Source organism: Arthrobacter sp. NQ7, assembly GCF_029581595.2.
Classification (GTDB): Bacteria; Actinomycetota; Actinomycetes; order Actinomycetales; family Micrococcaceae; genus Arthrobacter; species Arthrobacter phenanthrenivorans_B.
Window position 1 is genome coordinate 1 of sequence record NZ_JARFXU020000031.1, and the last position, 42,097, is coordinate 42,097.

Annotated in this window: 36 protein-coding genes, 1 rRNA gene and 1 pseudogene; 24 read left to right on the forward strand and 14 right to left on the reverse strand. The window is 65.9% G+C overall.

Going from position 1 to position 42,097, the window contains the following annotated elements; all coding sequences use genetic code 11:
• From rrf to PUN71_RS20980, 5 genes are all read left to right on the forward strand, one after another.
• Window positions 1–72: ribosomal RNA gene (gene rrf, locus PUN71_RS23230) — 5S ribosomal RNA — on the forward strand; the annotation flags it as partial.
• Window positions 73–394: 322 nt separating this feature from the next.
• Window positions 395–679 (forward strand): HU family DNA-binding protein, encoded by a 285-nt coding sequence (locus PUN71_RS20965; RefSeq protein WP_011693739.1) that lies wholly within the window; start codon window positions 395–397, stop codon window positions 677–679.
• Between the two features lie 114 nt (window positions 680–793).
• Window positions 794–2,965: a bifunctional copper resistance protein CopD/cytochrome c oxidase assembly protein gene (locus PUN71_RS20970; RefSeq protein WP_277799957.1), complete on the forward strand. Its 2,172-nt coding sequence runs from the start codon at window positions 794–796 to the stop codon at window positions 2,963–2,965.
• On the forward strand, window positions 2,965–4,983 hold the full coding sequence (locus PUN71_RS20975) for an NHL domain-containing thioredoxin family protein (RefSeq protein WP_277799958.1): 2,019 nt from the start codon (window positions 2,965–2,967) through the stop codon (window positions 4,981–4,983). Before PUN71_RS20970 ends, PUN71_RS20975 begins: the two co-directional genes overlap by 1 nt.
• A gap of 169 nt (window positions 4,984–5,152) precedes the next feature.
• Complete coding sequence (locus PUN71_RS20980) at window positions 5,153–6,022, forward strand: DUF559 domain-containing protein (RefSeq protein WP_277799959.1); 870 nt, start codon at window positions 5,153–5,155, stop codon at window positions 6,020–6,022.
• Window positions 6,023–6,087: 65 nt separating this feature from the next.
• On the opposite strand, the gene PUN71_RS20985 is transcribed toward PUN71_RS20980, so the two are convergent.
• The 4 genes from PUN71_RS20985 to PUN71_RS21000 all read right to left on the reverse strand — a co-directional run bounded on the left by PUN71_RS20985 (window position 6,088) and on the right by PUN71_RS21000 (window position 11,652).
• The gene (locus PUN71_RS20985; protein WP_277799960.1) at window positions 6,088–7,080 is read right to left on the reverse strand and encodes a hypothetical protein; all 993 of its coding nucleotides are present in this window, start codon (window positions 7,078–7,080) and stop codon (window positions 6,088–6,090) included.
• A gap of 183 nt (window positions 7,081–7,263) precedes the next feature.
• Window positions 7,264–9,060 carry a helicase HerA-like domain-containing protein gene (locus PUN71_RS20990; RefSeq protein WP_277799961.1) on the reverse strand — a complete coding sequence of 599 codons (1,797 nt, stop codon included), beginning with the start codon at window positions 9,058–9,060 and terminating at the stop codon, window positions 7,264–7,266.
• A gap of 73 nt (window positions 9,061–9,133) precedes the next feature.
• Window positions 9,134–9,589, reverse strand: coding sequence for a GNAT family N-acetyltransferase (locus PUN71_RS20995; protein ID WP_277799991.1), 456 nt, complete (start codon window positions 9,587–9,589; stop codon window positions 9,134–9,136).
• A gap of 104 nt (window positions 9,590–9,693) precedes the next feature.
• Window positions 9,694–11,652 carry an FAD/NAD(P)-binding protein gene (locus tag PUN71_RS21000; protein WP_277799962.1) on the reverse strand — a complete coding sequence of 653 codons (1,959 nt, stop codon included), beginning with the start codon at window positions 11,650–11,652 and terminating at the stop codon, window positions 9,694–9,696.
• A 326-nt stretch (window positions 11,653–11,978) separates the two neighbouring features.
• Between PUN71_RS21000 and PUN71_RS21005 the strand changes: the two genes are divergently transcribed.
• From PUN71_RS21005 to PUN71_RS21035, 7 genes are read left to right on the forward strand one after another with little or no spacing between them, the layout of a single operon-like run.
• Window positions 11,979–13,010: an amino acid ABC transporter permease gene (locus tag PUN71_RS21005; protein ID WP_277799963.1), complete on the forward strand. Its 1,032-nt coding sequence runs from the start codon at window positions 11,979–11,981 to the stop codon at window positions 13,008–13,010.
• Window positions 13,010–13,828: an amino acid ABC transporter ATP-binding protein gene (locus PUN71_RS21010; RefSeq protein ID WP_277799964.1), complete on the forward strand. Its 819-nt coding sequence runs from the start codon at window positions 13,010–13,012 to the stop codon at window positions 13,826–13,828. The genes PUN71_RS21005 and PUN71_RS21010 overlap by 1 nt, the downstream gene beginning before the upstream one ends.
• A 10-nt stretch (window positions 13,829–13,838) precedes the next feature.
• Complete coding sequence (locus PUN71_RS21015; RefSeq protein ID WP_277799965.1) at window positions 13,839–14,900, forward strand: ABC transporter substrate-binding protein; 1,062 nt, start codon at window positions 13,839–13,841, stop codon at window positions 14,898–14,900.
• Complete coding sequence (locus PUN71_RS21020; RefSeq protein WP_277799966.1) at window positions 14,897–15,733, forward strand: DUF1684 domain-containing protein; 837 nt, start codon at window positions 14,897–14,899, stop codon at window positions 15,731–15,733. The genes PUN71_RS21015 and PUN71_RS21020 overlap by 4 nt, the downstream gene beginning before the upstream one ends.
• On the forward strand, window positions 15,730–16,782 hold the full coding sequence (locus tag PUN71_RS21025) for an LLM class flavin-dependent oxidoreductase (RefSeq protein ID WP_277799967.1): 1,053 nt from the start codon (window positions 15,730–15,732) through the stop codon (window positions 16,780–16,782). Before PUN71_RS21020 ends, PUN71_RS21025 begins: the two co-directional genes overlap by 4 nt.
• Before the next feature lie 10 nt (window positions 16,783–16,792).
• The gene (locus PUN71_RS21030) at window positions 16,793–18,181 is read left to right on the forward strand and encodes an NtaA/DmoA family FMN-dependent monooxygenase (protein ID WP_277799968.1); all 1,389 of its coding nucleotides are present in this window, start codon (window positions 16,793–16,795) and stop codon (window positions 18,179–18,181) included.
• Window positions 18,181–18,363, forward strand: a complete 183-nt coding sequence (locus PUN71_RS21035; RefSeq protein WP_277799969.1) for a hypothetical protein — start codon at window positions 18,181–18,183, stop codon at window positions 18,361–18,363. Before PUN71_RS21030 ends, PUN71_RS21035 begins: the two co-directional genes overlap by 1 nt.
• A 229-nt stretch (window positions 18,364–18,592) precedes the next feature.
• Here PUN71_RS21035 and dctA read toward each other — a convergent pair whose 3' ends face one another.
• Both dctA and PUN71_RS21045 read right to left on the reverse strand, forming a co-directional pair.
• On the reverse strand, window positions 18,593–19,903 hold the full coding sequence (gene dctA, locus PUN71_RS21040; protein WP_277799970.1) for a C4-dicarboxylate transporter DctA: 1,311 nt from the start codon (window positions 19,901–19,903) through the stop codon (window positions 18,593–18,595).
• 53 nt (window positions 19,904–19,956) lie between these two features.
• On the reverse strand, window positions 19,957–21,099 hold the full coding sequence (locus PUN71_RS21045; protein ID WP_277799971.1) for a PrpF domain-containing protein: 1,143 nt from the start codon (window positions 21,097–21,099) through the stop codon (window positions 19,957–19,959).
• Window positions 21,100–21,228: 129 nt separating this feature from the next.
• Between PUN71_RS21045 and PUN71_RS21050 the strand changes: the two genes are divergently transcribed.
• From PUN71_RS21050 to PUN71_RS21065, 4 genes and pseudogenes are all read left to right on the forward strand, one after another.
• Window positions 21,229–22,134 (forward strand): LysR family transcriptional regulator, encoded by a 906-nt coding sequence (locus tag PUN71_RS21050; protein ID WP_277799972.1) that lies wholly within the window; start codon window positions 21,229–21,231, stop codon window positions 22,132–22,134.
• A 123-nt stretch (window positions 22,135–22,257) separates the two neighbouring features.
• Entirely contained in the window at window positions 22,258–22,893 is a 636-nt protein-coding gene (locus PUN71_RS21055) for a GntR family transcriptional regulator (protein ID WP_277799973.1), read from the forward strand.
• A gap of 328 nt (window positions 22,894–23,221) precedes the next feature.
• A pseudogene (locus PUN71_RS21060) lies at window positions 23,222–24,135 on the forward strand (intradiol ring-cleavage dioxygenase).
• Window positions 24,136–24,240: 105 nt separating this feature from the next.
• The gene (locus PUN71_RS21065; protein ID WP_277799974.1) at window positions 24,241–24,816 is read left to right on the forward strand and encodes an SRPBCC family protein; all 576 of its coding nucleotides are present in this window, start codon (window positions 24,241–24,243) and stop codon (window positions 24,814–24,816) included.
• Window positions 24,817–24,831: 15 nt separating this feature from the next.
• Here the strand turns inward: PUN71_RS21065 and PUN71_RS21070 are convergent, their stop codons facing one another.
• Window positions 24,832–25,098, reverse strand: a complete 267-nt coding sequence (locus PUN71_RS21070) for a YciI family protein (protein WP_277799975.1) — start codon at window positions 25,096–25,098, stop codon at window positions 24,832–24,834.
• 135 nt (window positions 25,099–25,233) lie between these two features.
• Window positions 25,234–26,211: an alpha/beta fold hydrolase gene (locus PUN71_RS21075; protein ID WP_277799976.1), complete on the reverse strand. Its 978-nt coding sequence runs from the start codon at window positions 26,209–26,211 to the stop codon at window positions 25,234–25,236.
• Between the two features lie 174 nt (window positions 26,212–26,385).
• Between PUN71_RS21075 and PUN71_RS21080 the strand changes: the two genes are divergently transcribed.
• On the forward strand, window positions 26,386–27,438 hold the full coding sequence (locus PUN71_RS21080) for an LLM class flavin-dependent oxidoreductase (RefSeq protein ID WP_277799977.1): 1,053 nt from the start codon (window positions 26,386–26,388) through the stop codon (window positions 27,436–27,438).
• Between the two features lie 217 nt (window positions 27,439–27,655).
• Here PUN71_RS21080 and PUN71_RS21085 read toward each other — a convergent pair whose 3' ends face one another.
• The 6 genes from PUN71_RS21085 to PUN71_RS21110 form a co-directional block, all read right to left on the reverse strand.
• Window positions 27,656–29,023, reverse strand: a complete 1,368-nt coding sequence (locus PUN71_RS21085; protein WP_277799978.1) for a ferredoxin reductase family protein — start codon at window positions 29,021–29,023, stop codon at window positions 27,656–27,658.
• A 358-nt stretch (window positions 29,024–29,381) separates the two neighbouring features.
• The gene (locus PUN71_RS21090) at window positions 29,382–29,579 is read right to left on the reverse strand and encodes a hypothetical protein (protein ID WP_277799979.1); all 198 of its coding nucleotides are present in this window, start codon (window positions 29,577–29,579) and stop codon (window positions 29,382–29,384) included.
• Between the two features lie 252 nt (window positions 29,580–29,831).
• Window positions 29,832–30,431: a PepSY domain-containing protein gene (locus PUN71_RS21095; protein ID WP_277799980.1), complete on the reverse strand. Its 600-nt coding sequence runs from the start codon at window positions 30,429–30,431 to the stop codon at window positions 29,832–29,834.
• Window positions 30,432–31,012: 581 nt separating this feature from the next.
• A complete protein-coding gene (locus PUN71_RS21100; RefSeq protein WP_277799981.1) occupies window positions 31,013–32,452 on the reverse strand; it encodes a sugar porter family MFS transporter in 1,440 nt (479 codons plus the stop codon).
• 220 nt (window positions 32,453–32,672) lie between these two features.
• Entirely contained in the window at window positions 32,673–32,963 is a 291-nt protein-coding gene (locus tag PUN71_RS21105; RefSeq protein WP_277799982.1) for a hypothetical protein, read from the reverse strand.
• Between the two features lie 52 nt (window positions 32,964–33,015).
• Window positions 33,016–33,900, reverse strand: a complete 885-nt coding sequence (locus PUN71_RS21110) for a sugar phosphate isomerase/epimerase family protein (RefSeq protein ID WP_277799983.1) — start codon at window positions 33,898–33,900, stop codon at window positions 33,016–33,018.
• 249 nt (window positions 33,901–34,149) lie between these two features.
• On the opposite strand from PUN71_RS21110, the gene PUN71_RS21115 reads away from it, so the two are divergent.
• The 7 genes from PUN71_RS21115 to PUN71_RS21145 form a co-directional block, all read left to right on the forward strand.
• The gene (locus PUN71_RS21115; protein WP_277799984.1) at window positions 34,150–35,148 is read left to right on the forward strand and encodes a substrate-binding domain-containing protein; all 999 of its coding nucleotides are present in this window, start codon (window positions 34,150–34,152) and stop codon (window positions 35,146–35,148) included.
• Between the two features lie 67 nt (window positions 35,149–35,215).
• Window positions 35,216–36,265 (forward strand): ABC transporter permease, encoded by a 1,050-nt coding sequence (locus PUN71_RS21120; protein WP_277799985.1) that lies wholly within the window; start codon window positions 35,216–35,218, stop codon window positions 36,263–36,265.
• Window positions 36,266–36,277: 12 nt separating this feature from the next.
• Window positions 36,278–37,201: an ATP-binding cassette domain-containing protein gene (locus tag PUN71_RS21125; RefSeq protein WP_277799986.1), complete on the forward strand. Its 924-nt coding sequence runs from the start codon at window positions 36,278–36,280 to the stop codon at window positions 37,199–37,201.
• 113 nt (window positions 37,202–37,314) lie between these two features.
• The gene (locus PUN71_RS21130) at window positions 37,315–38,745 is read left to right on the forward strand and encodes an aldehyde dehydrogenase family protein (protein ID WP_277799987.1); all 1,431 of its coding nucleotides are present in this window, start codon (window positions 37,315–37,317) and stop codon (window positions 38,743–38,745) included.
• A 23-nt stretch (window positions 38,746–38,768) separates the two neighbouring features.
• Window positions 38,769–40,718: a 3D-(3,5/4)-trihydroxycyclohexane-1,2-dione acylhydrolase (decyclizing) gene (gene iolD, locus PUN71_RS21135; RefSeq protein ID WP_277799988.1), complete on the forward strand. Its 1,950-nt coding sequence runs from the start codon at window positions 38,769–38,771 to the stop codon at window positions 40,716–40,718.
• Between the two features lie 11 nt (window positions 40,719–40,729).
• On the forward strand, window positions 40,730–41,488 hold the full coding sequence (locus PUN71_RS21140; RefSeq protein ID WP_277799989.1) for an HpcH/HpaI aldolase family protein: 759 nt from the start codon (window positions 40,730–40,732) through the stop codon (window positions 41,486–41,488).
• A 26-nt stretch (window positions 41,489–41,514) separates the two neighbouring features.
• Window positions 41,515–42,097 (forward strand): Gfo/Idh/MocA family protein (locus tag PUN71_RS21145; RefSeq protein WP_277799990.1); only part of this gene is annotated, 583 nt, incomplete at its 3' end.

Genomic DNA, 42,097 nt, shown 5'->3' on the forward strand with positions numbered 1-42,097 from the left:
CCGGAAGCTAAGACCCACAGCGCCGATGGTACTGCACCCGGGAGGGTGTGGGAGAGTAGGTCACCGCCGGAACATCATTACATGGTCGAGGCCCCAACCACAGGTTGGGGCCTCCCACATTTAACACGCACCACCAACACCAACACCGGCGCCGCCCAGCCACTGACCGGACCCGCCAGCAAACCGGCGCCCCGAAAGGAAACCGGGACCGTAACGGCAAAGGGTTACTCCGTAAGCGGAAATATGCGCCTTGAATCGGTGATTAACCTCAAAAAGTCGCGGAAACACGCGGAATTTGCGGACCGGAACCGCCCAAGCTGGTAAGTTTTCGGACAGTGGCTTGTGCGCATGCCGCGTGCAGGCTCCAGAAACAGAACCGTCCAGGAGGACATCAATGGCTAAGAACCGTAGTGAACTTGTTGCAGAGGTAGCAGGCAAGGCCGGCACCAGCCAGGCTGCCGTCAACTCCGTCCTCGATGCACTGTTCGAGGTTTTCGAGACTTCTGTCGCCGCGGGCGAGAAGATCACCATCCCGGGCTGGCTCGCAGTCGAGCGCACCGACCGTGCAGCACGCACCGGCCGCAACCCGCAGACCGGCGAGACCATCCAGATCGCAGCAGGCCACAGCGTCAAGCTGACCGCCGGCTCCAAGCTGAAGGCTGCAGTCTCCAAGAAGTAGCGTTCGTCCCGGCCCGGCATGATGCGGCTGGGCGAGGAGCGGCAACCCCGTGGGTTGCCGCTCCTCGGCGTTTAAGGCGGATTCGCCGCCCGGGCAGGCGTAGCGGACAATGGAATGGTGTCTTCTGCCGCAAAACCACGTTCCACCCCGCCCCAGTCCGGTCCCGGCAAGGGAGCAGCGGTCCGGGACGCCGGAACCCGCGGGATCCCCGTTCCCTGGCAGCTCGCAGGCCTGGCAGCACTCTTCCTGGGCCTCGCAGCAGCACTGATCTTTTCCGGCGCCGCAGCAGCCCGCAGCGTGGCTGATCCGGGCGCCCTGGTCCGCTGGGGTCTGCCCGTCAGCAAAGCCATCCACAACGTGTCCTTGGCGACCGTCATCGGCGGCCTGGTCTTCGCCGTCGGCATTCTTCCCCAAAGCCTGAACGGACGGAGCCATTCGGCACGCGGCCGGGAAACAACGAAGGACAACGCCGGGCCCGAGCATCCCGCCTTCACCCGGGCACTCGCCGTGGCCGCCGTCGCCGGCGCGGTGTGGACCCTGTCCGCCATCGCCGTCCTGGTGCTCACGTACGCCGACGTGGCGGGGCAGGGGCTCTCCGGCGATCCCGCCTTCACCCAGGCCCTGGTCTACTTCATGACCGACATCGAAACAGGCCAGGCATGGCTCGCCGTCACCATCATCGCCGCAGTGGTCACCACGGCGCTGTTCGGCGTGAGGTCCCTAGGCGGCCTGGCCCTTACCCTCGTGCTTGCCCTGATCGGCCTGGTGCCCGCGGCCCTGATCGGACACTCCTCAAGCTCGTCGGACCACGAAGGCGCCATCAACTCGCTGGGCCTGCACCTGGTGGGCGTGAGCACCTGGGTGGGCGGCATCATCATCCTCGCCCTGCTCTCCGGGATCCTCACCGGCCCCAAAGCCGGGGCAACAACCGATATAACCGAACCCACCCTGCGCCGGTTCTCCGCCCTGGCCGGCTTCGCCTTCGTCCTGGTCTTTGCCTCGGGCGTCATCAACGCCAGCATCCGCGTCACCAGCTGGTCCGACCTCGTTGGGTCCGCCTATGGCCAGCTGATCCTGGCCAAGACCGCCGCGGCGGTGGTGCTGGGTGGCATCGGCTTCATGCACCGGCAGTGGGTCATCCCGCAGCTTGGGCGCAAGGGCTCCACCATGTCCTCGCGCCGGGTCCTCTGGCAGCTGGTACTGGCCGAGCTGCTGATCATGGGCGCCACCTCCGGCATCGCCGTGGCACTGGGCCGCTCAGCCCCGCCACAGCCCACGGAACTGGCACCCAACGCATCTCCCGCCTTCATCCTCAGCGGCTACGAGCTGCCCCCGGAACTCACCCCTGAGCGGTGGTTCACCGAGTGGCGACTGGACTGGATTTGGGTCGGGGTGGCCCTCTTCGGCCTCGTCACCTATTTCATGGGCGTGGCCAAGGCCCGCCGGCGCGGCGACTCGTGGCAGTGGTTCAGGTCGCTGAACTGGATCATCGGCCTGGTGGTGCTGACCTACATCACGTCAGGGCCGCCGTCGGTCTATGGACGCGTCCTGTTCTCCGCGCACATGGTGGACCATATGGCCTTGACCATGGTGGCGCCGATCTTCCTGGTGCTGGGCGCCCCGGTGACCCTCGCGCTGCGGGCGCTGCCGGCGCGTGGCGACGGTTCGCGCGGTGTTCGCGAATGGATCCTGGTCTTCGTGCATTCGAAGTTCTCCCAGTTGGTCACGCATCCGATCTTTGCCGCGGCCAACTTTGCGGGATCGATCGTGCTCTTCTACTACTCCGACCTGTTCGGCTTCGCAATGCGGGACCACGTGGGCCACGAGCTGATGAACCTGCACTTCCTGCTCACCGGCTACATCTTCGTGCTCAGCATGATCGGCACCGACCCGCTGCCGCGCCGCGCGCCGTACCCCATGCGGCTGCTGCTGCTCCTGGCCACCATGGGCTTCCACGCCTTCTTCGGGGTTTCCATCATGGGCGGGACCGGTCTCCTGGCCGCCGACTACTTTGGCAACCTTGGCCGGGCCTGGGGACCGTCCGCCCTCGCCGACCAGCAGGCCGGCGGCGCCGTGGCCTGGGGCATCGGCGAGGTGCCAACGCTGCTGGTGGCGATCGGCGTCGCCACTATGTGGTCCAGGTCGGACCAACGGGAAACCAAACGGGTGGACCGCGCCGCAGACAGGAATAACGACGCCGATCTGGCCGCTTACAACGATATGTTTGCCAAATTGGCCGAACGCGACGCCAAGCTGGCTGAACGCAACAAGCTGGAAGGACGCTGATGAGCGAAACCGTACGCACGCATGCCCGGGTCCGGGCCTCCGAACTCGTGGGCCGCAACTGGTTGAACACCGGTGGCAAGAGCCTCGACCTCGAAGCCCTGCGCGGCAAGATCGTCCTGCTCGACTTCTGGACCTTTTGCTGCATCAACTGCCTGCATGTCCTGGACGAACTGCGCCCGCTGGAAGAGCAGTACTCGGACGTGCTGGTCACCGTGGGCGTCCACTCGCCCAAGTTCGAGCACGAGGCCGATCCCGTGGCGCTGGCCGCCGCCGTGGAGCGCTACGAGATCCACCACCCGGTGCTGGACGATCCCGAGCTGGACACCTGGAAGGCCTACACCGCCCGCGCCTGGCCTACCCTGGTGGTCATCGACCCCGAGGGCTACATCGTGGCGCACCTTTCCGGCGAGGGCCACGCGGACGGACTGGCTGTCCTGATCCCCGAGCTCATCGCCGAACACGAGGCCAAGGGCACCCTGCACCGAGGCTCCGGACCCTACGTGGCACCCGAGGCAACCTCCGGCACCCTGCGTTTCCCCGGCAAGGCACTCTTCCTGCCGGCAGGGCGCGGTTCCACGGCTGCAACGGCCGACGGCGGCACACCCGCAGGTGCAGCGGCTTCCGTTGCTGCGGAGAAGGGTTCCTGGCTGGTCACCGACACCGGCCACCACCGCCTGGTGGAACTCGGCACCGACTTCGAAACAGTCCTGGCCACCTTCGGCTCGGGCACCAAGGGCTACGCTGACGGACCCGCCGCGGGGGACACCGCCAGCGCTCAGTTCAACGAACCGCAGGGCCTGGTCCTGCTGCCGGAGGATGTGGCAGCCAAGGCGGGCTACGACGTCGTGATTGCCGACTCGGTCAACCACCGCCTGCGTGGACTGTCCCTCACGGACGGCAAGGCCTCCACCCTGGCCGGCAACGGCATCCAGCGCCTGCTGGAAACCGGCCCGGCGCGTGTGGACGAGGACGGCGCCGGCTTCAGCGGCTCCCTGGGCACTGACCCGTTGGATGTGGCGCTGAGCTCGCCGTGGGATGTGGTGTGGTCGCGCAAACTTAATGCGGTGGTGGTGGCCATGGCCGGCACGCACCAGATTTTCAGCTTCGATCCCGTCACCGGCGCCGTCTCGATCATCGCCGGCAACGGCCTGGAAGGGCTCCTCGACGGTCCCGCCCACGAGTCCTGGTTCGCCCAGTCCTCCGGCCTGGCCGAGGATGCGGACGGCAACATCTGGGTGGCGGATTCCGAAACCTCGGCGCTCCGCAAGCTGGTCATTGCCGACGATGCGTCCATCACCGTGGAGTCCGCGGTGGGCAAGGGCCTGTTCGACTTCGGCTTCCGCGACGGTCCTGCCGCCGAGGCCCGGCTGCAGCATCCGCTCGGTGTAACCGTCCTGCCCGACGGCTCCGTGGCCATCGCGGACACCTACAACGGAGCCGTGCGCCGCTACGACCCCGCGACCGGTACGGTGTCCACGCTGGCCCGTGGCCTGGCTGAGCCCTCCGACGTGATCGTGGACCATACGCAGTCCGCCGGCTCGGAGCCCCTGCTGGTGGTGGTGGAAGCGAACAAGCACCAGCTGGTGTACGTGCCCATTCCCAAGGAAGCGCAGCAGGTGGATGAGGGTGCATCCCAGACCCACCGGCCCAAGAGTCCCGTTGCGCCCGGCACGCTGGACCTGACCGTCCGCTTTACCGCCCCCACCGGGCAGAAGCTCGATGAACGGTGGGGCGATCCCACGCAGCTGAAGATCTCCTCCACCCCGCCTGAGCTGCTGGTGTCCGGCGGCGGGACATCCGTGGGGCTGCTGCGCACGCTGGAGCTGTCCCCGGACGTTCCCGAGGGCGTGCTGCACATTACCGCCCGGGCCGCGGCCTGCGATGGCCCCGAAACGGAGGACGGCGAGATCCCTGACCACGCCGCGTGCCACCTGTACCAGCAGGACTGGGGCATCCCGGTGGTCCTCCAGGCCGACGGCGACACCGAACTGGTCCTGGACCTGCGCGGAATGGACTGACCGCGTTTACTCCCTGCTGAACTGGCCCGGTTTTCACGCTTTCCAAGCCTGAGGACCGGGCCAGTTCTGTTACGGCCCCCGCCAAAGCTGGGCCAGTTTTCGCTGCCTCTTGTCCACATAGTGCTTCTGATGCCTGCCCAGAGACGCGGGGGACAGACATCGTGGCGTGATGGACCCAACGGAAATCCTCACATCAGCGGGAGGAGTGCTGCTGCGGCGTGACGTGGCAGCCGCCGGGGCAACGGAGACGGACATCCGCCGCGCCATCCGCGCTGGGCACGTGGTGCGGCTGGAGCGTGGGCTGCTGGCCGTTTCGGGTGCTGACCCGGAACTGGTGGACGCAGGACTTGCCCGGAGCCTCCTGACCTGCGCATCTGCCGCACGGCATTACGGACTCTGGCAGCTCCAACCCGCTGCCCGGCCGCACTACTGGCAAAGCAACGGAAGACGTACCGCCAGCTGCGTCAGCCACCGCCTTCCCCTGACACAGCGGCCCTGCCACCGAACCCTTGCGGCACTTCCTGACGTCCTGCTTCACGCCTTGCTCTGCCTGCCTGAACTTGAGTCGTTGGTGATGGTGGAGTGCGCCTACAACAGAGGGGACATCGAGCTGTCCTTCCTGTTGCGCCACTTGAATGGCAACCGGTGCGGCAGGGCACGGATGGTTGTCTCCAAGGTGGAACACGGCGCAGACTCCCTCCTGGAGACCGTGGCCCGGGTTCTGTTCAGGGATGCCGGCATCGCCACCGAGACCCAGGTATGGATTAACGGGGTGGGCCGGGTGGACTTCCTGCTGGAGGGGTTCCTTATTGTCGAAATCGACGGGCTGGCCTTCCACCTTGAACCCCGGCAGTTCAAAAAGGACCGCCGCAGGGACAACATGGCTGTCCGTCAGGGACTGCCTGTACTCAGGTTCTTCTATGACGACGTGGTGTACGCCCCGGAAACTGTCCTCGCGCAGGTCCGGGAGGTCCTGGCACGGGGGTCACTCCGATGGCCGCTGCCAAACCAGCCCAGTTTTCGGCGCGAGTGGGTCTGAAACGGTGCAGAACAGGGCAGGCGCGGCTCCAAAACTGGGCCAGTGGTCCGGGGAAGCGGCGCGGCCTAGAAGCTCAGCATCGGGGTGACCTTGACCGTGCCGCCGGAGACGTCCAGCCGGGTGGTGAAGCTGAAGTCCACCTCTTCGTCCAGCGGGTACCAGGCCCCGGTGAACGCGTTCTGCTGGAGGGCTTCCACCTTGGCTTTGCCGTCCAGCGGTGCCACCACCCACCGGCCGTCGAACGGCTCCACCGAGACATTCGGGTACTTGGTCACGGTCCACCGGATGCTGCCGTCCTGCACCCTGTTGTTGCTGGCGTAGTAGAACGGGCAGTCCGGCTGGAGCTTCTGTTCCTTCACTGCCTGCGCCGCGCAGCCGTCCAGGAACTCCCGGACCTTGGCGGCGATATCGCTCTTCAGCTTGTCGGTGGCCTGGGTGAGCAGGTTGAGGGGTGCCACGGGGGCGTCCTTGGCCGTCACTGTCGCCCGCGTGGCCGGGGCCGAGAAGTACTGCCCGTCGAGGGACGCTTCGTACTCGCCGGGGTAGAACACGGCAAAGGAGTTGCGGCCGTTGGGCATGTTCACCGGAACTCCGTTGACCTCGGCCTCGCTGCCGTTGACCACGGTGATGTCAACGGTGGGCAGCCGGGACGGAACGAAGGCCCAGGTGTTGAAGAAGATCCATTCGGTGCCGGTCTTCTGCAGCAGGAATTCGGTGTGCAACCGGCTGCCGTCGATCGTGTACTCCAGCGGCACCATGACCTGGTTGTTCGGACGCTCTTCCGGGTCCCCGATGGTCACGTTGGCCAGGCGGGACGCGGCCGTCTGCAGGCCGGGGCCATCCAGCATGGCGGCGTTGCTGGGCGGGACCGCGGCGCGCAGGATGCCCAGCGCGCGGCCGCCGTCGCCGCTCTTCAGCGCGTCCAGGTACTCCCTGACGGGCTGCTGAGGACTGGCCACGGTGTTATTGACGACATTGATGGCCACGATGGCTCCGGCGACGGCAAGCATGAGGCCCAGCAGCCATCCGGCCGCAATCCTCACCAACGCTTGACTCATCTGCACGTTCCTTACAGTAACGGCAGTGCGGACGCACACTAAAGTTGGCGTCCCCCCTAATCTGCCCCGCCGCTCCTGCGTGAAGCACGACGGCGGCAGCCGGGGACCACAGCAAGAGGAGCCTGGGCGGAGGGCCGGGACAGCCGGGGCGGCGGCCTCAACTGCCGAACCCGGGTGGAATGATCAGCGGCGACGCCGCCGCGACGACGTCCCGAAGACACCCCGGAGCAGCTCGCGCCCAAGCTGGGTGCCCATGGAGCGGGCCATGCTCTTGAGCCCGCCGCCCAAGGCGCCGCCCAGTACTCCACCGAGGTCGCCCGTCATGCCGCCAGCCTGGGGCTGGGGCTCGGCCTGGCGGGACCGTGGCGCACGCGGAGCCTTGGGCCGCGACTTGGGGGCCCGCGGCCCGCCGGACGGGGGTTCGTCGTACCCAGCTTCGGGATATGCCGGTTCGGGGTACTGCGGTTCCGGATCCAGCGGCGCCGGGACAGAGGCTTGCGGGGGCCTGCTGCTGGGCCGGCCCAGGATCTCCTCCTCGATCCGCCGGGCCTCCGCGTCAACGTCGTAGCCGGCAGGAGCGGCGGGCGCGGGCGAAGGCCCGGGGGCCGCCGGACCGGTGGGGGCCGCGGCCTTGCCGGAGAGCTTCTCGTACGCGGAGGGGTTGTCCACGGCGGTTCCGTACTTGCCGAGCAGGGCGGAGCCGGCCACCGTGCTGCGGACCAGGGCTTCGTCGCTGGGGCCCATGAGGGACTCGGGCGCACGCAGCCGGGTCAGGGCCACCGGCGTGGGCGCACCCTTTTCGTTCATGACAGTGATGACGGCCTCACCGATGCCGGCAGAGGTGAGCGTCTCTTCGAGGTCGTAATCGCTGACCGGGAACGTGGACACCGTGGCCTTCAGCGCCTTGGCGTCCTCGGGGGTGAAGGCGCGCAGGGCGTGCTGCACGCGGTTGGCCAGCTGGCCCAGGACATCGGCGGGAACGTCCTTGGGGGTTTGCGTGACGAAGAAGATGCCCACGCCCTTGGACCGGATGAGGCGCACGGTGGTGGTGATGGCCTCCAGGAAGGCCTTGGACGCGCCGTTGAACAGCAGGTGGGCTTCGTCCAGGAAGAACACCAGCTTGGGCTTGTCCAGGTCGCCGGCTTCCGGGAGGTCCTCGAACAGGTCCGCCAGCAGCCACATCAGGAAGGTGGAGAACAGCATCGGCTTGGTCTGCAGGGTGGGCAGCTCAAGGCAGGTGACCACGCCGCGGCCGTCGGGGGCGGTGCGCAGCAGCTCGGCGGTGTCGAACTCCGGCTCGCCAAAGAACTTCTCCAGCCCCTGTGCCTCCAGGGTCACTATCTCCCGCAGGATCACACCGGCGGTGGCCTTGGACAGGCCGCCGAGTTCCTCGAGCTGGTCCTTGCCTTCGTCCGAGGTGAGGAACTGGATGACGGCGCGGAGGTCCTTGAGGTCGATCAGCTCCAGGCCGTTTTTGTCCGCGAAGTAGAACACCAGCTGCAGGCTCGATTCCTGCGTGTCGTTGAGCTCCATGATGCGCGAGAGCAGGATGGGCCCGAATGACGTCACCGTGGCGCGCACCGGCACACCGTTGCCGTCGCCGCCCAGCGCGAGGAATTCCACGGGGAACGTCTTCCCCTGCCACGCCTGGCCAATGCTGTCCGTGCGCGCCTTGAGTTTGTCGCTGCCGACGGCGGCAGTCGCCAGGCCGGAGAGGTCGCCTTTGATGTCGGCCAGGAAGACGGGGACGCCGGCGGTGGACAGCTGCTCGGCCATCATGTGCAGCGTGACGGTCTTGCCGGTGCCGGTGGCGCCGGCCACCAGGCCGTGCCGGTTCATCATGGCCAGCGGCAGCCGCACGGGGGCGTCCTTGTGGAGCTCACCGTCGATGATGGCGGCCCCCAGCTCGATGGTGGGGCCTTCCAGCGTGTAGCCCTTCTGGATGGTGGCAAGCTTCTCTGCTGTGGTTTTTGAGGCCATGGCGCCAGCATAGCGGTGGGTTTGCCCGGATGGGGCGATGCCCGGCCGGAACGGGAGTCAGTCCCGCAGCGGCCTAAGGAAGGTCCTTGGTGAAGGCCAGCGGTCCGATGGTCTCCGGATCGGCGTCGAGATCGAACCGGGCCTGGTAGCCGCTGTTCAGGTAGAGGTGCCTGGCCTCAGGCTGCCGCGGCCCGGTGGTGAGGTACAGCCGGGTGTACCCGCGGGCGGCGGCCAGGGCTTCCAGTTCGGCCAGGACCAGCCGGCCTAGTCCCCGACGGCGGTGGGCGGAGTGCGTCCAGATCCGCTTCAGTTCGGCGGTGGTGTCGTCATAGCGGCGGAACGCGCCGCCCGCGATCGACGCACCATCCTCCTGGATGATCAGCAGGGCGCCGTGCGGTTCCTCGAACTCCGCCGCGGGATAGCGGTTCAGTTCCTCCGCGGCAGCGGAGCGTCCGAACAGGTCCCCGTAGCGGGTGTCATATTCGACGGCGAGTTCGTCCAGGAGCGGCCGGACACGCGGATCGTGCATGGGCAGGGCTAGGACCGTGAGGCGGGCGGGATCGAGGGGGCTGGGCTTGACGTGGTGGGGCTTGAGGCCGGGTGCTGCGGTCACTGGTCATTCCATGTCATTGGTCAGTTCTTTCCGGCGGCGGCTGGTTCTGGTGTAATTCTTGCCCCTGCAGACGGGGCAGGGGGAGCCTGGCCGTGCAAATCCCTGGCAACGCCAAGGAGGGTCCGGGCCAGGGCGTCGTTTTCCCGGAACGGTGCGGCGTTGGTGTTGGGCCTGGCGAACGCTCCGGCACCCCAGCCGGACGTTCCGGGACCGACGCCGAAGAGGGTGGGCCGGGGATTCCCGTCCGCCCCCACCAGCTGGTGCCGGGCCGAGACCAGCAGCTTCCCGGTGGAGTGGATGCCGTCGGCGGTCAGGAGCTGCTGCTCACTGCCCAGCCCGCTGCTGTAAAGCGAGGCGAGCACGGGATTGAGGCTGCGGGCCACCGAGGTGGAGGGCAGCCGCGCCTCGATCAGCGCGGTGGCGGAAACCGAAACACCGGACTGCGGAGACGTGGCCAGGAAAGTCCCGGTGGCTTCGTCCGTGGACACCTGCAGGCCCGGGCCCAGGAACTGCAGCAGTCCCGCCCGGTGCAGTGCGAGCATCTGGCGGAGCCGGTGAGGCGGCGGACCGGAGTCCACGAAACTGAAGAAGCCGTGCCACCAGCCGTGGATGACCTGCTGCGACCGGGCGTTCAGCCGCTCCGGCGGGACCACCCGCCCCACTTCCATGTAGATGTGCAGCAGGGCCAGGAACAGGGCCAGGGTTTCCGGGTGGTCCGGGCTGTCCCGCAACCGCAGGTCATCCCCGATGTAGGCAGTAACAGCCTCCTGCACGTCTCCGTGGCCGGCAAAGTGGACACCATCGAAGGGCCGGTCCAGCCGTTCGAGGTCAAGGTGCAGGGCGGGGTCCGGGACGGCGGCGGCAACCAGGCCGGCGCGGCCGGGGCTGTACCAGTCCAGCCCCGCGTAGCGGGCCGCGAACTCGTCCCAGTCCATGGCGGCCCGTTCGGGGCTGCCGGTAAGGATTTCGCGGTAGTAGTAGTGCCCGGCTTCCTTGGCAATAAGCGGCCACAGGTGCTGGTGGAAGTCCAGCTCGCCGTGCTGCTCCAGCAGGGCCTGCACCGCCGCATCGGTGAAGAACTGCAGCGGCCCCGGCGCCTGCCCGCGCAGGGACGCTGAAATCTTCGAGTGGTATGGAATGCCCCGCCGCGACCCGGCCCACAGCCGTGGTTCCCGTCCGGACGGAAGGTAGCGCAGCCCGCCGTCGGGCGTTTCCTGGAACCTGCCGCCGCGGCCCTCCATGAGGAGGACCAGCAGGTCAACGAACGCCAGGCCCATCCCGGCGACGATCACGTCCTGGCCGGGGGCGATGGCGGAGTAGTCGACGTCGGTGGTGTAGCTGGGTGCCGCGTGGTAGCCGCCGTGGCGGGCAGCAAAGCCCGAAAAGCGGGCGGAGGCGGCGTCCGGGTGGGAATCCGTGTGCCCCAGCGCAGCCACCACGATGTCCGCGTGCAGGGTGCGGCCGTTGGCCAGCCCAACCGCGTGGCCGCCGTCCGCCAGTTCCGTAATGCCCACTGCCGTGGTGCGGTGGACCGTCACGCTGCGGCCAAGCGACCTCGCAGCGCGGCGGAAGAACCATTCGAGGTACTGGCTCTGCAGCCGGCGGGTGGGAAAGGTGGCGCCGGTCAGGGACCGCAGCTGGTCCCACAGCTGCCGGGGAAAGTCCGGAACGTCGATGATGGACCCGTCCAGGACGCCCGCGGCCCATTCGGCGAGCCCGGGACCGGCCGCGGCAGGACCTTCGCAGTCCACGGAACCATCGGTGAACATGGTGATGTCCGCCGCCATGGAGTTCAGCAGGAGGCCGGGATCCTGGTCGTACCGCCAGATGCGGCCCGACCCCGGGACGTGCGGTTCCACCACGTGGATCTGCAGCGGCCCGGCAAACACCTCCGGCCGGTTGGCCACGATCCGTTCCAGCACGCCCGCCGTGCGCGGTCCGCCGCCTATGAAGACGATGGCCGGGATGGTGGCTGGCATGGGAACTCCTGACGGGCGTTTGGTCTGCAGGGACGGCGCGGAAGCGGCCGCCGGAGTGCCCATGCTAGGCAGCGGCCGCGACGCCGGTCGAGCGCCTGGTCACGGCCGTTAACGCCGCGTCACGCCAGGTTAAAGGACGCAAAAAACCGACTCATGACGCCGTGCGAAGCCCCGTGAAGTATTGCAACCCGGCGCCTTGCTGGCCCGTTCCGGCCGGTCCTAGATTTGCAGCCAGCAACCGGCCGAAAGGGCACGGACCTGGGGCAACGGCCTGCAGGACCAGGGCCACGGCCCGACAACGACGAGCAAGAGAAGTGAGGTGGCGCATGAGTTCAGCAACCAGGGTGGCGCAGTCACGGCAGCCGCAACCGGTACAAGTTCAGGCGCAGCCGGAAGAGCCCGCCGTACCGCCGGCCGGACCCGGCGCTTCGGCGCGGATCCCCGCCGACTATTCCTCCTACCGGGTGGTGGCGGCCAAGCATCCGTGGCGCTGGGTGGGCACCGCCGTCGTCGCACTCGGCGTCCTTGCCGTGGCCTGGTCGCTGGCCACCAACCCCCGCTGGGAGTGGGGCGTGGTGGCCCAGTGGTTCACCGCCCAGTCCGTGGTCAAGGGGTTGGTGGAAACCCTGAAGCTGACCGCGATTTCCGGCATCCTCGGGTTCGTGCTCGGCTTCATCCTGGCCCTGATGCGGCTCTCCGCGTCGCCGCTGCTGGTCTCGGTGTCCTGGACGTTCTCCTGGGTCTTCCGGTCCACGCCGCTGCTGGTGCAGATGCTCCTTTGGTACAACCTGGGCTACCTGTACGAGAAGATCAGCCTGGGAATCCCGTTCACCGATGTCCGGTTCTTCGAGGTGCAGACCACAACACTGATCAGCCAGTTCGCGGCAGCAGTGCTGGGCCTCACCCTGAACCAGGCCGCCTATTCGGCCGAGATCATCCGGGGTGGCATCCTTTCCGTTGACCAGGGGCAGCTGGAGGCAGCGGCGGCGCTGGGCATCCCGGCGTGGCGCCGCTCCACCCGGATTGTGCTGCCGCAGGCGATGCGCGCCATCCTGCCCACCGCGTTCAACGAGATCATCGGCCTGGTCAAGGGCACCTCGATCGTCTACGTGCTGGCCTACTCGGAGCTGTTCTACACCGTGCAGGTCATCTACAACCGCACCCAGCAGGTCCTGCCGCTGCTGCTGGTGGCAACGCTCTGGTACATCGTGGTCACCTCGGTGCTGAGCGTCTTCCAGTACTACATCGAGCGGCACTACTCCAAGGGCGCGGTGCGGAACCTGCCGTTGACGCCCCTGCAGAAGGCCCGCAAATTCTTCGCCACCCATGCGGCAGTCCCCACCCGGAGGAACATCTAATGACTGCAACACTTACCGCCGCCACCCGCGGCCTGGTGGAAATCACCGGCGTCCGTAAATCCTTCGGCGCAACGGAAGTCCTCAAAGGCGTCAGCCTCACGGTGGAACCCGGGGGAGTGGCCGTGATCGTGGGCCCCTCCGGATCCGGCAAGTCCACCCTGCTGCGCACCATCAACCACCTGGAAAAGGTGGATGGCGGCCACATCGCCATCGACGGCAAGCTGGTGGGCTACGAGGTCCGCGGCGACCGCCTGCACGAGCTGCGCGAAAAGGAGATCCTGAAGCAGCGCACCGAAATCGGCATGGTGTTCCAGAACTTCAACCTGTTCCCGCACCTCACGGCGCTGGAGAACGTGGCCGAAGCCCCGGTGGTAGCGCACCAGCCCGGCAAGGCGCGCCGCTCCAAGGAGGAGGCCCGCCGCCGCGGCCTGGAACTCCTGGACCGGGTGGGGCTCAAGGACCGTGCCGGCGCCTACCCCCGCCAGCTCTCCGGCGGCCAGCAGCAGCGCGTGGCGATCGCCCGCGCCCTGGCCCTGGACCCCAAGATCCTGCTGTTCGACGAGCCGACGTCCGCGCTGGACCCGGAGCTGGTCAACGAAGTGCTGGACGTGATACGTGAACTCGCCACGTCCGGCACCACGCTGATCATCGTGACCCACGAGATGGGCTTCGCCCGCGACGTGGCGGACACCGTGGTGTTCATGGACCAGGGCCAGATCGTGGAACAGGGCACCCCGCAGCAGATCTTCAGCAACCCGCAGGAACCCCGCACCCGGAGCTTCTTCTCCAAGGTGCTCGAACCGGCCTTCAACATCTAAAGGACCACCCATGGCTTTCCCAACCCGCGGCCCCGGCCGCAGCCCCGCACTCCCGGTGCTTCCCGCCGTCGTCCTTCTTGGCACGGCACTCTTCGGCTCCGCCGCGCTCGCCGGCTGCGCCGATCCCGGCGCGTCCGCCGCAGGCAACCCCAGCGGGGCAGCGCAGACGACGGCGGCCCGCAACGGCGTGGTGTACAACACCTCCCCGGACCAGCAGCGGATCCGGGCGGAAAAGGACGCGGCGCTCGCCGCCAAGGTCCCCGCCCTGATCAGCAAGGACGGCAAGCTGACCGTCGCCACCACTGCCGGCTCCATTCCGTTGTCCTTCCATGCCACGGACGACAAGACGCCCATCGGCTCGGAGTTGGACATCGCCCAGCTGGTGGCGGACAAGCTGGGCCTGGAGCTGGATGTCCAGGTCACGTCCTGGGAGAACTGGCCGCTGAAGACCCAGTCCGGCGACTTCGAGGCCGTGTTCTCCAACGTGGGCGTGAACAAGGACCGGGTGAAGCTGTTCGACTTCGCCAGCTACCGGGCCGCGTACATGGGGTTCGAGGCCAAGAAGTCGTCCAGTTATGAGATCAAGGGTGCGGACGACATCTCCGGCCTGAAGGTGTCCGTGGGGTCCGGCACCAACCAGGAAAAGATCCTGCTGGCCTGGAACAAGGAACTGGAGGCCAAGGGCAAGGCGCCGGCCACGCTGCAGTATTACTCATCCGACGCCGACACCATCCTGGCGCTGTCCTCCGGCCGGACGGACCTGAATATCGCTCCGTACCCGTCCACCGTGTACCGGGAAAACACCCGTGACGACCTGAAAGTGGTGGGCAAGGTCAACGCCGGCTGGCCGTCCGAGACCCTGGTGGCCGCCACCACGCTGCGCGGCAACGGGCTGGCACCGGTGATCTCCGAGGCGCTGAACGAGGTCATCCAGGACGGCTCCTACGGGAAGGTCCTGGATCGCTGGGGCCTGTCCGAGGAAGCCCTGCCGGAATCCAAAACCATCACAGCGGAAAACTTCGCGGCCACCCAGGCCACCCCCTCGGCCACGCCGTCCGGAAAGGCATCATGAACGCCGTACACACCGAAACCGCCCTCGAATCCTTCGACGCCGACTGGCAGGAATGGCATGCCGCCCACGAACGGCAGCGCGCCCACCCGCACGGTTTCCTGGCGGTGACGCACCTGCACTGGCTGGGCAGCGACCCCGCCCAGCTGGATGGCGCGCCGGGCACCTGGAGCGTGGAGGCCGACGTCGTCCGCGTCGTTTTGGCGGCGGGTGAAAGCCTGCAGCGGGACGGCAGGGAGTTGAACACCGCCGCCGGGGCCACGCTCGAATTTGGCCCCATCGAGGAGCGCGGGGGCATCAACCTGGTCTCCGGCGAGACCGTCATTGAACTGGCCAAGCGGGGCGGCGAGTACATCGTGCGGCCGCGGCACCCGGCGAATACGCTGCTCCGGAACTACCAGGGAACACCCGCCTACACGCCGGACGCGGCTTACGCAGTCCGCGGAACCTTCGTGCCGTTCGAGGCGCCGCGGCCCACAGCGGTGGGTGCCGCCGTCGAAGGCATCCAGCATGTGTATGAGGCACCGGGCGAGATCCGCTTCACACTGGCCGGCCAGGACCTGGCGCTGACCGCGTTCAACGGCCATGCCCCGGGCTCGCTGTCCGTGCTGTTCACGGACCGGACCTCCGGCAGGACCACCTACGCGGCCAACCGGTCGCTCTCCGTTGTCCCGGCAGCGGACGGATCCGTGCTGCTGGACTTCAACCGTGCCGTGAACCTGCCGTGCGCCTACACCGACCTGGCAACCTGCCCGCTGCCCCCGGCGGAAAACCGGCTGCGCGTGGCCATCGAAGCCGGCGAGAAGATTCCCTACGAACGTCAGGATGAGCAGTGAGTACTTTTGCAGGGCCGGGCTTCCTGGCCATCGAGCTTGACGGCGCCGGCTCGGACGGTATTTCCCGGGCCGTGCTGGCCGCCGAGTCCGCGGGCTTCCACGCCGCCACGTTCACCGATGCACCTGCTCCGGGCCGGGCCAACGCGCTCCAGCGGGCGGCCTTCGCGGGGCCGGTGACGCGCAGCATTGCGCTGGTCCCGGAGGTGGACACGGTTTACACGGAGCCGTTCCACATCTCCACCCAGCTGGCCAGCCTGGACTACGTGTCCGGCGGCCGGGCGGGATGGATCGTGACGGCGGCGGAATCGCCGGAGGCCGCTGCTGCGGTCGGGCGTTCCTCTGTTACCGGTGAGGCGCTGGGGCAGGAGGCTGCCGCATCCATCGAGGTTTCCCGGCGGCTGTGGGACTCGTGGGAGGACGAGGCCGTGATCCGCGATGTTGCCACCGGCCGGTACATCGACGTGGACAAGCTGCACTACGTCGATTTTGAAACGCCTGCCGGTTTTGCGGGCGCGGGCTGCTCAGTGAAGGGGCCGTCCATCATTCCGCGGCCGCTGCAGGGCCAGCTGCCCGTGCTGGCTCCTGCGTCCCTGCTGGGAGAGGTTCCGGTGGAGGCCGTGGAGGCCGTGTTGGTGTCCGCAACCACCGCGGAACTGTTGGCGGCCGAAGTCCGTGATGTGCGTGCCCGGGTGGGAGCAGGCGTTGCGGTGGTCGCCGAGCTCAATGTCGTGCTGGACGCGCGGGGGCAGGCTGCGGCGGCGCGCCATGCGTCGTTCGACGGCGGCCGGGCGGCGTACGCAGGCGCCGCAGCCGGTCTCACCGACTTCCTTGCGGACCTCCTGAAGGAGGCTGACGGCGTGCGGCTGCACCTGGCGTCGCTCTTTGTGGAGCTCGAGGAGCTGGGCAGGCTTGTGCTGCCGGAACTGCGGCGCCGCGGGGCACTCCGCCCGGTGGTGCAGGACGGCACCTTCCGCGACCTGCTGGGCCTGGACCGCCCGGCCAGCCGCTACACAACCGCCGCCGCCGCACCCGCCGGTGCCGGAAAGTAAGGGGAAAACCATGACACAGCACACCCGTGCTAAATCCGACGTCGTCGAGCCGGGCGTCTTCGTACCCAGCGGGCAGATCCAGTTCGGTGTCTTCTTCCAGGGCGTCAACTCCGGCACCATCTGGAAGGCGGCCGAATCCGGCTCGCAGACGGACTTCGAATCGTTCCGCCGGATTGCCCAGACCGCCGAGCGGGGGCTCTTCGCCGCATTCTTCCTGGGCGAGGGGCTGCGCCTGCGGGAGCACCTGGGCCGCCCGCACGCGCTGGATGTGGTGGGCCGGCCGGATGCGCAGACCATGCTCGCCGCCCTGGCCTCGGTCACCAGGAACATCGGCCTGGTGGCCACCCAGAACACCACGTACAACGACCCCGCGGACCTGGCGCACCGGCTCGCCTCGCTGGACCTGATCTCGGGCGGCCGGGCCGCGTGGAACATCGTGACCACGGACAACGCCTGGACCGGGGCGAACTTCCGCCGCGGCGGCTACCTGGACCACGCGGACCGCTACAGGCATGCGGAGGCCTTCGTGGAAACCGCCAAGCGGATCTGGGATTCCTGGGAGACGCCGGACGGTCCGGCCCGCCGGGTACTTCATCAGGGCCAGCACTACACGGTGGACGTGACGCCGCGGCTGCCGCGCAGCGCGCAATACCGGCCGGTGCTGTTCCAGGCCGGGGATTCGCCGGAGGGCCGCAACTTCGCCGCCCGGCAGGCGGACGTGATCTTCTCGGCCCACCCCAAATTCGACGACGCCGTGGAGTTCCGGAAGGACCTGGTGGAGCGGTCCGTGGCCGTCGGCCGCGGGGCCAACGCCGTGCAGATCATCCCGGCCAGCGAGTTCATCCTGGCTCCCACCGCCGCGGAGGCTGCCGAGAAGAAGGAGTGGGTGCGGAGCCTGCAGATCGGCCCGCAGCAGGCCGTCGCCTACCTGGAGCAGTTCTGGGGCCGCGAGCTCTCAGCCTACGACCCGGACGGCCCGCTGCCGGAGATCGATCCGGTGGTGGAGGAAACGTCCGAGACCCGCGGCAGCGGTTTCCACGGCGCCAAGGCCCGGCAGCTGGCGGACCAGTGGCGGGCGGAGGCCAAGGACAAGGGGCTGTCCATCCGGCAGTTCGTCACGTCGAAGACCGCGCGGATCGATGCCACCTTCACCGGCTCCTACACCGCCGTCGCTGACCAGCTGGCCGAGTACGCGCGGGTGGGCGCAGTGGACGGGTTCAACATTTCGCCGTGGCTGATCCCGACAGGCCTGGACGACATCGTGAACCACCTGGTGCCTGAGCTGCAGGAACGCGGCGTGTACCCCACGGAGTACCGGGGCAGCACGCTCCGCGAGCACCTGGGGCTGGAGGCGCCGGTGCGCTCCGCCGACCACGCTGCTGAGGCGGTTCGGGCCTGATGCGCTGGGCTGGTTTTGCCGGGAGGGCTGGTTTTGATGGAACGGCCGATTCCGCTGGAAGGCGCGACGACGGCGGCGGGGCGGGTGCCGCCGTCGACCCTTCCGGCGCGGCTGCGTCTGTTGTGGTTGCCTCATCCGGCACCGTCGGCCTGCAGCTGACGGTGTGGGAGCAGTGGCTTTAGGGCCTGCTGCCGCGCTGATGCCGGTCGGGCCGTGGGCCCCTAGTCGGTTTCCGGGCTTTGGCAGTAGAAGCAGGTGCCGGCGTCGCAGTCTTCTGCTGTTTCCTGTTCCGTTTGGCGCTCGCTCATTGCGGGTCCTTTCGGTGGGTTTGTGACGTAGTGGCCCTTGCAGGGGTTTGCCCGGGACCCCTGCTGGGATCCCGGGCAAACGCGGTGGTGGCCTGCCGGCTGGCTAGTGTGCCAGGGCGGGTTCGGCCAGCTGCACCTTTTCCGCCTCGGTGGGTACGAAGCCCGCCTGGAGCTCGGAGCGGAGCTTGCCCATGTCCAGCTCACCCTGCCACTTGGCGATGGCCACGCAGGAGACGATGTTGCAGACCGTGCTGGTGAGGGCGCGGGCCTCGCTCATGAAGCGGTCGATGCCAACGATCAGGGCCACACCGGCCACCGGCAGGGTGGGCATGACGGTCAGGGTCGCCACCAGGGCCACGAAACCACTTCCGGTGACACCGGCTGCGCCCTTGGAGGTCAGCAGCATCATGCCGAGCATCAGCAGGATCTGGCCCCAGCTGAGGTGGATGTCGCAGGCCTGGGCAATGAACATGGAGGCCAGGGTGAGGTAGATGGCGGTGCCGGTCAGGTTGAAGGAGTAGCCGGTGGGGACCACGAGTCCCACAACGCTGCGGTCGCAGCCGATCCGCTCGAGCTTGGACAGCAGGCGCGGCAGGACGGGTTCGCTGGAGGATGTGGCCAGGACGATCAGGAATTCGTCCTTGAAGTAGCGCAGGATCTGCCACAGGCTGAAGCCGGTCACTTTTGCCAGGATGCCCAGGCCAACCACCACGAAGACGATGCACGCTGCGTAGAAGGCAAGGATCAGCATGCCGAGGTTTCCGATGGAGTGGGCGCCGTACTTGCCCACGGTGAAGGCCATGGCCCCGAAGGCTCCCAGGGGAGCCACCTTCATGATGTAGCCGAACATGATGAAGAGCAGCTTGTTGAAGCTGTTGACCACATTCAGCGCCAGCTGGCCCGGTGCGCCCAGCTTGCTGAACGCGAAGCCGGACAGCAGGGCAATGACCAGGACGGGCAGGACTTCACCGTCGGCGAAGGCGCCAACGAACGTGGTGGGGATGATGCTCAGGATGAAGTCCACGGGGTTGCTGTTGGGCAGCTGCGTGGTGTACTTCTGGGCCACCGAGGAGTCCAGGTGGGTGGGGTCGATGTGCATGCCCGCACCGGGCTGGAACAGCATCACCGCGGCCAGGCCCAGCGCCAGGGCGAGTGCCGTCAGGGCGTAGAAGAGGCCCAGCGAGCGGATGAGGGTGGGACCCACCTTCCTGGTGTCCCGCAGGGAGGTGATGCCTCCCACGATGGTGCAGAACACGATGGGGGCGATCATGAACTTCACGAGTTTCACGAAGCCGTCGCCGATGGGCTTGAGGGACGAGCCGAGGTCCGGCCACAGCGCGCCCACGACGACGCCGAGGGCGACTCCGATGAGGACCTGGACATAGAGGTGTCCGAGGATGGATTTGATCTTCATTGAACAACTTCCTGCTTGGTGCGTGCCCTTGGTGACCGGGCAAAGATAGGGATTTACGCGGACAGCTCCGTGGCCGTGGCCACGTCGATGTCTGCGGTGGCGATGTGGCGTGCTGCCCGGTGGAGGGCCACTTCGCTGACGGCGCCGGTGTCATCGGTGATGATTTCGGCGGTGACGACGCCGGCGGGTGTCCCGACCCGCAGCAGGCGGGGAGTGCCGGTGCCGGTGGAGGGTGACTGGCCTGCTGCGGTGGCTGCGACGGATGACTGCAGCGAGGATGCCAGGGCAACTGCCACGGCTGAGGTCAGGCCGATGGCAGGGTGGGGTGCGAGCATGGACAGCATCCGCACCCGCACGTCGTGGCTGCCGGCGGTGATGGTTGTTCCGTCCGCGGCGGTGTAGTCGCCGGCAGGCGCCACAACCCCGACTTTCGGGACGGCATTCTGCGGCGGATCCTCAGGCTTCCGCAGCCCCATGATGAGGCCTGCCGATGCCCGTGCTGCGATGAGGGTGGGCAGCTGGGCGGCGAGGTTGTCAGTCATCGAGGAAAGGTCGACGCCGGCCTGGTCGGCTGCGAGGAGCACGGCCGGGGCGCCGGCGTCCACCATCGTTGCGTCCAGCGTCCTGCCGTTGACCTGGAGCTGGTCCACCGTGTTGCCGGTGGGCAGGAGTGCGCCGGTGTTCTGGCCCCAGGGGCCGTGGAAGGACAGGCTGACCGGAACACCGGCGGCGCTGCTGCCGGGAACCCGGGCCAGGCCCGACCTGGGAATCTGGCCGCCGGGAGTGGGGACCGCTCCACTGAGTACCGCGCCGGACGTGGCGTGGCGCATGCGGACCTTGGTCATGCCGTCCCGGGCGGGAACAATGCCCGTCTGGACTGCGAACAGGGCAATGGCGGTGGCGCAGTTGCCGCAGTTGGAACCCAGCTCCACGGTGGGGTCGCCGATCCCCACCTGGGCGAAAAGGTAGTCGAGGTCTGCCCCGGCTCCAGGGGTTGCCCAGATGACTGCAGCCTTGGACGTGGTGGACGTTCCGCCCCCGACGCCGTCCAGCTGCCGCGCGTCCGCTGCGCCGAAAGCGGCTGACAGCAGTGCGGGGATGTCCTCGCGGGTGGGGGCGTGGAGGGCCACGTCCCTGGCATCGAAGAGCCAGCACTTGCTGGTGCCGCCCCGGTACCAATGTCCTTTGAGTCCCACTGTATTTCTCCCTTGTAACGTGCAGGTGCCCTACTTCACAGCGCCTTCGTATTTCTACGATCAGGGATCCTTGCGTTCAGCACAATCGAAAATAAATGGACAACTATCTACTTTTGCTAAACTCAAACCATGGCAATCTTCGACCTCCACCGGCTGCATGTGCTCCGCGAGGTGGGCCGTACGGGGTCACTGACCTCCGCAGCCGCATCCCTCTCCTTCACCACATCAGCGGTCTCACAGCAGATCGCCAAGCTTGAGCAGGAGATGGGCGTGGTCCTCATCGAGCGCCATCCCAGGGGCGTGGTCCTCACCGACGCGGGTCACGCCCTCCTGCAGTATGCGGAGGACATCGACCGGACTGTCGAAGCTGCCCGCGCGGAGATGGGCGAGTTTGCCGGCCTTCGCCGCGGCCAGCTGCGCCTGGGGACCTTCCCTACCGTTGGAGCATCGTTGATGCCGGATGTGGTCCTCGCGTTCCGGGCGCGCCACCCGGAGGTGGCTGTGACGGTGGTCAGTGCCCGCCGGGACGGCCTGCTGGAGCGGCTGCGGCGGCGGGAAACCGAGCTGACGCTTCTCTGGGACTATCCCTGGCAGCAAATCGAGGACCCCGACCTGGCCCTGGTCCGGCTGGCCAACGATCCGACGGTGCTGCTGGTGCCGCGGGAGCACCCGATTGCGAAGCAGGGTACGGTCCGTATCGGCTCCCTGCGGGACCAGGAGTGGGTGGTGCGCGACGAGCACCCCGTGGCCGATGTTCTGCGCCGGGTATGCAGCGATGCGGGGTTTGAGCCGCGGATCGCCTTCGCGGCCAACGACTACCAGGAGACGCAGGGCATGGTGGCAGCGGGTATCGGCATTGCCCTGGCGCCGAAGTTAGCACTGACCGCCCTGCGGCCCGACGTCGTGGCGGTTCCCCTGTCCGGGTCCCCGAAGCGCCGCATCCTCCTTGCCCATTTGGCCAACCGGCGTCTCAGTCCGGCAGCGCAACAGGCCACGAAGGTGTTTCAGTCCGTTGCCAAAAGGCAGGCTTCCTGACCCGGGAACGGTGGGCGTTCCAGGGAGGATCCACTCCATGTCCCGCTGGTACGGTGCCCCCGCTGTCTTTCTGCGTACAACTGTATACAATGGTATGCGAACACGGACAGGAACGAGGAAGCAGTGGCCACCCCCATCCACCAACGTCTCCGGGAAGACGTTCTGGCGAGCGTCTTTGCTCCTGACGAGCCGCTTACGGAGGCTAAGCTCACCGAGCGGTACGGTGCTTCGCGGACGCCTGTCAGGGAGGCCCTCCAGCGGCTGGAACAGGACGGCCTGCTCGAACGGCGCGGCAAGGCAGTTGTGGTCCGCACGCATTCCGCTGAGGAGATCATCGACATCTACGAGTCGCGGATCATCCTCGAACAGGCGGCCGCCGCCAAGGCCGCCATTAAGGCAACATCGCTGGATAAGCGCTCGCTCAACGCCCTCCTGCAGAAAATGCGCTGCCTGGATGTCGAAGACGGGCGGATACTCGCCGACACGAACCGGACCTTCCACACACAGCTGTGGCATGCCACCCACAGCCCCTCGCTCATCAGCCTGCTGGAGCGGCTGGACCAGCAGGTACGCCGGTATTCCTTCACTACACTGACCTACCCCGGCAGGTGGAAGGCAGTGCTGGCGGCCTACACAGAGCTGCTGGCAGCCATAGAGGAGGGCGACGCCGAACGAGCCGGCAATGTGGCAGCGCGGCACATGACGGAGGCCTTGGCCATCAGGTTGAAGATGTATGCCGAGGATCCCCGGACGCTTTAGGCCGCACCAGCGGCCTGGCAGCGTCCCCTAAAAACCCGCCGGCAGATGCTCCTGCGTACTCCATCGCAACAGGTAGCCCGAAAGTCGGGTGCAGGACGTCGGCCGGCGCAAGGGGTGGGGCGGGCTCCCATGAGCCTGCCCCACCTTGCTCTTTACCGCCCGGCGCGCCGGGCCGCCTTGCTGGAATGTACGACGACGACGGCGGGCGGGTGCCGCCGTCGTGCTTTCCGCGGGGGCTGGTTTCCCGTGGGGAAGCTCCGGCCGGACGCACAGCGAGGGCACAGCAACCACCGGTCCGGGGCATAGCCCCATGCGATGTCCTTGGACCATGACTACTTCACGCACCCCCCGCCAGCCCGACGTCGACCAGCCGCATCCCGACCATGACCGGGGGCTGGAGTTCGACTTGAACACCCTGGTCAGCCGCCGGTCCTGGGACTGTTCCTCGGCGCAGGCGGTGCGGTGGCCGCGCTCGCGGCCTGCACGCCCGCCGGAAGCACCGGCTCCACCTCTTCGGCAGCCTCCACGGCCACCGCCGCTGCGCCGTCAGCTGCCGCCACAGCCTCTACCGCTGCCTCTGCCACTCCCACGCTGACGCGGGCCATCGCTGAATGCGGCGTGGAAATCCCGGAGGAAACCGCCGGTCCCTACCCGGGCGATGGCTCGAACGGGCCGAATGTCCTGGAAGCGTCCGGGGTGGTGCGGCGGGACATCACCTCAAGCTTCGGCACGGCCTCGGGAAAAGCCGAGGGCGTTCCGCTGACGTTCACCCTGACCCTCCTGGACAACGCCAATGGCTGCACGCCGCTGGCCGGCGCCGCCGTCTATGCGTGGCACTGCGACCGGGACGGGAAGTACTCGATGTACGACTCGACCCTGAAAAACGAAAACTACCTCCGGGGCGTGCAGGAGGCGGATGCGAACGGGCAGGTCACCTTCACGTCCATCTTCCCGGCCGCATACTCCGGACGGTGGCCGCACATCCACTTCGAGGTGTTCGAATCGATGAACAACGCAACGGCGGCAGGGCAGGTCCTGGCCGTCTCCCAGATCGCGCTGCCGCAGGCTGCCTGCGACGACGTCTACGCCACCCCCGGGTACGAGCGCAGCATCACCAACATGACCCGCACAACGCTCACGTCGGACAACGTGTTCGGCGACGACGGCGGGATCTACCAGCTGGCCACGATGACCGGCTCGGCCGCGGAGGGCTACACGGCGGGGCTGAACGTGACCATTTAGTGGTGCCCGCCGGGCCGGTTGGCGCCAGCAAGATCCGGCCGTTGACCGCGGACACGGGCGTGGGTACTGTGAGTCCACTTATTCAACCCTGCCGCGGAGGCAGCCATGGGCGGCGATTCGAAAAGCAGCACCGACTACGAATTCCTGACCGTCTGGCGTGTGGCCGGAACGCCGCGCGAGGTCGTGGACATCCTGGGTGACGCCGGCACACTGACCCGCTGGTGGCCGTCCGTGTACCTGTCTGTTGATCCGGTGGATCCGGGCAGCCCCGACGGCACCGGGAAGGCCTTTTTCCTCCACACCAAAGGCTGGCTGCCCTACACGCTCACGTGGCAGCTCACCGTCACCGAGCCGGTCACGGAGCACGGTTTCGCGGTCGCCGCCCGCGGCGACCTCAACGGCACCGGCCGCTGGACCTTTGAGCAGGACGGGCCCGAAACAGTGGTCACCTATGACTGGCGGGTCAGTGCGGCGAAACCGCTGCTGCGGCGGCTGAGCTGGCTGCTCAAGCCCGCCTTCGCGGCGAACCACCGCTGGGCAATGGCCCGCGGACAGGAGGCCCTGGCATTGGAACTGCGCCGGCGCCGGCCGGGCGCCGATCCCGCCAGGATTCCGCCGCCCGCGGGGCCGACCTTCGCACGATGGCACCGCCGCTCAGGGACGACCCCGCCACGGGGGTAGCGGCCGAATACTTTCCTACGCCAGGTGCACGGCGTTCCACTCCAGGAGCCGCGGTTCGGCAAGCCCCTCGGTGACGAAGGGGTCGCCGGCGACGAAGCGTTCGGCTTCCTGCCGGGACGTGAAAATACCCATGGAGCTGGCAGCCGGGTCGGGGTCCTGGAAGGCGCCCAGCGCCACGAGTCCGCCGCCGTCGGCGTGAAAGGCCTCGTAATAGGCCTTGTGGCGGGGGAAGGTCTCCATGATCCGGGAGCGATCGACGCCCGCACGCAGGGTGTACAGCACCACACATTCCATGCCGCAGAACTTACCACCCGGTGGCAGCCACGGCAGGCCGGCCTTGCTGAAAAGGTGCGGCGACGGCGGCGGGGTGAGCGCCGGCGTCGCACCTTCCTGCCGGGCTGCTTTCCTCCGGAAGGGTCAGCCTGCAGCTGGCGGTGTGGGGGAGCCCTGCCGTTGCTGCGCGATCCGCTGGATGAACTCGACCGTCTCGCGTTCCGTTTCGGCGCGGGTGGTGGGTTCGTTGTGTACCTCGTGCCGGACGCCGGGGAAGACGCGGGTGCGGACGTCCGTGTGGCCCGAATCCGCCAGGCGGTTTGCCACGTGGTAGGCCCCTTCGCCGTAGTTGGTCACGGGGTCCTGATCGCCGGCGAGGATCAGCACGGAAAGGTTGGCGGGGAGCTGCTTGTACCAGTCGTCGGAGTTGACCTGGTCGTAGAGGTCCACGAAGCCCTGGAGGAAGCGGGCGCTCAGCGGTGCGCCGAAGTTGTTGAAGGGATCCCGGCCGTGGTCGGCGACGACGTCGGCGTCCAGCGCCACCCAGGCGGTGGGGCCGGCACCTTCGCCGAAGCGGCCCAGGAAGCCGTCGAACAACTGGCCCACCAGTTCCTCGGGTGCGGGCTCCGCAGCGCGCTCGCCGGAGGCAAGCCGTGCCAGTTCGGGCCGGTTGACCATCTTTTCGATACCGCGCATCTGGGCGGCGATTCCGCAGAGGACCAGGCCGGACAGCTGGGTCCGGGAGTCCACGGCCATGCCGCGGGCGATCATGGAACCCCAGCTGTGGCCGAACACCACGTAGGGAAGCTGGGGGAGCGCCTCTTTGGCCTTGGCCTGGAGGGTGACCTCATCGGCAACGACCACGCTGGCCGCGTCCTCGCCGGCGTCGCCCCAGGTGCCCTGCTGCATCGCCGTGCGCCCGTGGCCGGAGTGGTCGCCCGCCACCACGATGAAGCCCGCGTCCACCAGGGTGGAGATGAGGTGGAGGTAGCGGCGGGAGTGCTCGCCGAGCCCGTGGATCAGCTGCACGATCGCCTTGGGCTGCCCGATGGGTTCGTAGACCCACGCCTGGATGGTGTCGCGGCCGTTGGCGGACGTGAACTCGATTTCCTGCAGTGACATGTGTTCCTCCTGTGGCGGCGCCTTCGCCTGCCCGTGGTGAGCCTAACGCCTTGGTGGACGGCGCCGTCAAGGTCGTCTTTGCATGCGGCGCCGGGCCGTTGGACATGTTGGTTCATGCTCTGTCCGAGCGCCTAGTCTGAAAACCAGCCACGTCCCCGGATCCTGGAGGAAGCCATGCCGCAGCCCGACCGTCCTTTGCGCAAGCTTGGTTTCCTCACCATTGGGCTGTTTGATCCTCTTAATCCTGCTGCCGGGCATGAGTCGACGCTGCAGATCATCGAGCTGGGGGAGCGGCTGGGGTTCGACAGCGCCTGGCTGCGGCACCGGCACCTGCAGTTCGGGATTTCTTCGCCCGTTGCAGTGATGGCGGCGGCGAGCCAGCGCACGTCCCGGATTGAGCTGGGTACCGCCGTGACGCCGCTGGGCTGGGAGAACCCACTGCGCCTGGCGGAGGACCTGGCCACGGTGGACCTGCTGGCCGGCGGGCGCATCAATCCCGGCTTGAGCGTGGGTGAGCCGATGCAGTACGACACCGTGAAGCATGAGCTGTATCCGGATACGGCCGACGTGGAGGACTTCAGCTATGCCCGGGTGGAGCGGTTTGCGCGACTGGTGGCCGGGGAACCGGTGCGGGAATTCTCGGGCAAGCAAGGGGTGGTGGAGGAATTCTCCAACCGGGTAGAGCCGTTTTCGCCTGGGCTGCGGGACCGGCTTTGGTACGGGGCCGGCAGTACGAAGTCAGCGGTGTGGGCCGGCTCGAACGGATTCAACCTGCTGTCCAGCAGCGTGATCTTCCCCGACAAGGGCCAGGAACCGGACTTTGCCCTGGTCCAGCAGTCGCAGATCCGGGCGTTCCGGGAGGCGGCTGCTTTGGCGGGGCATGCTGGGGCGCGGGTTTCGCAGGGTCTGGTGGTGATCCCGACTGATTCGGCGTCCCCGGCCCAGCGGGAGAAGTACCAGCGGTACGTGGATGAACGCACTCCGCGCACTGCTGCCCCGCAGGGGCCGCGGGGCATGATGTTCGCGGCTGATCTGATCGGTACGAGCGAAGAGATCGCCGAGCAGTTGTACGCGCATGCAGGTTTCCAGGAAGTAGATGAGGTGGCATTCGCCCTTCCCTTCAGCTTCGACCACGAGGACTACGTCCAGATCTTGACAGACATGGCGGGGAAGCTGGGGCCGGCATTGGGGTGGGATGCAACGGGTGGCGACAAGCAGGCGTCGTAGGAGAGGACACCGCGGTCATCGTGTACTGGCCCACGCCTCGCTCGCGATGGACTTTCCAGGGGTCCGACCTGTCAGTTTTGAACCTAAGACTGTTCGACGTATCCGTCCGCAAAGTGCCAGCTGGGCCCTATTCTGACGCAAATCTCACCCCAAGCTGACGTCAGGTTGGGGTGTGCCTGGGGTGGCTCGCGGTCCATGGTTTTTCATGGTTGCGTAGTTAGAAGTTGAACTCTTCGTGATGGAGTTGTCGGCGCGGCAGCCCGGCGTGTGCAAGGGCCGTTGTGGCGGTGGCGGCGAATCGGGGCGAGGCGCAGAGGTAGACGTCTCGGGCTGGTAGGTCCGGGACCATGGCCGACAAGCTTTGGGCGGTGATCGCGTTTCGGGGGTCGGATGAGGGGCCCGTCAGGAAGATGAGTTGTGCTCCGCGGTGCCGGGCGATGTGTTCGAGTTCGTCGCGGAAGAGTATCTCCTCTGCGGAGGAGGCCCGGTATAGCAGGGTCAGTTCGCGTCCGTCGACGGGGAGTGTCTCGAAGAGGGCGCGCATCGGGGTGATGCCGACCCCGCCGGCGATCAGGAGGACTCCCCGGCCTTGACGCCGCTCGTTGGTCATGGCGCCGTAGGGGCCTGCGGCGAGAACTCTTGTCCCTGGTCGCAGGGAGTGGATTAGCCGGGTTCCGTCGCCGACTGCTTTGACGGTTATCCGCAGGAACTGCTGGTGGGGTGGGGCAGAGAGGGAAAAGGGGTGCGATGACCGCCACGTGGCGCCGGTCAGGAATCTCCAGCGGAAAAATTGCCCGGATTCGGGGTTGAGCTCGTTGAGGTGCCGGCCCCGGAGGATGATGCTGACCACCCCGGTGCCCTCATGGACTATGTGATCTACCCGCAGCTGGTGGCGCCATAGCTGGGTGAGCGGGGCCAGAACCCGGTACCGCAGGACCAGTCCCAAGCTGAACGTGTAGAGCAGGCTCCATGCCACCTGAACCAGGGGGAGTCCGGCCAGGTCGGGGCCGGCGAGTTCGTGGGAGAAGGACAGAGCGATCGCTAGGTAGGTGAGCAGGTGAAGGACGTGCCAGGTCTCGTAGCTTAGCCGTCGGCGGGCGCTTTGGGCGGAGATAGCTCCGATGGCGAGAAAGATCAGCGTTCCCACGGTGGCCGCGATAAGTCCCGGCATGGTCAGCACGTCCACGGTTGCGACCCACACCGAGGTGCCTCGGGCCATTGCCCAGGCCGCGGTCGCGGCGACGCCGTGGATGAGAATCAGGCAAACAATGGCTCTGCCGCCCTTGGCGTGCCATCGGGCCAGCCGGTCGGCACCGACTCCCCGTTCCAGGGCAGGGGCGCGGGACATCAGGGCCACCATGACGGTGACGCCGTATCCGGCCAGCAGGCCTGAAGCATGCGCCAACAGGGGCAGGTTGAGCCGCAGCGGCCGGGGGGCGCTGACGCCGGCCAGTAAGGTGACCGCGATGGCCCCGGCCGTGGTCAGCCAGAGCACCACCGCTGGCGTGACCGTCTGGGTGGCTGTCTGCGCGGCCGCACCGGATCGTATGGATCCGTCCCGTTGACGCTCGGCTGATAGGGGCATCGTCTTCCTTCTTCGATGTGGGCAGGTGCCTGCGATCACCTATTTTTTTTGACTGGTATTGCTCAGCGGCCTCCCCTGCCGTGGCCGCGTTGCGGCCCGTTTCTACCGGCCTCAGGGAATGCTTGTTGGTTGGGGGCGGCCAACGCGCTGGAGTTGTTCGTGGTCGCTGCAACAGAAACGGTGGCCGGCTGCACGGGTGAGACGGCTGGGGCGTTCACGCCGAGCTGCACACCCGTGATGACGGCGATACCGATGACAGTGAACGACAATGCGCGTTGGAGCAAGGACCACACCCGGGATTTGTCGGTTGGTTGAGGCCAGGCTGGTTGGCGCATCGGTTGCGTGGGTGCCGGGGTGCTCACAGCCGGTTCCTGCCGGCCGTAACCGGGTACGTGTTTCCCGCGGGTTCGCCGGTTTTGGCCGGTGCTGCCGGGGGTTTGTTCGAGACCTGCCAGGTGGTGCCCAAAACCGCGGTCAAGGCCATGGCGGCGAACGCAGACCCAAGGCCAGGGCGGCCCGTGGTCAGCGGGGCGACGGGGCGGTAGATGATCATCATGGCCCTCCTACGGGCGGACATTCCGGCGACCGCTGTTGGCTCCGGCGGGTTTATTAGGGGACTCAGTGATCCTTTGGCGACCATGCGGAGTCGGCGGTCTCGAACGGCACTGGGTCCCGGGTATCTGGGGACCCCGCGGCGCTGGGTGAAGCGGATCCGGCAGGACCGCGGGTCCAATGGCCAGGGGCGGGGGCTAAATGGTCGTCGGGCGGGCTCCGCAGTGCGGCGCCCGCCCGAGGGAGTGCGACAGGATTAGTGGCCGTGACCGCCCTGACCGCCGGCTTCGGTGGCGGTGATGGTGTAGTTGGCATCAAGCTTGACCGTCGCGTGGGTGCCGTCGGCCTTGGTGATGTGGGCTTCGTACGCGGCGCTGCCGTCATCCTCGGTCGTCATGTTCTCCACGGTCGCGCCGGCGTTGGCTGCCAGCACGGCGTCCTTGACCTTGGTGGCGGTGTCACCGGTGAGATCGGTTTCGGTCCCGTGGTGGCCACCGTGGCCGCCCTTGCCCCCGGCTTCGGTGGCGGTGATGGTGTAGTTGGTGTCGAGCTTGACGGTGGCGTGGGTGCCGTCGGCCTTGGTGATGTGGGCTTCGTACGCGGCGCTGCCGTCACCCTCGGTTTCCATACGGTCGATGGTGGCTCCGGCGTTGGCTGCTAGCACCGCGTCTTTGACCTTCGCGGCAATATCGCCGGTAAGTTCCGTTTCGTTGCCGTGATCGGCGCCGTTGGTCGTTGCTGTTGATGTGGCGGACGGGGACGGAGTGGTGGTGGCGGCGTTGGCGGCGAGTGCGCCGCCGCCCATGAGGGCACCAATCAGAGTTGCACCTGCCGCGATTTTTCGGACGTTGTTCACAGTTTTTCTCCTTGCTGGTTCCACTCCGGCTTTCGAAGCTGTTCTTATCCTGCGAGAGAACCCTGTCGGACTACCTTCGTCCTGCTGTGCACCGGCTGTGACTGTCTGGCCAGGGTCAATGCCCCGCCCTCCACCGATCAGCCCGTCCAACATGCATTAATAGGCGTCACATGAAGCACCTCGGCAATAGCCTCATCTCACCGCGTGAAGTTCCGGCATCTTGCCTAGGCCTCCACCATGGACGAGAGCGCGAAGGTCGTCGAGCTTGCGTTTAACCGCTCGCTCCATGCTCCGGACGAGGGCAATGTCCCCATCACTCGCGAACTGCAACAGCTCCGTGCGAGTTGCGCCCTGGTGGTCTCAGCGCTTTCGGTCCACACTTCAGCATGTCTGTCGTCCTAGTGTGAATTACACGGTGTCAGGTGGGGGTGTACTTCACTCTTATGCGAAAAGGGTCCCGCTTGCACGGCGCGCAAGGACAATCTCGTGAAATCGAAGACACGAAAGTGGGGCACACAGCATTTCTGTGTGCCCCGCTTCGGTTTCTCATCGACGTGTATCGGTCATGGGGAAGCGGGTGCTCAGGCGTGTCGACCCATGGTTTCGGCTTTGAACGTTTCTTCGAACTCTTCGAGGCTCCGTCCGCCGGTCTCGGGAAGGAACTTAATGCTGAAGGTGATGGCTATGAATCCGACGGCGGCGAATAGGAGGAATGTGCCGAATCCAAGTGCTGCTACCAGGGGCGGGAACACCAGGGAAATAGCTGCGTTGGTCAGCCATAGGACCAGGACAGATGCGCCGATCATCAGACCTCGCATGCGTAGGGGGAAGATTTCGGAGATCATCAGCCATGCCAGGGGCCCGATGGTTGCCTGCATCATGGCGATGAAGGCCAGGATGAACACCAGGAGGAGCCATGGGCGGAGCAGGTTGCTTTCGGGCAGCAGGATTCCGACTAGCCCGACTCCGATATGAGCGGTTGTGGTCCCGATGAAGCCCGTGATCATCATTTTGCGGCGGCTGACGCGGTTGATGATGTACAGAGCGACGATCATGGGAACCACGGAGGCTAAGCCGTTGAGGACGTTGAAGCTAAGCGCGGCGTTCCGGTCGAAACCTGCTTGTTCGAGGACTTGGGTGCCGTAATACATCATGGAGTTGATGCCGGTGAGTTGCTGGAAGATGCCGATTCCGAAGCCGATGAACAGAAGCCGTCGGGTCCACCTCGTGGAAAGAACTTCCTTCCACGAGCCGAGCCGCTCCTGTCGTTCCTCTTCAGCTAGTTCCCGAACTTCCGCCATTTCGGCGGCGGAACGTTCAGGGGAGCGCATTGTCCTCAGAACTGCGTAGGCTTCATCTTCGCGCCCTTGGGAAATGAGCCATCGGGGACTTTCGGGCATTCGCAGCATGCCGAAGAAGAGTACGAAGGCGGGCAGGGCCGCTACCGCGAGCATGTAGCGCCATACATCAGCGTGACTGCCCCAGACGTTGCCGATGACGGCGTTGATGAGAAAGGCCAGGAACTGACCCGTTACGATCATCAGTTCGTTTCGGGAGACCAGGCTGCCGCGCTTTTCGAAGGGCGCCACCTCGGCCAGGTAGACGGGGACCGTTACTGATGCTCCGCCCACTGCGAGACCCAGGATGAATCGGAATGCCAGGAGAACATCGAAGCGGAGTGCGAATACGGCGCCAAGGGTTCCTACGAAGAAGAGGACAGCAAGAGCGATGATGAATCCGCGTCGTCCATACCGGTCCGAGATCCGCCCGCCGAGGAAGGCGCCTGCCGCGGCACCGATGAGCAGAACGAAGGTGATGAGCCCTTCTTGCCATGCTGTGATGTCGAAGTAGCTACTCATGAAGGACAGCGCTCCGTTGAGCACGCCGGTGTCGTAGCCAAACAGCAGGCCGCCGAAGGTCGAAATTACAGCTATCATCCCAACGCGTTTGTTATAAGCACCGTGCCCCAAGGCCGGCAGCTGTCTTCTGCGATCTTGGACGGTAGTTTCAAGTTGGGCCATGCCAACGCTCCCTTGCGTTTAGTGGGGAAGAAAAAGACTGAACGGGACTGAAAGTCCCATGATGAAGCGAAGTCCTACACCTGCGGCTCGCCGGCGAGGTGGGACATTATGAGCCAGATAGGGCGTTTGTTCTGCGTTATTGAATGGAAGCAGGAGTCCATGCGGGGCCCCGGCGCTTCCTAGCGGGCGTTGCCGGGAGGTCAGTGCTGGTGCGATGCCGCTAAGCAGAGCGTGGGAGAGTTTCCCACTTGTATTCAATCCAGACGGTATAGCCTTGGGCGCGCTCATAGAGGGCGCGACTTTCCCCTCCATTGGCGGCGATCCACAGGATTCCGTCGTCGGCAGTCACCGCTTCTACAACACCGGAACGGACGACACGCTCTCCCAACCTGACTTGGACGTGCTCGCCCACGACCTGGTACCAGTCGTACTGAAGGTACAGTTTGTCTTTCACCGGCCCTCTTCCTTCCTTTCCCGGCATATCGAAGCCGCAAGCTGCTACCAGGCTCACTCGCGCCCGCCTCGAAGTTTCATAAGGTCCTGTTGTTCACACGCGCGGCCGCTTATGCCCGCCGGGTATGGGCAACTTGCGCGGGGAAGCAGGCCAAAGCCGTCGAGTAGGCGACCTTGAGAGCGTCACGTACGGGAAGCTTCCTGTGCTCATTAGAAAGAATTTCCACACCCCAGGGCCCCTCGTAACCGAGCTCCTGCAGGGTACGAATAAAGCCCGTCACATCCTGGTCGCCTTCCCCACACAACCGCCTGTTATCGCGGGTATCTTCAAACAGCGTTCCCCGGACCTCGTTATCGGCATCATTGAGCTCAACTCCGAAAATCTGGTCCGCGGTTACGCTGGCGGCAAGCTCCTCCAGCGTCGTCCCGGCCCTGTAGACATGCCAATAGTCAACGACCAGCCCACACTCAGGCATAGCCACTAAACGCATCAGGTCGGCAGCTGCGGGTATGGACGAAACCGCCGTGAATGGAATGGGCTCGAGCGCGATCCGGGTGCCTCGTGCCTTCGCTTCTGCAGTCAGCCGCCTGAGCGGATCAACGAACACGTTCAGGTCCGGTGCTGGATCTCCGAAAGCTGTGCCGACTTTGATGAAACGGGCTCCGAGTGTTTCGGCAGCATCAAGGAGCAGATCAAACCTTGGCCGCCAATTGTAGTGAAGGTCCTCGTCCCACCAGTCGCTGAGTAGTTCCACTTCGAGGTACCGGAACCCTGCTTCATCGATGAGTTTGCGCAGCGTGGGAAAACCCATGGTCGCCTTGGCTTCGACCAGGTCGTCGTGTACGAGACCGAACCCGGACCATCCTGTCACTGCCAGGGCTTCAAGCCGGTCGGCGATTGGAACAGGACTGGTTTCAGGTTCCCGCAGAGGGGCAGCATCCCCGGCGCTGGTCCAGCAGGAAGCCACGAGCTCAGGGAAAGTGGCGTCGTTCATCGTTCTCCTTTGAAGCAAATGTGAGGGAGGGGAGGCGCGAATGTGCGCTAGATCATGTAACCACACATCGTTGGAACGGTCCATTGACAATCTTTTGCGGTCGTCATACTGTTGGACCGTTCCACTTTGCGAGGTGGATCACACAACATCCGTTCACATCGAACCTACGGCCTCTTTTCCCGCCATGTTTGCGGCAGCGCGCAGGAGTGCAAAGAGCAGCCGAAATGGCACGAATCAAAGGAGATTTACGTGACGAAGTTCAGTTGGCGCCGGGGCCTTTCAGTCCTGGCCGTCGTTCCGCTGCTGGCATTGGGGGCATGCTCCAGCAACGGTGGTAAGGCCGAGACTTCGGGCGGGGCAGCCGCTGCGGCGGGTCAGGTCGCAAGCACCCCCCACTTGAAGATTGCAATGATCACCCACGCGGAGGCTGGCGACACCTTCTGGGACATCGTCCGCAAGGGCGCAGAGGAAGCGGCGGCGAAGGACAACGTCGAGATCCTCTACACCAACGATTCCGACGCCGGACGCCAGGCGCAGCTTGTACAGCAGGCTATCGACCAGAAGGTCGATGGAATTGCCGTCACCATCGCCAATCCGGGCGCCATGAAGGACGTCATGAAGAAGGCTGCCGACGCGGGCATTCCCCTGGTGAGCTTCAATGCCGGTGGAGATGTGTCCAAGCAGCTCGGTGCGTTCACCCATTTCGGCTCCAACGAGTCACTGGCGGGTGAAGCCGTGGGCAGCAAGCTCGCTGCGGACGGCTACAAGCACCCCATTTGCGTGATCATGGCCCAGGGGCAGGTGCAGCTTGAACAGCGGTGCGCCGGCGTGAAGGAAAAGGTCCCGGCCACGGAAATTCTTTACGTCGACGGCAAGGACATGACTGCCGTTCAGTCCACGGCCACTGCGAAGCTGCAGGCATCAAAGGATGCTGATGTCATCATCGGCCTCGGCGCCCCGTACACGGTCACCATTCTCAAGGCCGTGGCTGATGCGAACAGCTCGATCAAGGTCGCCAGCTTTGACCTCAACCCTGCCCTCGCCCAAGCGATCAACGATGACAAGGTTCTTTTCACTGTGGACCAGCAGCCCTACCTGCAGGGCTACCTGTCTGTCGACGCTATCTGGCAGAACAAGCGGGGCGGCTTCAAGGTCGGTGGCGGCCAGGCCGTCCTGACCGGTCCGACCATCGTCGACAAATCCACCATCGCTGACGTTCTGAAGAACGTCCAGCAGGGCATCCGCTAACCGAAGAGTTCGGGCTGCGCGTCGCGCAGGCGTCGCGCAGCCTCGATCATCAAGGAGTTCACATCCCATGGCTACTACAACTGCCCCGGCACCGATGCCGGCTATTGATGAACGGATCGGACAGCGGAGTGCCCTCCAAAAGCTCCTGACCCGTCCCGAGGTCGGTGCCCTGGTGGGCGCGATCGTACTGTTCGTATTCTTCTCGGTTGTCGCACCCACGTTCCTGCAGCCCAACTCGTTCGCAACCGTGCTGTACGGTTCCTCAACGATCGGCATCATGGCCGTCGGCGTCTCACTGCTCATGATCGGCGGCGAGTTTGACCTCTCTGCCGGCGTGGCAGTCATCTCTTCCGCCCTGACCGCATCCCTCTTTTCATGGTTCTTCTCCACCAACATCTGGGTCGGCGTCCTTCTTGCCCTCCTGACCTCGCTCGCCATCGGATTCGTAAACGGGTGGATCCTGGTCCGGACCAAGCTGCCCAGCTTCATCGTGACCCTCGCGACGTTCCTCATGCTCACCGGCCTGAACCTCGCCCTCACCCGTCTCATCGGCGGCTCCGTCTCCTCCCCGTCCATCGCAACCATGGACGGTTTCACCGCAGCGAAGGCTGTTTTCGCATCATCAGTGACCATCGCCGGGGTTGAAGTAAAAATCACCGTCTTCTACTGGATCGTCCTGGTTCTTATCGCCTCGTGGATCCTCCTGCGCACCCGCGTCGGCAACTGGATCTTCTCCGCAGGCGGCGACGCCAACGCCGCCCGCGCCGTCGGCGTCCCCGTCACCAAGACCAAAATCGGACTGTTCATGGGCGTCGGATTCTGCGGCTGGATCCTGGGCATGCACAACCTGTTCGCCTTCGACGCCGTTCAGTCCGGCGAGGGCGTGGGCAACGAATTCCTCTACATCATCGCTGCCGTGATCGGCGGCTGCCTGCTTACCGGCGGCTACGGATCTGCCATCGGTGGTGCCATCGGCGCCTTCATCTTCGGTATGGCCAACAAAGGCATCGTCTACGCGCAGTGGAACCCGGACTGGTTCAAGTTCTTCCTCGGCCTCATGCTGCTCCTGGCCACGATCGTGAACCTCATCGTCAAGCGCCGAGCAGAAAGCAAATAAGGGGCCGGAACAATGAATGCACAACAAATCGACCAACAGCAGCTCCTGAAGGACGAAAAGGACCCGCTGACACACACCCCCGTTCACCTGCTCTCCCTCGACGGCATCGGCAAGCACTACGGCAATGTCGTGGCCTTGCGGGATGTGACCATGGCGGTGGACAACGGACGCGTCACCTGTGTCCTCGGGGACAACGGCGCTGGAAAGTCCACCCTGATCAAGATCATCGCCGGTCTTCACCAGCACGACCAGGGCATCCTGAAGGTCCAGGGCGCGGAGCGGAAGTTCTCGTCCCCGCGTGATGCTCTCGACGCCGGTATCGCCACCGTGTACCAGGACCTGGCAGTAGTGTCCCTGATGCCTATCTGGCGCAACTTCTTCCTTGGCTCCGAACTCACGACCGGATTCGGCCCCTTCAAACGCCTTGATGTGGCAACGATGAAGGAGATCACCAAGAAGGAACTCGCCGACATGGGCATCGACCTGCGGGACGTGGAACAGCCCATTGGCCAGCTCTCCGGTGGTGAGCGTCAGTGTGTGGCTATTGCCCGCGCCGTCTACTTCGGCGCCAAGGTCCTCATCTTGGACGAACCCACGGCTGCCCTGGGCGTGAAGCAGTCGGGCGTGGTGCTGCGCTACATCCTGCAGGCCCGCGACCGGGGGCTGGGGGTCATCTTCATTACCCACAACCCCCACCACGCGTACCCGGTAGGTGACCGCTTCCTGCTGCTCAAACGCGGCAAGTCCATCGGCTACTACAACAAAAAGGACATCACCCTTGATGAGTTGACGGCCCAAATGGCCGGCGGAGCCGAACTTGCTGAACTTGCCCACGAACTCGAACAGCTCGGCGGCCACGGGGACATCGTCAAGGAAGTCCAGGCCGAAGTAGCCGACGTGGCACAGGACGGCAACAGCCTGCGTCGGCCCCGCTAGGGCGCCACACCGGCCCCGCCCCGCGCATACAGATAAGACCGAATAAATCCGGGAAGCGACCGCCATTCCTCAAAGGAACAGCGAACAGCTTCTCAACCCAGATGGAGCAACCAATGGAAATGTTAGTAGCCGGAAATTGGCGAGGTGCCGCAGACGGCCGGGTCGAGGAAGTCCGCTCGCCATTTGATGGCCGGGTCATCGACACCGTACCGGTGGCGACCGTAGAGGATGCCAAGGCTGCCCTGGACCGTGCGGAAATCGGTGCCCACCTGCAGCGAGTCACCCCCGCACATGCAAGGGTGGATATTCTCCTGCGGGCTGCTGCATTGGCCGACGAACGCGCAGAAGACATCGCCCAGACGATCAGCGCCGAAACCGGGAAGCCCATCACGGAAGCGCGGGGCGAGGCCGGCCGGTCCGGCAACATCATCCGGCTGGCCGCGTACGAAGGCAGCCAGCTGTACGGTTCGACTCTTCCCTTGGACGCCAACGCAGGGACCGGTCTGGATAAGATCGGCTTCACCCTCCGGCAGCCGGTCGGCATTGTCGTGGCGATTACACCTTTCAACTACCCGGCGTTGCTGGTGCTGCACAAGATCGCACCGGCACTGGCCGCCGGCAACTCGGTCGTCCTGAAACCGGCCCGTTCGACCCCGCTGACGGCTTTGAAACTCGCCCAGTGCTTCGTCGACGCGGGTTTGGCCCCCGAGGCCCTCTCCGTCCTGACGGGTCCGGGCAGCAGTCTCGGCGACGTGCTGGTCACCGACCCCCGCGTCCGGAAGGTTTCCTTCACCGGGTCCACCGCCACCGGGACACGGATCAGCTCGATCGCCGGCGTCAAGAAACTTTCCCTGGAGCTTGGCGCGTCTTGCCCGGTGATCATCCTGCCCGACGCCGACCTCGAGCTGGCGGCGTCGGCCGTCGCTGCAGGCGGTTACATCAACGCCGGACAGGTCTGCATCTCCGTGCAGCGGGTCATCGTTGACAAGCGGGTTGAAACGGACTTCCTGGATGCGCTCGTCCCCAAGGTGGAAGCCATCGCCGTGGGAAACCCCAAGGAAGAGGACACGCGCCTTGGCTCGCTGATCTCCGAAGCAGAGGCTACGCGCGTGCAGGCATCTATCACCGAAGCCCGCCATGCAGGAGCCAAGGTTCTCACCGGTGGTGACCGTGACGGAGCAGTGGTGACTCCTGCCGTCGTGGCAGGGGTCGACCCCCGGTCAAACCTGAGCCGGAACGAGCTGTTCGGACCCGCCGTCGCAGTTTCCTCCGCCCAGGACATCGAATCTGCCATCGCCTTGGCCAACGACAACGACTACGGCCTCGGCGCGGGCATCTTCACCAACGATGTCGCCGGAACAATCCAGGCCATGCGCCAGATCGACGCGGGCAACATCCACATCAACTGGTCCCCGCTATGGCGCGCCGACCTGATGCCATACGGCGGGCTCAAAGGCAGCGGAATCGGCAAAGAAGGCGTCCGATCCGCTGTCCAGGAAATGACCGAGGAAAAGACGGTCGTTCTCCACGGGCGTCCCTGGTAGACCACTCACTCTGGAATAAGGCAATGACTAACACCGAAACCATCCGACTCACCACGGCCCAGGCCCTGATCAAGTACCTGTCCGTCCAGCACTCCGTCACTGACGGCGTCCGCCGCCGCCTCGTCCCCGCAGCACTGGGAATCTTCGGCCACGGCAACGTTGCCGGACTCAGCCAGGCCTTCGACGAGATGTCCGAGGACATGCCCTTCATCCAGGGCCGCCACGAGCAGTACATGGCCCACATCTCCACCGCATACGGCAAGGCAACCCGCCGCCAGTCAATCTTGGCCGTCACCGCATCCATCGGCCCCGGGGCCCTGAACCTCGTCACGGCCGCGGGTCTGGCAACGGTGAACCGTCTGCCGCTGCTGCTGCTGCCCGGTGACACCTACGCCACCCGCCATCAGGGACCGGTCCTGCAGCAGCTGGAACACCCCACTGAAGCCGACGCCACGGTCAACGACGCGTTCCGCCCGGTCTCCCGGTTCTTTGACCGCATCACCCGGCCCGAGCAGCTTCTGACAGCATTGCCGCAGGCCATGCGGGTGCTGACCAGCCCCACCGACACCGGCGCAGTCGTCATCTCACTGCCCCAGGACGTCCAGTCCCACGCCTACGACTTCCCGGCTGCCTTCTTTGAGCCACGGGACTGGAAAATCCGCCGGCCCCTGCCCGACCCCGCAGAAATCGAAGAAGTCGCTGCACTCATCCGCGCCGCCAAGAAGCCGGTCATCATTGCAGGTGGCGGCATCCATTACTCCGACGCCCACGCTGCCCTCGAGGGGCTCGCTGGCCAGGCCGGCATCCCGGTTGTCGAAACCTTCGGCGGCAAGGGCGCAGTCACCAAGGACGAGTGGTGGCAGGTCGGAGGCGTCGGACTGGAAGGAAACTTCGCTTCCAACACCCTGGTCAAGCAAGCCGACCTGGTCCTCAGTGTCGGCACCCGCCTGACCGACTTCGCCACCGGCTCCCAGTCCATCTTCGAAAACCCGGATGTCCGCTTCGCTGCACTGAACATTGTCGACGCCGACACCCGCAAGCAGGGCGCCACGGGCATCCTGGCCGACGCCCGCCTCGGCCTTGAAGCCCTGGCACAGGCGCTGGAGGGACACACCACGAGCGAAGCCTGGCAGGAAACCGTCCACACCGAAAAGGCCAAATGGGCTCCCATCCGGGAGCAGTGGCTCGATGCTGATACTGCGTACAACCCGGAAGAGCACCCGCACGCCCCCGTCACCGAGGCCGTTCTCACCCAGCCCCAGCTGATCGGTCTCATGCAGGAACACGCCCGCTCGGGCGACACGATCATTGCCGCTGCAGGTGGCCCCCCGGGCGACCTGCAGAAGGTTTGGGACGCGACCGGGAACCGCAACTGCCACCTGGAATTCGGGTTCTCCTGCATGGGATACGAAATCGCCGCCGGGATGGGCGTACGGCTGGCCGAAGGCAACAACGACAACCGCGTCGTGACCTTCATTGGCGACGGAACATTCCTGATGGCGCCCACGGAGATCCTCACGGCAGCACAGGAAGGCCTGAACGTCACCGTCATTGTTTCTGAAAACCACGGCTATCAGGTCATCCACCGGCTCCAGATGAACCGTGTGGGACAGGAGTTCGGTAACGAATTCCGCTACCGCACCACTCCCGGCAGTGTCGCAGCAGCCGACGATTCGCCCAAGGCCCGCCTTGAGGGCGACTACCTCAAAGTTGACCTGCGGCAGATCGCGGAAGGCCTCGGCGCCCTTGCCATCAGGGCAACGACAGCCGGCGAAGTCCGCGAAGCACTCGCCTCGACCCGCGAGGCCGAAGGACCGGTCGTGATCGTGGTCCCGACGGTTCCCCACGTTGACCTGCCCGGCGGTGACGTCTGGTGGGACGTGGCCCCGGCCGAAGTCTCCGAGCAGGAATGGGTGCAGAACCTGCGCGCAGACTACGAGCAGGCCCGGGAACGCCAGCGGTGGTTCGGATGAGCAGGAGTCCCTTGGACGCAGGCCAGCTCCGTCGTCGTCTGGCTGCCGGCGAAGTAACCGTCGGCACCTTCGTTGGCCTCTCCTCAGCCACAGCCGCCGAGGTATGCGCGGCATCGGGTGCCGACTGGGTCCTGATCGACCTGGAACACGGTTCAGGGGGCGAGGACGCCGTCCGCGATGGCGTCCTCGCCGCGGGAAGCTACGGTGTCCCCACCGTCGTCCGCGTCGAGTCCGCGGACCGGATCCGCATCGGCCGGGTCCTGGACCTGGGCGCCGCGGGCATCATGGTGCCGCGCCTGGACACTGTTGAACAGGCCAAAACATCCGTACGGCACATGCTCTACCCGCCCCAGGGGGACCGCGGTGTCGCGACCTACAACCGCGCGTGCCGCTGGGGCATGGACCGGCGTCCGCTCACTGAAACTACCCAGGAAACCCTCGGAGTCATCCAGATCGAAACCCTCGATGCACTGAATGCGGTGGAGGACATCGCGGCACAGGACGGAGTGGATGTCCTCTTCGTCGGCCCGCTGGACCTCTCCTACGCACTGGGCGTACCGCTGCAACTCGACAGCGTTGTTTTCCAGGAAGCCCTCGCCCGTGTCGTCGCGGCCGCATCGGAGCACAACAAGGCGGCAGGCATCCTCGCAGTCGACGGCATGGGCGCGGCTAAGTACGTCCGTCAGGGCTTCCGCTTCGTTGCAGTCGGGTCTGACTCAACGATCATGGCAGCTGCTCTCCGCGACGCCTTCGACACCGCCCGAAACTGACCACCACCAAAAGAAAGAAAATCACCGTGAGCATTGAATCTCGCACCGTCGGCGTCGGCCTCATCAGCGTCGGCTGGATGGGAAAGCTGCACTCCCGCGCATACCAGTCCGTGCCCTACGTCTACCCTGAGCTGGGCATCACGACCAAGCTCGTCATCGCCGCCGACACCGAACCCAGCCGGGTTAAGTTCGCCCAGGACGTCCTCGGGTACGCCGAAGGTACGACCGATTACAACGACGTTCTCAATCACCCGGACGTCGACGTCGTTTCGATCTGTGCACCGAACTTCCTGCACGCCGAAATCGGGATCGCAGCCGCTAAGGCCGGGAAGCACTTCTGGATCGAAAAGCCCGTCGGCCGCGGTTACGAAGAGACAGCTGCGGTGCAGGAAGCAGCCGTTGACGCCGGAGTCATCACCTCGATCGGCTACAACTACCGGCACGCACCGGCCGTTGAGCACGCACGTGAACTGATCGCCGATGGGCGACTGGGCCGGATCACCAACGTCCGGGCCGTATTTTTCTCGGGCTACGCCTCCGAGCCCAACGGTGCGCTTTCATGGCGCTTCAACCGCAAACTCGCCGGCACGGGTGTCCTCGCGGATTTGT

What these genes read in the sequence shown, in the direction of transcription:
- PUN71_RS20965 (WP_011693739.1), top strand. Translation starts at nt 395, where the DNA reads ATGGCTAAGAACCGTAGTGAACTTGTTGCAGAGGTAGCAGGCAAGGCC.
- PUN71_RS20970 (WP_277799957.1), top strand. Translation starts at nt 794, where the DNA reads ATGGTGTCTTCTGCCGCAAAACCACGTTCCACCCCGCCCCAGTCCGGT.
- PUN71_RS20975 (WP_277799958.1), top strand. Translation starts at nt 2,965, where the DNA reads ATGAGCGAAACCGTACGCACGCATGCCCGGGTCCGGGCCTCCGAACTC.
- PUN71_RS20980 (WP_277799959.1), top strand. Translation starts at nt 5,153, where the DNA reads ATGGACCCAACGGAAATCCTCACATCAGCGGGAGGAGTGCTGCTGCGG.
- PUN71_RS20985 (WP_277799960.1), bottom strand. Translation starts at nt 7,080, where the DNA reads ATGAGTCAAGCGTTGGTGAGGATTGCGGCCGGATGGCTGCTGGGCCTC.
- PUN71_RS20990 (WP_277799961.1), bottom strand. Translation starts at nt 9,060, where the DNA reads ATGGCCTCAAAAACCACAGCAGAGAAGCTTGCCACCATCCAGAAGGGC.
- PUN71_RS20995 (WP_277799991.1), bottom strand. Translation starts at nt 9,589, where the DNA reads ATGCACGATCCGCGTGTCCGGCCGCTCCTGGACGAACTCGCCGTCGAA.
- PUN71_RS21000 (WP_277799962.1), bottom strand. Translation starts at nt 11,652, where the DNA reads ATGCCAGCCACCATCCCGGCCATCGTCTTCATAGGCGGCGGACCGCGC.
- PUN71_RS21005 (WP_277799963.1), top strand. Translation starts at nt 11,979, where the DNA reads ATGAGTTCAGCAACCAGGGTGGCGCAGTCACGGCAGCCGCAACCGGTA.
- PUN71_RS21010 (WP_277799964.1), top strand. Translation starts at nt 13,010, where the DNA reads ATGACTGCAACACTTACCGCCGCCACCCGCGGCCTGGTGGAAATCACC.
- PUN71_RS21015 (WP_277799965.1), top strand. Translation starts at nt 13,839, where the DNA reads ATGGCTTTCCCAACCCGCGGCCCCGGCCGCAGCCCCGCACTCCCGGTG.
- PUN71_RS21020 (WP_277799966.1), top strand. Translation starts at nt 14,897, where the DNA reads ATGAACGCCGTACACACCGAAACCGCCCTCGAATCCTTCGACGCCGAC.
- PUN71_RS21030 (WP_277799968.1), top strand. Translation starts at nt 16,793, where the DNA reads ATGACACAGCACACCCGTGCTAAATCCGACGTCGTCGAGCCGGGCGTC.
- PUN71_RS21035 (WP_277799969.1), top strand. Translation starts at nt 18,181, where the DNA reads ATGCGCTGGGCTGGTTTTGCCGGGAGGGCTGGTTTTGATGGAACGGCC.
- dctA (WP_277799970.1), bottom strand. Translation starts at nt 19,903, where the DNA reads ATGAAGATCAAATCCATCCTCGGACACCTCTATGTCCAGGTCCTCATC.
- PUN71_RS21050 (WP_277799972.1), top strand. Translation starts at nt 21,229, where the DNA reads ATGGCAATCTTCGACCTCCACCGGCTGCATGTGCTCCGCGAGGTGGGC.
- PUN71_RS21065 (WP_277799974.1), top strand. Translation starts at nt 24,241, where the DNA reads ATGGGCGGCGATTCGAAAAGCAGCACCGACTACGAATTCCTGACCGTC.
- PUN71_RS21075 (WP_277799976.1), bottom strand. Translation starts at nt 26,211, where the DNA reads ATGTCACTGCAGGAAATCGAGTTCACGTCCGCCAACGGCCGCGACACC.
- PUN71_RS21080 (WP_277799977.1), top strand. Translation starts at nt 26,386, where the DNA reads ATGCCGCAGCCCGACCGTCCTTTGCGCAAGCTTGGTTTCCTCACCATT.
- PUN71_RS21085 (WP_277799978.1), bottom strand. Translation starts at nt 29,023, where the DNA reads ATGCCCCTATCAGCCGAGCGTCAACGGGACGGATCCATACGATCCGGT.
- PUN71_RS21090 (WP_277799979.1), bottom strand. Translation starts at nt 29,579, where the DNA reads ATGATGATCATCTACCGCCCCGTCGCCCCGCTGACCACGGGCCGCCCT.
- PUN71_RS21100 (WP_277799981.1), bottom strand. Translation starts at nt 32,452, where the DNA reads ATGGCCCAACTTGAAACTACCGTCCAAGATCGCAGAAGACAGCTGCCG.
- PUN71_RS21110 (WP_277799983.1), bottom strand. Translation starts at nt 33,900, where the DNA reads ATGAACGACGCCACTTTCCCTGAGCTCGTGGCTTCCTGCTGGACCAGC.
- PUN71_RS21120 (WP_277799985.1), top strand. Translation starts at nt 35,216, where the DNA reads ATGGCTACTACAACTGCCCCGGCACCGATGCCGGCTATTGATGAACGG.
- PUN71_RS21125 (WP_277799986.1), top strand. Translation starts at nt 36,278, where the DNA reads ATGAATGCACAACAAATCGACCAACAGCAGCTCCTGAAGGACGAAAAG.
- PUN71_RS21130 (WP_277799987.1), top strand. Translation starts at nt 37,315, where the DNA reads ATGGAAATGTTAGTAGCCGGAAATTGGCGAGGTGCCGCAGACGGCCGG.
- iolD (WP_277799988.1), top strand. Translation starts at nt 38,769, where the DNA reads ATGACTAACACCGAAACCATCCGACTCACCACGGCCCAGGCCCTGATC.